Source organism: Streptomyces sp. NPDC002773 (assembly GCF_040295605.1).
GTDB lineage: Bacteria > Actinomycetota > Actinomycetes > Streptomycetales > Streptomycetaceae > Streptomyces.
In genome coordinates, this window is sequence record NZ_JBEOVO010000027.1 from 56185 (window position 1) to 99797 (window position 43613).

The following is a 43613-nucleotide window of genomic DNA, read 5'->3' on the forward strand; positions in this document are numbered from 1 at the left end:
CTTCGCCGGCCAGCGCACGTCGTACGCCCAGCCCGCCTGCTCGAACCAGCGGATCAGGCGCGCGCTGGAGTCGACCTGGCCGCGCAGCACCCCGTGCCGCGCCGACGTCGGGTCCGCGTGGTGCAGGTTGTGCCAGGACTCGCCGCACGAAAGCACCGCCAGCCACCACACGTTGCCCGAACGGTCACGCGACTTGAAGGGGCGCTTGCCCACCGCGTGGCAGATCGAGTTGATCGACCAGGTCACGTGGTGCAGCAGCGCCACGCGCACGAGCGAGCCCCAGAAGAACGCGGTGAACGCGCCCCACCACGACATCGTCACCAGACCGCCCACCAGCGGCGGGATCGCCAGGGACACGATCGTGAACGAGAGGAAATGGCGCGAGATCGCCACGAGCGCCGGGTCCTTGATCAGATCCGGGGCGTACTTCTGCTGCGGCGTCCTCTCCTCGTCGAACATCCAGCCGATGTGCGCCCACCACAGGCCCTTCATCAGCGCCGGGAGCGTCTCCCCGAAGCGCCACGGCGAATGCGGGTCGCCCTCCGCGTCCGAGAACTTGTGGTGCTTGCGGTGGTCCGCCACCCAGCGCACGAGCGGCCCCTCCACGGCGAGCGACCCCATGATCGCCAGCGCGATCCGCAGCGGCCGCTTCGCCTTGAACGCACCGTGCGTGAAGTAGCGGTGGAAACCGATCGTGATCCCGTGGCAGCCGATGTAGTACATCGCCACCATCAGCCCGATATCCAGCCAGCTCACCCCCCAGCCCCAGGCCAGCGGCACCGCGGCGAGCAGCGCCACGAACGGCACCACGATGAAGAGGAGCAGCGCGACCTGTTCCACCGAACCCTTGCTGTCCCCGCCGAGCGTGGCGGAGGGCAGGGCCGTGACGCCGTCGGGCGACGCGGACGAACCGGGCGACTCGGGCGACTCGGAGGACGAGGTCACCTCTGGGCTAGTGGTCATGGGTGTCCCCTGGGGGTGAGGGTGAGGGTGGGGGAAAATAGGAGAAAGTACCGCGATACATGACCGAGGCTACGCCTCCGTAACCTACGGCGTCGTAAGTATGGCAGCGCCGGGGCGCGCGGCAAGAGGCCACAAGACGACCCTGCCCGCTGTCCAGAAGATGGACACCTATCCTGGGTGCGTCGGACAGCGCGGTCCGCAACCCTCCAGACGTGCTCAAACACTGCAAGGAGCCGCACCTGTGAGCAGTGCCGACCAGTCCCCCACCGCCAGCACCGAGCTGCGCGTCGACATCCGCCGACTGGGCGATCTCCTCGGCGAGACCCTCGTCCGGCAGGAGGGCCACGAGCTCCTCGACCTCGTCGAGCGGGTCCGCAGCCTCACCCGCGAGGACGGCGAGGCCGCCGCCGAGCTGCTCCGAGGCGTCGAACTCGAGACGGCCGCGAAGCTGGTGCGCGCCTTCTCCACCTACTTCCACCTCGCGAACGTCACCGAGCAGGTCCACCGCGGCCGCGAGATGCGCGAGAAGCGCGCCGCCGAGGGCAGCCTCCTCGCCCGCACCGCCGACATGCTCAAGGACGGCGACCCCGAGCACGTCCGCGAGACGGTCAAGAACCTCAGCGTCCGGCCCGTCTTCACCGCGCACCCCACCGAAGCCGCCCGCCGCTCCGTCCTCAACAAGCTCCGCCGGATCGCCGCCCTCCTGGAGACCCCGGTCATCGAGGCCGACCGGCGCCGCCACGACCTGCGGCTCGCCGAGAACATCGACCTCATCTGGCAGACCGACGAACTCCGGGTCGTCCGCCCCGAGCCCGCCGACGAGGCCCGCAACGCCATCTACTACCTCGACGAGCTGCACGGCAACGCCGTCGGCGACGTCCTGGAGGACCTGGCCGCCGAGCTGGAGCGGGTCGGCTTCGAGCTGCCCTCCGGCACCCGCCCGCTCACCTTCGGCACCTGGATCGGCGGCGACCGCGACGGCAACCCCAACGTCACCCCGCAGGTGACCAGGGACATCCTGATCCTCCAGCACGAGCACGGCATCACCGACGCCCTCGAACTCGTCGACTACCTCCGCGGGCTCCTCTCCAACTCCATCCGCTACACCGGGGCCACCCAGGAACTCCTGGACTCCCTCAAGGGCGACCTGGACGTCCTCCCGGAGATCAGCCCCCGCTACAAGCGGCTCAACGCCGAGGAGCCGTACCGGCTCAAGGCCACCTGCATCCGGCAGAAGCTCGTCAACACCCGCGAGCGCCTCGCCGCCGGCACCCCCCACCAGGAGGGCCGCGACTACCTCGGCACCGCCGAACTCGTCCGCGACCTCACCCTGATCCAGACCTCGCTGCGCGAGCACCGCGGCGGCCTCTTCGCCGACGGCCGGATGGACCGCACCATCCGCACCCTGTCGGCCTTCGGCCTCCAGCTCGCCACCATGGACGTCCGCGAGCACGCCGACGCCCACCACCACGCCCTCGGCCAGCTCTTCGACCGCCTCGGCGAGGAGTCCTGGCGGTACGCCGACATGCCGCGCGACTACCGGCAGAAGCTGCTCGCCAAGGAGCTGCGGTCGAGGCGGCCGCTCGCGCCGACGCCCGCCCCGCTCGACGCGGCCGGACAGAAGACCCTCGGCGTCTTCCACACCGTCAAGGAGGCCTTCGAGCGCTTCGGCCCGGAGGTCATCGAGTCGTACATCATCTCGATGTGCCAGGGCGCCGACGACGTCTTCGCCGCCGCCGTCCTCGCCCGCGAGGCCGGTCTGATCGACCTCCACGGCGGCTGGGCGAAGATCGGCATCGTGCCGCTCCTGGAGACCACCGACGAGCTCAAGGCCGCCGACGTCATCCTCGACGGCATGCTGGCCGACCCCTCCTACCGGCGCCTCGTCTCGCTCCGCGGCGACGTCCAGGAGGTCATGCTCGGCTACTCGGACTCGTCGAAGTTCGGCGGCATCACCACCTCCCAGTGGGAGATCCACCGCGCCCAGCGCCGCCTCCGCGACGTCGCCCACCGCTACGGCGTACGGCTCCGCCTCTTCCACGGCCGCGGCGGCACCGTCGGCCGCGGTGGCGGCCCCTCGCACGACGCGATCCTCGCCCAGCCCTGGGGCACCCTGGAGGGCGAGATCAAGGTCACCGAGCAGGGCGAGGTCATCTCCGACAAGTACCTGATCCCGTCGCTCGCGCGGGAGAACCTGGAGCTGACGGTCGCCGCCACGCTCCAGGCCTCCGCCCTGCACACGGCCCCGCGCCAGTCCGACGAGGCCCTCGCCCGCTGGGACGCGGCCATGGACACCGTCTCGGACGCCGCCCACACCGCGTACCGCAGGCTCGTCGAGGACCCGGACCTGCCGACGTACTTCCTCGCCTCGACCCCGGTCGACCAGCTCGCCGACCTGCACCTGGGCTCGCGGCCCTCCCGCCGGCCCGGCTCGGGCGTCTCCCTCGACGGCCTGCGCGCCATCCCGTGGGTGTTCGGCTGGACCCAGTCCCGGCAGATCGTCCCCGGCTGGTTCGGCGTCGGCTCCGGCCTCAAGGCGCTGCGCGAGGCCGGTCTCGACCCGGTGCTCGGCGAGATGTACGAGCAGTGGCACTTCTTCCGCAACTTCCTCTCCAACGTCGAGATGACGCTGGCGAAGACCGACCTGCGGATCGCCCGCCACTACGTCGACACCCTCGTCCCCGACGAGCTCAAGCACGTCTTCGCCACCATCGAGGCCGAGCACGCGCTGACCGTCGCCGAGGTCCTCAAGATCACCGGCGGCGAGAAGCTCCTGGACTCCAACCCGGTCCTCCAGCAGACCTTCTCCATCCGCGACGCCTACCTGGACCCGATCTCCTACCTCCAGGTCGCCCTGCTCGCCCGCCAGCGCGGCGCCGCCGAGCGCGGCGAGGACCCGGACCCGCTGCTCGCGCGGGCCCTGCTCCTCACCGTGAACGGCGTGGCGGCGGGCCTCCGCAACACCGGCTGACGCCGGCCGCGGACATACGAAGGTGCCCCCGTGGAGGAGATCCTCCACGGGGGCACCGTCATGACGGGGTACGTCAGCCCTGCTGGGCGGCCTTGCGGCGGCGGGTCACCAGGTACGCGCCGGCACCCGCGAGGGCCAGGGCGGCGGCGGCGAGAACGCCGACGGGCGCGCTGGAGCCGGTCTCGGCCAGGTCGCCACCGGTACCGCCGGTGCCGCCGGTGCCGGCGGTCTCACCCGCGGGGGCGGTCGCGGACGGCGACTCGGTGCCGGCGGGGGTCTCGGAGGCGCCCGGGGTCCCGGTCGGGGACTCGGACGCGCCCGGCGTGCCCGGCGTGCCCGGCGTGGTCTCGGACGGCGTCACGGACGGGGTGCCCGACGGCGTGCCCGAGGCGGTCTCGGACGGGGTGCCCGACGGCGTCCCGGACGGGGTGCCGCTGGGGGTGCCGGTCGGCGTGGACGTGGTGCTCGCCGCGCACGTGTGCGACAGGTTGAACCAGTCCTTCTTGAGCATGCCTTCGACCTCGGCCGAAGCCGAGATCAGCTTCGCGCCCGGCTCCGAGATCGCGTACGCGTGCTTGGCGCTCGGCGGACCGAAGACCGTGATGGTCTGGGTGCCACCGGGCTCGAACTCCACCGTCAGCTTGGTGAAGACGGCCGATTCGCCCTTGCCGCTGCCGGGCAGCACGAAGTGCCAGCCGTCCTTGTCGCTGGGGACGGGCGGGCAGTCGCCGTCGCCGCCGAACTCCTCGGCGGTCAGCGGAAGGTCCTTGGCCTGGTGCAGCGGAAGCGGCTTGGGGCTCTCCGAAGCGGAGGCCACCGGCGCCAGGACGAGGGAGCCTGCCATGGCCGCGACAAGCGTGGCGGCAGGAATGAGAGAACGTCGCATGTGCAGTCGTCCATCTATGGGATGAGGGATGCCGTGGGGGATGGCAGGAGGGCAGCCTATCCGTCGCCTTAAGTCACCCTTAACCCAGAGCTCATAACGATCGGGCCCTACCGAAGCGGAACCTCTCAGAGCGCGAAGAACGCCGCCACGAGCAGCGCCCCGCCGACCCCCGCCGCCGACCACGCGACCCTCGGCAGCCGCATGCCGCCACCGATCAGCGGCGCCGCGAGGAGCAGCGCCCCGCCCAGCGGCAGCCACGCGTGCAGACCGCCGCCCCAGCCCGTCCGTACGCCCTCGTCCGTGCCCGGCTTCACCACCACCGGGATCGTCGCGCCCTGCTCCACCGCCACCGAACGCGCGACCGTCAGCGTCCGGCGCGTCGACGACGGGTCCTCCGGGGCGTACCGGCCGCTGCACGTCTCCTCGCCGCAGCCGGTCACCGTCAGCGTCCCGTGCTCGCGGCCCTTGGAGAGCAGGACGTGCTGGGCCGATCCCCAGGACGCCCACGCGCCCGCGACGAGCAGCAGGAGGGCGACCAGGGCCATGGCGGCGTTACGGACGTGCGTCATGACCCGCGATCGTACAGTCGTACGTTCTCCGGGCCGGGGGCCCTACGAGTTGTACGCCGACTGGGCCCGCTCGAGGCCCTCCGCCACCAGGCACTCCACCGAGTCCGCCGCCCGGTCCACGAACCAGTCCAGATCCTTGCGCTCCGCCGACGAGAAGTCCTTCAGGACGAAGTCCGCGACCTGCATCCGCCCCGGCGGACGCCCGATCCCGCACCGCACCCGGTTGTACTCGGCGCTCATCGCCTTCGTCATCGACTTCAGACCGTTGTGCCCGTTGTCGCCGCCGCCGATCTTCAGCCGCAGCACCCCGTAGTCGATGTCCAGCTCGTCGTGGACTGCCACGACGTGCGCCGTCGGCACCTTGTAGAAGTCGCGCAGCGCCGTCACGGGACCGCCCGACAGGTTCATGTACGACATCGGCTTCGCGAGGATCACCCGGCGGCTCTCCGGCCCCGGAGGACCCATCCGGCCTTCCACCACCTGCGCCTGCGCCTTCCCCGCCCGCTTGAACGAGCCGCGCATCCGGTCCGCGAGCAGATCCACCACCATGAAGCCGATGTTGTGGCGGTTGGCCGCGTACTCGGGGCCCGGGTTGCCGAGACCGACGATCAGCCAGGGGGCGTTCGCGACGTCGTCCGTCATGTGACTCAGATCTCCTCGTATCCGTCCGTACAAGAGAAACGGGGTGACGGGCCGTACGGCCCGTCACCCCGTCACGCCAGGCAGAAGCCTGTCAGGCAGAGCCTACGGCTCAGGCCTCGGCGCCCTCGGCGGCCTCGGTCTCGGCGGCCGGCTCCTCGGCCTGCGCGGCCAGGATCTGGATGACGACGGCGTCGGGGTCGGTCACCAGGGTGGTGCCGGACGGCAGCTCGACGTCCTTGGCGAGGATGGAGTTACCGGCCTCGAGGCCCGCGATGGAGACGGTGACGGAGGTCGGGATGTGCGTGGCCTCGGTCTCGACGGAGAGCGTGTTCAGCACGTTCTCGACGAGGAAGCTGCCCGGGGCCAGCTCACCCTCGGTCTCGACGACGACCTCGACCGTGACCTTCTCGCCACGACGCACGAGGAGCAGGTCGACGTGGACCAGGAAGCCCTTGATGGCGTCACGCTGGACGGCCTTCGGGATCGCCAGCTCGTTCTTGCCGTCGACGTCCAGGGACAGCAGGACGTTCGGCGTGCGCAGGGCCAGGGCCAGGTCGTGGGCCGGGAGGGTGATGTGGGCCGGCTCGGAGCCGTGGCCGTAGACGACGGCGGGGACCTGGGCGGCACGGCGGATCGCGCGGGCGGCGCCCTTGCCGAACTCGGTACGGACGGAAGCGGCGAGCTTGACCTCGGACATGGTGCACTCCTCGTAGAAAGGTGACGAAAAAAGTGGTCACCCGGCCACGACTGGCGATGGCCTGCTACGAAGAGCGCGTCGATAACGGACCGCCGTGACCCTGTACATCCGTACGGGTACGGCCTCCCTCGCCGAGCAACTACGGCAGTCTACCGGCCCGCCCCCCTACCACCCAATTCGATCACCGAAACACGGCGGAGGGCCGCTCCCCCGAACGGGGAAACGGCCCTCGTGTCAGCTTGTCGCCGCGGCTCAGTGCTCCTCGAAGAGGCTCGTCACCGAACCGTCCTCGAACACCTCGCGCACCGCACGCGCGATCGTCGGCGCGATCGAGAGCACCGTGATCTTGTCCAGTTCGAGCGCACCCGGCACCGGCAGCGTGTCCGTGAACACGAACTCGCTCACCTTCGAGTTCTTCAGCCGGTCCGCCGCCGGACCCGACAGGATGCCGTGCGTGGCCGTCACGATGACGTCCTCCGCGCCGTGCGCGAACAGCGCGTCGGCGGCGGCGCAGATCGTGCCACCGGTGTCGACCATGTCGTCCACCAGGACGCAGACGCGGCCCTTCACGTCACCGACGACCTCGTGCACGGTGACCTGGTTGGCGACGTCCTTGTCACGACGCTTGTGCACGATCGCAAGGGGTGCGTCCAGCCGGTCGCACCAGCGGTCGGCGACCCGCACGCGGCCCGCGTCCGGGGAGACGATCGTCAGCTTCGCGCGGTCGACCTTGGCGCCCACGTAGTCCGCGAGCACCGGCAGCGCCGACAGGTGGTCCACCGGGCCGTCGAAGAAGCCCTGGATCTGGTCGGTGTGCAGGTCGACCGTCAGGATGCGGTCCGCACCGGCGGTCTCAAGGAGGTCCGCCACCAGGCGCGCCGAGATCGGCTCGCGGCCGCGGTGCTTCTTGTCCTGACGGGCGTAGCCGTACGACGGGATGATCACGGTGATGCTCCGGGCCGAGGCCCGCTTCAGAGCGTCGACCATGATGAGCTGCTCCATGATCCACTTGTTGATCGGAGCCGTGTGGCTCTGGATCAGGAAGCAGTCCGCGCCGCGGGCCGACTCCTGGAAGCGGACGTAGATCTCACCGTTGGCGAAGTCGAACGCCTTGGTCGGAACGAGGCCGACACCCAGCTGGTGCGCGACCTCCTCGGCCAGCTCGGGGTGGGCGCGGCCGGAGAAGAGCATCAGCTTCTTCTCGCCGGTCGTCTTGATCCCGGTCACAGCACTGTCTCCTCAGACGTGTTGTCTGGTCGCGATCCCACGAGCTGTCGTGCGCGTGTGCGAGCCAGCCGAATTTGTGTGCACGTATCACGGTACGCCGAGTTCGACGCACCTGTTTCCGGTCAGCTTTCGCCGGCGGAGTCCTCCACGGCGGCCTGAGCGGCCTGCGCGGCGGCGCTGCCGGGGCGCTTCCTGGCCACCCAACCCTCGATATTCCGCTGCTGGCCCCGGGCGACGGCGAGCGAGCCCGCCGGCACGTCCTTCGTGATCACGGAGCCGGCGGCGGTGTAGGCGCCGTCCCCGATCGTGATGGGAGCCACAAACATGTTGTCCGAGCCGGTCCGGCAGTGGGAGCCGATCGTGGTGTGGTGCTTCGCCTCGCCGTCGTAGTTCACGAAGACGCTCGCGGCGCCGATGTTCGTGTACTCGCCGATCGTGGCGTCGCCCACGTACGACAGGTGGGGGACCTTGGTGCCCTCGCCGACCGTCGCGTTCTTCATCTCGACGTACGTACCGGCCTTGGACTTCCGGCCGAGGTTCGTCCCGGGGCGGAGGTACGCGAACGGGCCGACGGAGGCGCTGTCGCCGATGACGGCCGAGTCCGCGACCGTGTTGTCCACGCGGGCGCCCTTGCCGACGGTGGTGTCCTTCAGGCGGGTGTTCGGGCCGACCTCGGCGTCCTCGCCGATGTGGGTGGCGCCGAGCAGCTGCGTACCCGGGAGGATCACCGCGTCCGGCTCGAAGGTGACCGTCACGTCGACGAACACGGAGCCCGGGTCGACGACCGTGACGCCGGCGAGCATCGCCCGCTCGATCAGCCGCTGGTTCAGCAGGGCGCGGGCCTCGGCGAGCTGCACCCGGTTGTTGATGCCGAGGATCTCGCGGTGGTCGCCGGCCACGGAGGCGCCGACGCGGTGCCCGGCCTCGCGCAGGATGCTCAGCACGTCGGTGAGGTACTCCTCGCCCTGGCTGTTGTCCGTCCGGACCTTGCCGAGGGCGTCCGCGAGCAGCTGCCCGTCGAAGGCGAACACACCGGAGTTGATCTCACGGATGGCCCGCTGCTCGTCCGACGCGTCCTTGTGCTCGACGATCTCGGTGACGGCTCCGGTGGCGTCCCGCACGATCCGGCCGTAACCGGTGGAGTCCGGCACCTCGGCGCTCAGCACGGTGACGGCGTTGCCGTCGGCGGCGTGGGTGTCGGCGAGGGCGCGCAGGGTCTCACCGGACAGCAGCGGGGTGTCGCCGCAGACCACGACCACGGTCCCCTCGGGCGCCCGCCCGAGCTCCTCCAGAGCCATCCGCACCGCGTGCCCGGTGCCGTTCTGCTCCTCCTGGACGGCGGTCCGGGTCCCGGCGTACTGCTCCTCCAGGTGCCCCTTCACCTGCTCCCGGGCGTGCCCGACGACCACGACGAGGTGCTCGGGCTCCAACTCCCGGGCGGCGGACACGACATGCCCGACGAGCGACCGTCCGGCGATCTCGTGCAGGACCTTGGGGGTCTTCGACTTCATACGGGTGCCCTCACCCGCTGCGAGGACGACGACGGCTGCCGGGAGGTTGGCGCTCACGGGAATGCCCTTCGGCTTTGGGTGGTGGACGCACGAAGGATACCGGGGGGCCAGGGGGCGGACATGAGCGCGGGTCCTGACCGTGACGGTCAGGACCCGATTCGCATGGCTCCCCCGCCAGGACTCGAACCCGGACATAAGGCACCAAAAGCCTCAGTGCTGCCAATTACACCACAGGGGATGGTTTATGGGGCTGAAACGGACATTTCATCAGTCCCATGCCCCGGCGGCCTCCACTATGCCGTACCAGGAGCCTTCCATGCGACGGTACAGCCGCCCGTAGGGTGGGAGGCATGACCGCAACGGGGGCAGATCGGGGCGCTGGGGGCGCCCGCAGTTGGTGGTGGGGGAGACGGCGGAGCGCCGTTCTCGATGTCGGACTGGGGCTCGTGTCCGCACTGGAGTGTGCGGTCGAGGGCGTCGGGTTCGCCGAGAAGGCCGCGCTGCCCGTGCCCGTGGGGGTGCTGTTCGGCCTGGTCGTCGGGGCCGTGCTCGTCGTGCGGCGGCGGTGGCCCATCGGGGTCGTGCTCGTGTCGATCGCCGTGGCGCCCGCCGAGATGGGCTTCCTCATGGGGATCGTCGGGCTCTACTCGCTCGCCGCATCCGAGGTGCCGCGCCGGATCACCGCCGTACTCGCCGGGATGTCGACGGTCGCCGTGTTCGTCGTGACCGTGGTGCGGATGCGGCAGGACGTCGCCCAGGTCTACGACGGCCCGCGGGAGATCGACCCGAGTGGCTGGTACGTGCCGGTCGTCTCGCTCCTCGTGACCCTCGGGCTCAACGCCCCGCCGCTGCTCTTCGGCCTCTACATAGGGGCGCGGCGCCGGCTCATGGAGAGCCTCCGGGAGCGGGCCGACAGCCTGGAGCAGGAGCTGTCGCTGCTCGCGGACCGGGCGGAGCAGCGGGCGCAGTGGGCGCGGCAGGAGGAGCGGACGCGGATCGCGCGGGAGATGCACGACGTGGTGGCGCACCGGGTGTCGCTGATGGTGGTGCACGCGGCGGCGTTGCAGGCGGTGGCGTTGAAGGACCCGCAGAAGGCCGTGAGGAACGCGGCGCTGGTGGGGGACATGGGGCGGCAGGCGTTGACGGAGCTGCGGGAGATGCTGGGGGTGCTCCGGGAGGGGACGGCTCCGGTGGCTCCCGGGCCGGTGCCGCTGGCGGCTGTGGGGCGGGCCGCGGCCGCCGCCGCCGAGGCCGCCGCCGAGGACGGGCCCTGTCTGGACGCCCTGGAGGCGCTGTGCGAGCAGTCGCGGCTCGCGGGGACGGTGGTGGAGTTCGTGGTGATCGGTGAGGTGCGCGCGTATCCGCCGGAGGTGGAGCGGACGGCGTACCGGGTGGTGCAGGAGGCGCTGACCAACGTCCACAAGCACGCCGCGGGCGCGAAGGTCGTGGTACGCCTGGCGCACCGGGAGGCCGAGGTCGCGATGCAGGTCGAGAACGGCCCGTGCCCCACGGACGCCGGTGCGGCGGACGTACGGCTGCCGAGCGGCGGGAACGGTCTGGTGGGGATGCGGGAGCGGGTGCTGCGGCTCGGCGGCGTGTTCGTCTCCGGCGCGACCGACTCCGGCGGGTTCAGGGTGTCGGCGGTCCTGCCCGCCGGGGGGTAGGTGGCTTCGTGTCGCCCGTCCTAGCCGGCCGTGAGGCGGGGTGGCTGGGCGCCCGTGACGAGGGTGGAGAGGGCCGCGTCGATGTCCTTGCCCAGGTACCAGTCGCCCGCGTGGTCGAGGCTGTAGACCCGGCCCTCCATGTCCATCGCCAGGATCGCCTGGTGGTCGCCCTCCTCGCCGAGCGGCGCGAGCTCCGTCTCCAGGGCGCGGCCGAGGTCCGCGAGGGTGCGGGAGAGGTGGAGTCCGGCGAGCGGGTCGAAGCGTACGGCGGCGGGCGCTATCTGCCGGCCGTGGCCCGGCGCGGTGATCCGCAGGCCGCCGAACTCGGCCCAGGCCTCGACGGCGGCCGGGAAGATGCTGTGCCGGTGGCCGGCGGGGGAGACGTGGGCCCGCAGGGTGTCGGCCCACTCCTCGGCGAGCTTGATGTCCCAGCGGCCCGGCTGCCACCCGGCCTCGCGGAGGGCGGCGTCGACGTTGACCGGGAAGCGGGTCGTGCTGAGGTGGTCGGGCATGGGCGTGCGGTCAGCCGTTCTCGCGAGGCGTGGTGGGGTCGACGGTGCGGACGCCGAAGTGGGCGAGCATCGCCGTACAGGAGCGGCAGGGCGCGGCGTAGCTGCCGTGCAGCGGGTCGCCGTCCTCGCGGATGCGCCGCGCGGTGAGCTTGGCGTTCTTGAGCGACCGGCGCGCCTCCCCGTGCGTCAGGGGCTTGCGCTGCGCCCGCTTGGAGCGGCCCGTCTCGGTGGCGGTGAGGTGCCGGGAGAGCAGGATCGCCTCGGGGCAGCGGCCGGTGTAGCGCTCCCGCTGGCTGCTGGTGAGGGTGTCCAGGAAGTCCTGGACGAGGGCGTGCAGGACGGGCGGGCGGTCGCCTCGGCCGGCGGTGCACGTGAGGGTCTCGCCGCGTACGGAGAGCGCGGCCCCGACGGTGGGAAGGATGCCGTCGCGGCGGTGGAGCAGTAACGGCGCGCGAGCGGCGTCGGCGTTGCTGCTCCAGTTGAGGCGTGGGTCACCCTGTGTGGGTGTCGGTGCTGCGTGCATGGCGCTGGTCTTCCCCTCCTGCAATCCCCCGAGTTGCGTGGACAGCCTGCCAAATAGGGAGCCATATGGGGAAGCTGGGGCGGCTAAACGTGGCCCCGGTGTGTCGTAATCATGGTGCACCTGTCATGGCGTCGTGACACTTGGTCACCGTCGGATCGGGCCGGTTCGGGCTCTTGTGGCAGCGCATAGGCTGTGCGGCATCAGTCAGCAGCAGCCAGCGGCTGCGGGTAGTAGCAGGCAGCGACGCCAGTGCAGGGGGCAACCGCCATGACGACAGGTCGGCTCGGGCAGGACACCGCGCCACCGAACGCGGCCTACACCGGGCAGGTCGTGCACTTCCCGGACCCGGTCCGTGCCTCCCGTCACCCGAGAGGGGTGCGGGTGGACGAGTACGGCCACCCGGATTTCTCGCCGTACGCGCGCGCGGCGGCGGAGATCGCCGACCCGCCGGAGGGTTTCGGCGTCGACGAGCTGCGGCTCACGGACTACGTCTCGGCGAACGCGGCGATGGCGGCGACCGGTCATGAGCTGTGGGACACGATCCCGGCGGTGGCGACCCCGCACGGCTGGACGTGGCACCACGTGGCGCGCAGCCGCCGGATGGAGCTGGTCCCGGTCGAGGTGAAGGCCCTGCTGCGGCACCACGGCGGGGTGGCGACGGCCGCCGTCGACCACGCGAAGCGCGGCACGCGGCCCCTCCAGGAGACCCGGCCGGTGCACTTCGGACTGCCGAAGGGCCTGGTGTCGGTGTCGGAGCAGCAGCTCCAGGGCGTCGAGGAGGACCTCGGCTACCGGCTGCCCGGCGCGTACCGCTCGTTCCTGAAGGCGGCGGGCGGCTGCGCCCCGGTGGGCGCGGCGCTCGACGCGGAGCTGGGGCTCCTGGTCGACCAGCCGTTCTTCACGGTGCGGGAGGAGGCGGGCGTCAACGACCTCGTCTACGTCAACAAGTGCCTCCGTGACCACCTGACCAAGGACTATCTGGGCGTCGCCTTCGTCCAGGGCGGCCTGATCGCGCTGAAGGTGCGGGGTGAGGGGGTCGGCTCGGTGTGGTTCTGCGCGTACGACGACGCCCGGGACTCCGGCGAGGTGGCGGCCGGCTGGACGGTCGGCGAGCGGGTGGAGCGTCTGCTGCTGCCCTGTGGTGCGGACTTCGACGCGTTTCTGCAGCGGCTCGCGGGCAACCCGCCGGAGCTGGAGACGGTGGCGAACCTGATGGTGGACGGCGGCTTCGCGCGTGCGGTGCCGGTCGTCCCGGTGGGGGAGTGAGTGGGCTGTGGTGACCTTCGCGCAGGCGCAGGAGCGCGCCGAGGAGTGGATCAACGGCGAGCTGCCGGCGTACCAGCACCGTGAGGTGCGGGTCCGGGAGTTCGATCTCGGCTTCGTGGTGTGGGCGGAGGACCGCGAGGGCGGGCCGACGTCGGACGGCGGCCGTCAGCGGCTCGTGATCGCCCGGGACAGCGGCGAGGCGACGCTGTGGCCGTCGCTGCCGGTGGGCGAGGTGATCCGCCGGTACGAGGAGGAGTACGGGGCCGCGGAGGAGGTTCCGGCGCAGGCGGCGGTTCCGGCGGCCCGGATCGACCTGAACCAGACGTCGTTCCTGCTGAGTCCGCCGGAGTGGTTGCAGGACGCGGCGGACCGGATCGGGCTGCCGAAGCAGCCGAACGTGTCGCAGGAGAGCGGGAGTTCGGCGGCGCCGGTGGACGACGCGTCGGAGCCGGTGGGCGCGGCGGGTCCTTCGGCTTCGGTGGCGTCGTCGTCGACGTCGTCTTCGGGCGGGTTCCCTTCGGCGGGGGCTCCTTCGCCTTCACCTTCCGCTTCCTCGGGGGGCGGTGCCGTCGCGTACGAGCCGACGGCGATGGACGGTGTCCCGGCGGAGACGCCGGCCGCTCCGCCGGCCGCTCCGCTGCCCCCGGCCGCGCCCGCGGGCAGCCCGTGGGTCGACGCCAACGCGAGCTCCGGTGGCGTGGACGGGGCGGTGCCGTTGCCCGCGACCGTGTTCGCGCCGGCGTTGTCCGGGACGGACGACGAGGACGCCCCGCCGCCGCAGGTGGGCGCCGACGCGCCGACCGCCCTGATGCACGGCGGCAGCGCGCTCCCGCCGACCGCCGTCGCGCCCCGGCTCGACCCGGCCGCGCCGCCGCCGCCCGGTGTTCAGGTTGCCCCGTCCGCGCCGAGCCCGTCGCCGTTGCCGCTGCCGCAGCCCGGTCCTGGTGGCTCGGGTGGTCCAGGTGGGCAGGCCGGTCCGGGAGTGCCGCCGCCGCCCGCGCCTTCCGCGCCCGCGCCTTCGGCGCCGGGTGCCGGGGACATCGCGGACGCCGCGACCAGCAAGGCCGCGCTGCCGCCGAAGGCCGGTCGCGGCCCGGCGACGCCTCCTCCGCCGCCGGGAGCCCCCGGGGTGCCGGGAGCCTCGTCGGGCGCCGGCGCGTACATCCCCACGCAGCTGGTCTCGCAGCTCGGGCCCGAAGGCATCCAGCCGCCCGGCCCTCCCGGGCCTCCTGGTCCTCCCGCGCCTCCCGGTCCGCCGCCCGCTCCGGCGCCGCCCGGTCCGCCGACGCCGCCGCAGCCCGTGCACCACGCCGCGACGATGCTGGCGCACCCGGGCCAGAGCGGTCCCGGCGCGCCTCCGCCGCCCCCGCCGCCGCCGGGCATGCCCGGTGCGCCCGGCACGCCTGCGGGCGGGGTCGCGCACGCCGCGACGATGCTGGCGCACCCGGGTCCCGCTGGTCCTTCGGCGCCGCAGCCTCCGGGCCCGCCGGCTCCGCCGCCGCCGCTGCACGGTGGGCACACGCCGCCGCCCGCGCCCGTACCTCCGGCGCCCGTACCCCCCGCGTACGGCTATCCGCAGCAGCCGGTGGGTCAGCCGACGGTCGGCCCCGGCTACCAGGCGGTGCTGCGGTATCGCGCGCCCGACGGTTCCGAGGCGCAGATCATCCGGCGTTCGGCGCCGGGCACCCCGCACCCGGAGTGGCAGATCCTGCACGAGCTGCGCGCGATGAACGTGCCGCCGCAGCAGGTGCTCGAACTCCACACGGAGCTGGAGTCCTGCGAGCTGCCGGGCGGTTACTGCGCCCGGATGATCCGGGAGACGTGGCCGCAGGCGCGGATCACCAGCATCGCCCCGTACGGTCGTGATCACACGGGCCGCCAGCAGGGCATGCGGCAACTCCTGACCCACCAGGGCGAGTTGCACCAGGTCGCGGACGGCCCGGCGCGTCCGGCGCCGGTACGGGCGCCGCTGCCGCAGGTGCAGCCCGCGCCGCCGGTCCCGCCGGAGGCGATCGCGCAGGAGCTGGCCGGGGCGTTCGGTCCGGGCGTCCTCCGCTTCGACCAGCACGCGGTGTCCCGTCAGGGCGTGCCGGAGCTGGTGGCGCGGACGCTGGTGTGGGCGGGGCTTCCGGCGGACTTCGGTCCGTTCTTCTGGGCGCAGCCGGCCGTGCCGGTGGTGCCGACGCTGGCCGAGCTGGCGGCGCAGCGGCAGGTCCAGGCCGCGCCGGACGCGAGCTCGTACCTGGTGCTCGGGTCGGACTTCGGGCGGGCGCTGTGCGTCCAGTACGGCACCGCGCACATCGTGGCGGTGCCGGTGGAGGCCGGTCCCGGTGGGCAGGTGGTGCCGCCGCAGTTCGTGAACACGGGGCTGCCGGAGTTCACCCGTTCGATGGCGCTGCTCGGCCGGATGTGGCGGCTGAGGTTCGGGCTCAACCCGGAGCAGGCGGGCCGCTGGACGGTCGATTTCCAGGCGCAGCTGGCGATGCTGGACCCGGCGGCGCTCTCGTCGCCGGAGAACTGGTGGTCGGTGCTTCTGGAACAGATGTGGGACGGCCTCCTGTAGGGGGTACTGAACGGGATGTGACGAAGGGCGCTCGACGTGTGTGCACGTTGGGCGCCTTTTGTCCGTTCTGATGGAGCATCCTGGACGTTCGGGTTCGGGTCGCAGGGAAGGGGCGTCAGGGATGAGTTTCGCCGTCGGACGGGGGCGCGGGTACCGCCCCGAGCAGGTCGACCGTTACCTGGCCGCGCTCTCCGAGGACCGCGACGGCGCGTGGGAGCGGGCCGCGCGGCTCACGGTCCTCGCGAAGGAGATGGAGGCCGAGGCGGCTCGGCTGCGGGCGGCCGTCGAGGCGCTCCCGCCGCAGCGGTACGAGTCCCTCACCGACCGGGCGCGGAAGATCCTCGAGCTCGCCGAGCAGGAGGACGAGACGCTCGTACGGGAGGCAGAGGCGGAGGCGCAGTCCCTCGCGGAGGCGGCGGAGACGGCGGCCCGGGAGGCGGCGGAGGCGGCGCGGACGTACGCGGAGGGCGTCCGGGAGGCGGCCGAGGCGGCGGCCCGCGCGACCCTGGAGGCGGCGCGGGCCCGGGCCGAGGAACTGACGTCGGACGCGACCCGCGAGGCGGAGGAACTGCGGGGCGCGGCGCGGGAGGTCTTCGAGGACACCGAGCGGCGCACGGCGGAACTCCTGGCGAAGCAGCGCGCGGACCAGAAGGCGGTACGGGACGAGGCCGAGCGCGAGGCGGCCGGCAAGGCGTCCGCACTGGACGCCCACCACGAGGAACTGCTCACGCACGCGGAGGCCCGGCTCGCGGACGCCCGAAGGACCCTGTCGGAGACGGAGGAAGAGGCCCGCCACGGCCAGGAGGACGCGGAGGCGCGCGCGGGCGAACTGCTGGCCGGGGCGCGCCTGAAGGCGGAACGGACCGAACGCGAGACGGAACGGGTCCTGCGGGAACACGAGGAGGCGCGGGACGAGATCCACGCGCACATGGAACACATCCGCCACTCGCTGGCAGCGCTGACGGGGAGGGTGGCGGGGCCGCCGGGGGAGGGGGAAGGACCGGGGCGGGAGCCGGGGGAGGGGCAGGACTCGGAGCCGGAGCCGGAGCCGGGGCAGGGGTCGGACCCGGACCCGGAGCATGGGTCGGATCCGGACCCGGACGGAAACTCCCGTGCCGACGTGGAGCGCTGAACCTACGCTCGCGGCCATGCGTATGACACTGACCGCCGTCAACCTGGACTGCCCCGACCCGCTCGCGCTGGCCCGCTTCTACGCGAAGGCCACCGGCCTGTCCCTGCACGAACGCTCGGGCGACGACTTCGCGGGCCTGGTCGGCGACCACGGTCTGGTGATCGGCTTCCAGCGCGTCGCGGACCACCGCCCGCCGACCTGGCCGGACGGCGAGGTCCCGCAGCAACTGCACCTGGACTTCGCCGTCGACGACCTCGACGAGGCGGTGGCCCGGCTCGTGGAGTGGGGTGCCACGGTCCCGGCGGACCAGCCCCGCCCGGACCTGTGGCGGGTGGTCCTGGACCCGGCGGGGCACCCGTTCTGTGTCTCGCCCCGCAAGCGGCCGGAGGCGTAACGGAAAGCCGGTGGAAACCGGTTGCCGTGCGTCCGATACCCTCCCCTCTCCCAGGGGAGGGAACATCCACTTGAACCACGCACGTCCACGCGGCCGCCGTCTCGCGGCCGCCGCCGTCACCATCGTCCTCGCCGCCACGGGCGGCACGCTGACCACGCTCCCGGCCACGGCAGCCGTTCCGGCCGCCACGCAGGAGGACCAGCAGCAGACCGCGGTGAGCTTCCCGCGGAACGCGGACGTCGTTGGGGCGGGCCCGAGCGGCTTCCTGTCGAAGACGCGCGGCACCGCACCTGAGTTCCGCTGGACCTGGTACGTGGACGGCTCGTCGATCGTGCTGCCCGGGGCCACCACCGCCGCCGCAGGCGGTTCGGACCTGGTCGTCACCGTCGACAATTCCGCCCCCGTCGCCGGCCGGGTGCTCCGGGTCTACGACCTCTCGACGCCCGCCACCGGCGCGGGAGCCCCGCAGGAGGTGGACCTCGACGCGCTCGGCGACGGTTACTTCTTCGAGAGCGTTGCCGGCACCACCTTGCTCCTCGGGCGGTACGAGGACGGCGCCCCCGCGCGGCAGTACGCCCTCACGCTCGACGGCACCCCACCGCAGCCCAGATGGCTGGACGGATCGCCCGGCTTCGACTGCTACAGCGGATACGACGGCTGGACCGACACCGGTTCCGCGCTCTACGAGTGCTACTTCGACGCGGCCGGGCTGGCCGCCAAGGTTCTCGTCGATCTCGCGACGGGTCACAAGCACACGTACGTGCAGACCCAGGACCAGTGGGCCCGGCCGGGCGCCGTCTCCGCCACGCACGTGGCCTGGCGGGAGGCGCGGATGTCGGGAGGCCGTTCCATCCGCGGGATCGTTGCCTACCAGCGCGGCAAGGCCGGCGAGCTGTGGTTCCCGTCGGACGACAACCTGGAAGACCCGATGTATCTGGTGGGCAGCTGGATGGCATCCGGCCAGAAGGCCCACATCGACTTGCCCGCCTCCGGTATAGGGGCGAATCGGACGGCGCGGCCGTTCACCGTCCAGTCGGCCGTCACTGGTGAGAAGGCCGTCCTTCTCACCGCGTTCTCCTCCGCCGTCGCCGGTCCCGGCGGCTCGCTCCTCGTGCGCGGCGGCACCCCCGAGCACGGCGAAGGCCTCTACCGGATCTCGCCCCGCGCCGACGGCAGCCGACCCGCCGTCGAGCTGGTCGCGTCCACGGGGCAGGCGACCGTCGTCACCCTCACGGGCTCCGTCACACCGACGACGATCTCCAGCGACCAGCTCGCGAGTGGGTTCGACTTCAGCTGGGACCTGTCGCGGGGGGACGTGTACGTAGGCCTCAGCCTGAAGCACGTCGGCAGCGGGCAGTCGATGTGGCAGGAGTGGCCCCACAGCGCCGCCGCCGTCGACGGTGTCCCCCGCCGGATCACCTGGCGCTGGGACGGCAAGGATCCGGAGCGCCCGGGCGGACTGCTGAGCCCCGCCCGTGCGGGCGAGTACGAGTGGGAGATCGCCGCCCTGCCGGAGGAAGGGATCGGCCCCTCGCTGATCACGAAGGGCCGGTTCACCGTGACCCGGCCCCCGGCGCCGCACGACTTCGACGGCGACGGCACCGCCGACCTCTTCACCCGGGTGGCCAACGGCGGTCTGTGGTTCCACCGTTCACAGCCCTTCGCGGTGGGCGGTTCGATCAAGGAAGTGGCCGGCTCGCCGATCGGCAGCTCTTGGCAGGTCTACGACCGGCTCGAAGCCGCCGGGAACATCGCCGGCACGACCGCGCCCGAGGTCCTCGCCCGGGAGGCCTCCGGTGTCCTCTGGCTCTACCAGGGCACCGGTGACCGGACCAAGCCGCTCTCGGTCCGGACGAGGATCGGCGTCGGCTGGCAGGCGTACAACCACCTGGCGGCCGGCAGCGACCTCACCGGCGACGGCCGGGCGGACCTGGTCGCCACCGACAAGGCGGGCGACCTGTACCTGTACAAGGGCACGGGCTCGGCCACCACACCCTTCGCCACCCGCAAGAAGATCGGCGTCGGCTGGGGCGTCTACAACCAGCTCACCGCCACCGGCAACCTCGCCGGAGGCCCCGCCGGTGACCTCGTCGCCCGGGACAAGGCCGGTGTCCTCTGGCTGTACCTCGGCAAGGGCGACGGCACCTTCGCCGCCCGCACCCGGATCGGCGTCGGCTGGGGCGGCTTCACCGACCTGGTGGGCCTCGGGGACGCCAACGGTGACGGGCGCGCCGACCTGTTCGCCTCCGCCACCGGCGCCACCACCTTCTACGCCGGTACGGGGGACTGGAGGGCGCCCTTCAAGCCCGGCGCGCGCACCGGTGTCGGGATCCATCTGACGCCTCACACCGCCTTCTAGGCCGGTCCCGTGAGGTCGCACTCGGCCCAGACCGTCTTCCCCGGCGCCTGAAGCCTCGGGCACCAGCCCCAGCGGTCGGCGAGCCCGTCGACGAGCAGCAACCCCCGGCCCCCGTCCGACAGTTCCGGACCGGGGCCGGGGAGGTTTCCGGGCCGGGGCGGTACGCGCTCGGCGCGGGTGTCGCTCACCTCGATCCGCACGACGGGCCGGGGCTCCGCCGTGATCCTCAGGAGCAGGTGGAAGTCCCGCCCCGGCACGTGCCCGTGCCGTACCGCGTTCGCGGTCAGCTCGGCGGCGACGAGGACGACGGTCTCGTGCACCCCGGTCCCGTACGGGACGCCCCACTCGTCCAACCGGACGGCCACGAGCCGCCGGGCGAGACGGGCGCCCCTGGGCGTCGACGTGAACCGCAGGGCGAAGGCCCGGCCATCCAAGTAAGGCGAGTTGCGCGAGAGTTGGGCGGGGCCGGTGGGGCTGAGGTTGTCGCTCATCATGCCTCCCAAGGTCCTCTTGGTGGCGTAGCGTGACCAGTGGTGACGCACCGACGTGATGGCCTTGTACGTGGTGTGTCGGTGCACGTACGAAAGGCGGGGTGCGGTGGCGGATGAGCAGGCGGAGCCCGAGGCCGACGAGGTGGAGGGCGCCCAGGCGGCGGACAAGTCCGGGCGGGGTGTGGTGGCCGCGTTCGGGCAGAGCCTGAAGACGTTGCGGGTGCGGGCGGGGCTGGAGCGGGAGGAGTTCGGCAAGCGGCTGGGCTACTCGGCCTCCAGCATCGCCTCCTTCGAACAGGGACGGAGGATCCCGCCGCCGCGCGCGATCGACCGCTCCGATGAAGTACTGGATGCGGGTGGGCTGCTGACGGTTTGGAAGGACCAGCTGGAGAAGGCGCAGTACCCGGCGTTCTTCCAGGGGATGGCGGAGCTGGAGAAGCGGGCGATAGAGCTGCTGGCGTACGACACCCTCGTGGTCAACGGCTTGCTCCAGACCGAGGAGTACATGCGGGCGCTGCTGGGCAATCGCCGTCCGCCGCTCGACCCGGAGACGATCGAGCAGCGGGTGACCGCCCGGCTGGCCCGGCAGGACATCTTCGACCGACGTCCCGAGCCGCTGCTGAGCTTCGTCATGTGCGAGTCGGTGGTGCGACGGAAGTTCGGTGGGAAGGAAGTGCTCCGCGGGCAGCTGGAGCAACTCCTCATCATCGGTCAGCGGAGGAACGTCGAGCTCCAGGTCATGCCGCTCGACAGCGAGGACAGCGCCGGCGTGGACGGGCCGTTCACCGTCATCACGCGCGAGGACGGGAAGAGGTTCGTCTACGCCGAGGCGCAGGGTGCTGGCGCTCTGGAGACCGACGCCAAACAGGCCGTTCTCGCCGCAGCGCGCTATGGGATCATCCGGTCACAGGCTCTCACCCCGCGAGAGTCGCTGGCGTTCATCGAGAAGTTGCTAGGAGAGCTATGAACAACACCGAGCCCCTCGCCTGGTTCAAGAGCAGCTACAGCGGTGCCGAGGGCGGCCAGTGCGTCGAGGTCGCGACCCGCGCGGGAGCCGTGCACGTCCGTGACTCCAAGGACGTGGCCCGGCCGGCCCTCCGGGTCTCGCGCGACGCGTGGGCCGGATTCGTCGGGCTCGCCTCGGCGGAGTAGTACAGCCGCCGCTTGTACGTGAGCCCTGCCCGTCCCCGTGGGAAGGGCAGGGCTCCCTCACGCTCCTAGCCCTGCGTCGGGTTGCCGTCCAGCTTGCGTCGTTCGCGGCGGCTGGGGTGGCGGATCACCACGCCTCCCGCGCCGCCGGAGCCGGTGAGGCGGAGCAGCGGAGTGCCCGGGAGCCGGGCGGGGGTGGTCTCGTCCTTCAGGCCGCCGACGCCGGGGTCCATGCCGCCGGTGTCAGCGACCCAGCTGTCGGGGATGACGATCGTGACCCCGGACGTCTCCCCGTACGCCTCCACCACCACCTCCGTGAGGCGGCACTCGACCCGGGTGAAGTCGAGCTTCACACCCCCCACGCCGCCGTGCGCGATCACCCGCCCGGGGACCTCCCAGGCGCCGGGGCCCCGGGAGGCGCCGTACATGCCGCCCTTGAGCACCAGCGGCGGCCGGTTGGCGAGGGAGTCGACCGGGGGCAGGTCGGCGGTCAGGGCGGCCAGTTCGCCCTGCGTCTTGGAGGTCAGCGCCTGCTCCAGGCGCGTGTCCAGCTCATCGAAATCGATGCGCCCCTCGGCTGCCGCGTCGCGCAGCTGGTCCACCACCGCTTCCCGGTCGTCGTGGGAGGCGCGAATGTCCCCCGACGGGGCGGGGCGCGGCGAAGGTTCCGGAAGGTGGGCTGTCATGGCCCCCAGGGTAGGCAGCCGCCCGCCCGAACGGACCGGGATCGCACTTCTTCTCTCGGAGTGCGGAACGCCCTCAGTCGTTCAGGTGCGGGGACACGCACAGGTCCCACTCCGTCTTGGTGTCCTGGTCCGCGAACTTAATGACCTGACGGTCGCCAAGGCTCACCCACAAGGGGTAGCTGTTGCAGCTGGCCCCCTCCGCGTACGGGCCGGCCTGCGAGGGCAGCCGGTACTTGACGGTGTATTTGGTGGCGGCTGACCAGCAAGGAACCTTGACCCATTCGCCGGCATCCGGTGAATCGGCACCCGCGTCGACGTGGTGGACGCAGTCCCCCACTCCGGCGGAGGAGACATCCCTGTTGATTCCCCCGCTGCCGCTGGCCTCGTTGGCGAAGGAGGTGTTGTTCGCGTACAGGAGGACCAGCACGGTGGCCAGCCCACCCAATATGCCGGCAACCCACAAGTCCTCCTTGCGCTCGCGTGACAGCTTCTTGGTGGGGGGTTTCAATGCCGGGGGCTGCAGCTCCGGTCTGGTCCATACGGGGGGCAGCAGCGCCCCCTTGGTCTCCGACGTCGTCTCCTCCCTCTTTGCCGGGGAGTCGAGCAGCCGCAGCGCCTCGCGGATGGACGGGCGGTCGGCCGGGTCTTTCTGCAGGAGGGCCGTGATGAGTGGTTCGAGGCGGCCGGCCCGGCGCATCGGTGGGGTGTTCTCGAATGCCACTGCGTGGATCGTTCCGGCTGGGTTGTCGCGGTGGAACGGGACGGTGCCTTCCACGGCCTCGTACAGGGTGATGCCCAGCGAGAACAGGTCGCCTGCGGGGCCGCCCTTCTCGCCCTGGGCCCGTTCCGGGGAGAGGTAGGACGGGGAGCCGATGACCAGGCCGGTCTGGGTCAGCTTGGAGTCGGTCTGGTTGACGGCGATGCCGAAGTCGGTGAGCAGGATCTGGCTCTGCGAGGTCACCATGACGTTGGCCGGTTTGATGTCGCGGTGCACGATGCCCTGCTTGTGGGCCGCGTCGAGGGCGCACAGGAGTGCCTTGGCGACCTTCTCGGTGGTGTCCACCGAGAGGCGCCCCTTCCCGGCCAGCCTGTCCTGGAGGGTGCCGCCCTCCACGAGCTGCATCACGATCCAGGGGGCGCCGTCCACGGTGACCACGTCGTGGACGCTGACGATGTTGGGGTGATCGCGCAGCTTGGCGGCATTGCGGGCCTCGCGTCCGGCGCGGAGGAGGAGGTCCTTGCGATCGTCCTCGGAGAGGTGCTCGCTGAGGAATAACTCCTTTACCGCGACGTCGGTTTGGAGGGTTTCGTCGCGCGCTGCCCAGACCCGTCCGAAGCCGCCGGAGCCCAGGGCACGGTCGAGCCGGTACCGGTCACCTATCAGCAACCCTCGAGTTCCCCGCACCACGACGCCCCCTCGGCTCCACTGCCAGTCGGTAGTGGTGAAGATAGTGCCAGGGCCGCTGATTTCATGAGGGATGGACGACGTCCTTCACGAACACCATGCCGTCGCTGTCGGTCAGGTGCGCCGGATCGAAGGGGGCGTAGCCGAACCACGGGGACACGCGGCGGGTGAGGCGGGCGCCGTCGAGGGTGGTCGTCAGGCGTCGGGTGTCGACGACGCAGCTCTCGGCCGGTTGGGCGTACAGGAGGCCTTCGAGGGTGTCCGGGGGCGGCGCGTCGACGCCCTGGTGCCCGATCGTGCCGAGAGCCGTGGCCAGGAACCCGTACTCCTCGCCCAGTTCGGCGCTCACCAGCGACCCCGCGCCCCACCACTCCACCCGCCCCTCCCACATCCGCATCGAGCTCTGCTCCCGCTGGAGATGGGAGTTGTGGGCGTGGACGAGTGCCGGGCCCCGGGCGGCGACGGCGAGGAGGTTCTGGGCCATCATCAGGTCCCGTTGCGTGCAGAGGCGCGTCATGCGCGACGGCGACGGGTCGGCCATCGCGTGGTGGTAGCGCAGGAGGCCGACGGCGGTGCGGGCGTACAGCCGTGCCCGGTCCCGGTCGTCCCGCGAGGTCGTCGCGAGGAGGTGCGGTGTCTGGGCGTCGAGCAGTGCCGTCAGTTCGTCGGTCAGCAGCCGCAGCTCGCCCGCCTCGGCCGACCGTCCCACCGACCTGCTCGGGTCCATCATCGCCGCCGGTTCGGTCCATCGGTCGTCGGTGCCGAGCAGGTCGTCGAGGGTCTCCCGGGTGTAGGGGAGCAGGTCCGCTTCGACCCCGGCCGCGACGAGGTAGTCGTGGAGGGCGGTGAGGGCCTGGCGGGGGCTTTCGGCGGCGGCGATCTCCAGCGGGCCGTCGAAGCCGGCGAAGCGGAGGCGGTCGGAGGCGGGGCGGCCTTCGTTGAAGTGGCTCATCCAGCGCACGAGTTCGCGGTTGGCGGCGGAGGCGCCCCAGTCGTGGCTGAAGCCCTGCTCCATGACCTCGTCGAGCGTGCCCGTGCCCGAGGTGACGTGGTCGTCCACGATCAGGCCCCGCACGCAGTCGCTCTCGATCGCGATCGCGCGGTAGCCCTCCTCCTCGACGAGCTGCCGGAAGAGGTCGTTGCGCAGATCGAGGAGGGCTTCCTCGCCATGGGTGGGCTCGCCCAGGGCGAGGAGTCGGGGCCGGGTCGGGAGCAGCCCCATGACGGCGGCGGCGTCGACGGGGTGGGTGGTGTCCTTGATGTCAGTCGCCATGCCTTCAACGGTATCGTTGAACCTTCGGTGGAGGCTTTTACGCAATAGCGGGGGGATTGTGGGGCGCAACCTTCAAAGCGAGGGGCGGCTGCGGCCCGTTGATCTCGCGCGCGTGCACGGTCTGTCCACGCAGGCGGTCAGGAACTACGAGGAGGCCGGCATCCTCCCCGTCGCCGACCGCAGCCCCTCCGGCTATCGCGCCTACACCCCGCTGCACGCGGGCGCGTTGCGCGCGTTTCTGGCGCTCGTGCCCGGCCACGGGCACCAGACGGCGGCGTCGATCATGCGGGCCGTGAACGAGGGCGCGGTCGACGAGGCGTTCCGGCTCATCGACGAGAGCCACGCCCAGCTGCTCGACGACCGGCGGACCCTGCGGGCCGTCGAGAGCGCCCTTCGCGACCTGGGGCCCGCCGCGGTGCCTGATCCCGAGCCCGGTGGCACCTTCATCGGGCCGCTCGCGGAGCAGCTCGGCATCCGGCCCGCGACCCTACGGAAGTGGGAACGCGCCGGTCTCGTACGCCCCCGCCGTGACCCTCGGACCGGGTACCGCGTCTACGACGACGCCGACGTACGGGATGCCCGCCTCGCCCACCAGCTCAGGCGGGGCGGCTATCTGCTGGAGCGGATCGCCCCCTTGATCGCGCAGGTACGGGCGGCCGGCGGGCTCGAACCGCTGGAGGCCGCCCTCGGCGACTGGCACGGACGGCTGTCCGGGCGGGGGAGGGCGATGCTTGCGGGGGCGGCGGAGCTGGAGGCGTACCTCCGCGAGCGCGGCTGAGACTCCCGTACACGGGACTCCTGTCGTTGAGGCTCCCGGACCCCGTCATTCAGCACCGTGTCGCTCCCCCTCCTTCCCCTCCTCCCCCTCCCCCTCCAGGACCGGGAAGCGGCGCGGTGCCAGGGTGAGGAGGGCCAGGAGGGCGAGAGCGGCGGCGGCCGCCGCGCCCAGGTACACGTAGTCGACCGCCGCGTCGACCGCACGCCGCAGGTGGTCGGCCGCCTCGGCGGTGAGGGAGCCCGGGGTGTCCAGGGAGCGGGCCAGGGCGTCCAGGTCGCCGGTGCCGCCGAGGCGGGCGGCGAGGACGCCGTTGGCGACGGCGCCGAACAGGGCCGCGCCGACGCTCTGGCCGACCTGGCGGCAGAAGAGGACGGAGGCGGTGGTCGTGCCGCGTTCCTCGTACGGGACGGTCGACTGCACACCGACGATCAGGGGCAGTTGGAAGAGGCCGAGCGCCCCGCCGAGCAGCAGCATCAGGAGCGCGGGCTGCCAGGCCTCGCCGGGGAACGGCAGGAACGGGAACGCGAGCAGCAGGACCAGCGCGAGCGAGATGCCGAGGACGGCGGTGAGCCGGAAGCCGATGCGGCCGTAGACCCGGTTGGAGAGCGCGGCCGCGATGGGCCAGCTGAGCGTCCATGAGGAGAGGACGAACCCGGCGGCGATCGGCCCGAGGCCCAGGACGGACTGGGCGTACGTGGGCAGGAAGACGGTCGGGGCGACCATGAGCAGGCCGAGGGCGCCGAGGGAGAGGTTGACGGCCGCGATCGTACGGCGGCGCCAGACCCAGCCGGGGATGATCGGTTCGGCCGCGCGCCGCTCGATGACGACGGTCAGGGCGGCGAGGGCGGCGGCCCCGCCGAGGAGGCCGAGGGACGGGGCGGAGAGCCAGGGCCAGGCGACGCCGCCCTGGACGAGCGCGGTGATGAGCAGCGCGCCGGTGGCGAAGATGGCGAGGGCCCCGGCCCAGTCGACGCGCACGCGCGCGCGGGGTGGGGCCTTCCTCGTCTCCGGTGCGTCCGCCCGGGTGCGGGCGGGTTCCACCAGGTGCCGGCTGATCAGCCAGAGGGCGAGCAGGCCGACCGGGAGGTTGATCAGGAAGATCCAGCGCCAGTCGGCGTACCCCGCGAGGAGGCCGCCGGCGGCCGGGCCCGCGATCGAGGAGGCGGCCCAGACGGAGGACAGCCGCGCCTGGATCCTGGGGCGTTCCTTCAGCGGGTAGAGGTCGGCGGCGATGGTCTGGACGGTGCCCTGGAGGGCGCCGCCGCCGAGGCCCTGGACGACGCGGAAGGCGATCAGGGAGGCCATGTCCCAGGCGGCGGCGCAGAGCAGGGAGCCGACGAGGAAGAGGACCGTCCCGGCGACGAGGACCGGCTTGCGGCCGAAGGTGTCGCTGAGCTTCCCGTACACCGGCAGGGTGACCGTCACGGCGAGCAGATAGCCGGCGAACAGCCAGGAGAAGACGGACAGTCCGCCGAGGTCGCCGACGATCTGCGGGACCGCGGTGGACACGATCGTGCCGTCGAGGGCGGCGAGGCCCATGGCGAGCATGAGCGCGAGGACGACGGGCCGGCGACGGTCGGAGGAGGGCGCCGGGGCCGGATCGGCTCCCGCGCGCGTGGTCGACGGGTCCGTCACCGAGTAGTTCCTTTCTTCGTACACCTAAATGGGCGCGGTCAGGGTCTCACCCGTACCAGGGGTGGAGGAACCCCTAGGGGCATCTCCCCCATACGGCCCAGGGGTCGTTCGTCCCGACGGAGGACGAGAAGGGGCCCGTCGGCTTCTTAACTTGAACTTACAAATCCCACTGCTCGACCCACCCACTGCTCCTAGGAGAGAACGTGACCACGGCTGTGACCATCCCCAGGCACGGGGGTACTGGAGGGCGTACGGCCGTCGCCGCGCGGGCGCGTCAGGTCGTCAAGGCGTACGGCTCCGGGGAGACCCGGGTCGTCGCGCTTGACTCCGTCGACGTCGACATCGCCCGGGGACAGTTCACCGCGATCATGGGACCCTCGGGTTCCGGCAAGTCGACCCTGATGCACTGCCTCGCCGGGCTCGACACCGTCACCAGCGGCGAGATCTACCTCGACGACACCGAGATCACCGGGCTCAAGGACAAGAAGCTCACCCAGCTGCGCCGGGACCGGATCGGTTTCATCTTCCAGGCGTTCAACCTGCTGCCGACCCTGAACGCCCTGGAGAACATCACGCTCCCCATGGACATAGCCGGCCGCAAGCCGGACGCCGAGTGGCTGCGCCGGGTCGTCGACACCGTCGGGCTCTCCGACCGGCTGAAGCACCGGCCGACCGAGCTCTCCGGCGGGCAGCAGCAGCGCGTCGCCGTGGCCCGCGCGCTCGCCGCCCGGCCCGAGATCATCTTCGGGGACGAGCCGACCGGAAACCTCGACTCGCGGGCCGGCGCCGAGGTCCTCGGCTTCCTCCGCACCTCCGTCGACGAGCTGGGCCAGACGATCGTCATGGTCACCCACGACCCCGTCGCCGCCTCCTACGCCGACCGTGTGCTCTACCTCGCCGACGGGCGGATCGTGGACGAGATGCTCCGGCCCACCGCCGACGCCGTCCTCGACCGCATGAAGGACTTCGACGCGCGCGGGCGGACGTCGTGACCGTCCTCAAGACCTCGCTGCGCAACTTCCTCGCGCACAAGGGCCGCATGGCGCTCTCCGCCGTCGCCGTCCTCCTCTCCGTCGCCTTCGTCTCCGGGACCCTCGTCTTCACGGACACGATGAACACGACGTTCGACAAGCTCTTCGCGTCGACCGCGTCCGACGTCACCGTCAGCCCCAAGGGCGGCTCGGTCAGGGACGAGACCCCGCAGTCCGGCCGCCCCGAGGCCTTCCCCGCCTCGCTCCTCGAGCAGGTACGCAAGGCCGACGGCGTCCAGGCCGCCCAGGGCGCCGTCGCCACGACCGGCGTCACCGTCGTCGACGCGAAGAACAAGAACGTCGGGCCCACCAGCGGCGCCCCGACCATCGCCGTCAACTGGAGCCCCAACGAGCTGCGTTCGGTGGAGATCGCCTCCGGCCACGAGCCGCGCGGCCCCACCGATGTCGTCGTCGACGGTGCCACCGCCGAGAAGCACGGCCTGAAGCTCGGCGACGAGCTGCGGACCATCTCCGTCATCGGTGACTTCACCGCGAAGATCTCCGGCATCGTCGACTTCAAGGTCACCAACCCGGGCGCCACCGTCGTCTACTTCGACACCCCCACCGCGCAGCGCGAACTGCTCGGCAAGGAAGGCCTGTTCACGCAGATCGCCGCCGACGCCGAGACCGGTGTCAGCGACGACGTCCTCAAGAGGAACATCGCCGCCGCCATCGGCGACGGCTACAAGCTCCAGACCGCCGCCGAGGCCGCCGACGAGGGCCGCGAGGACGTCGCCGGCTTCCTCGACGTCATGAAGTACGCGATGCTCGGCTTCGCCGGGATCGCCGTCCTCGTCGGCATCTTCCTCATCGTCAACACCTTCTCCATGCTGGTCGCCCAGCGCACCCGCGAGATCGGCCTCATGCGGGCCATCGGCTCCAGCCGCAAGCAGATCAACCGGTCCGTCCTCATCGAAGCGCTGCTCCTCGGCCTCGTCGGCTCGATCGCCGGAATCGCGGCGGGCGTCGGGCTCGCCGTCGGCCTCATGGAACTCATGTCCTCCATGGGCATGGAACTCTCCACCGGCGACCTCACCGTGAAGTGGACGACCCCCGCCGCCGGCCTCGCCCTCGGCATCGTCGTCACCGTCCTCGCCGCCTACATCCCGGCCCGCCGCGCCGGGAAGGTCTCCCCGATGGCCGCCCTCCGCGACGCGGGCACCCCCGCCGACGGCAAGGCCGGCCGGGTGCGGGGCGGGATCGGGCTCGCCCTCACCGCCACCGGAGCGGCCGCCCTGGTCGCCGCGGCCCGCGCCGAGGAGGCCGGTCCCGGATCGATGTGGCTCGGCCTCGGAGTCGTCCTCACCCTCCTCGGCTTCGTCGTCATCGGCCCGCTCCTCGCGGGCGGAGTCGTCCGCGCCCTCGGTGTCGTCGTCCTGCGGGTCTTCGGCCCGGTCGGCCGGATGGCCGAGCGGAACGCGCTCCGCAACCCGCGCCGCACCGGCGCGACCGGCGCCGCCCTGATGATCGGCCTCGCGCTCGTCGCCTGCCTGTCGGTCGTCGGCTCCTCGATGGTCGCCTCCGCCACCGACGAACTCGACCGGTCCGTCGGCGCCGACTTCATCGTGCAGTCCGGCACCGGGCAGCCGATCGTGCCGCAGGCCCAGGCCGCGCTGGAGAAGGCGCCGGGCCTCGACCACGTCAGCGAGTACAAGTGGGTCGACGCCACCGTCACCGACCCGCGCGGGAAGACCGCGAAGGCCGACCTGGCCGCCACCGACCCGACGTACATGGAGGACCTGCGCCGGGAGACCACCGCGGGCACCCTCGCCGGCGCCTACGGGCCGGGTGCGATGTCGGTGGGCAGCGACTACGCCACCGAGCACGGCGTGAAGGTCGGCGACACCCTGACCGTCGCCTTCGGAAGCGGCAAGGGCGGGAAGCCGGCGAAGCTCAAGGTCGCGGCGATCACCGCGGACACCGGCAACGTCGACAACGGGGTGATGTACACGAACGTCACCACCCTCGCCGAGTACGTCCCCGCCGACCGCCTGCCGAACAGCCTGCTCCTCCTCGCCAGCGCGAAGGACGGGCAGGAGACCGCGGCCTACCAGTCGCTCAAGGACGCGCTCGCGCCGTACCCGCAGTACAAGGTGAGCAACCAGGCCGACTACAAGGAGGACCTGAAGAACCAGGTCGGACAGCTGCTCAACATCGTGTACGGGCTCCTCGCCCTGGCGATCGTCGTCGCCGTCCTCGGTGTCGTGAACACGCTGGCCCTCTCGGTCGTCGAGCGGACCCGCGAGATCGGGCTCATGCGGGCGATCGGGCTCTCGCGGCGGCAGCTGCGGCGCATGATCCGCCTGGAGTCGGTGGTCATCGCGCTCTTCGGCGCCCTGCTCGGCCTCGGTCTGGGCATGGGCTGGGGCACGGCGGCCCAGAAGCTGCTGGCCCTTGAGGGCCTCGGCGTCCTGGAGATCCCGTGGCCGACGATCCTGACGGTGTTCGTGGGGTCGGCGTTCGTGGGGCTGTTCGCAGCCCTTGTGCCGGCGTTCCGAGCGGGCCGGATGAACGTCCTGAACGCGATCGCGAGCGAGTAGCGGCGGTACGTGTCTCCCGTACGGCCCCGGAGGCCCCTGCCAGGCCCTCCGGGGCCACGCGCTGCCCTGGCCGGCGCGCGTTGTGGGCATTCGTTCCGCTGGGGCGGCGCGGCGGGCCGGGTGTGGTTCGGGGGCGGGTGTCTGTGGGGCGTCGTAGGCTGGGGATCACCGGGCCCTGCGCGTCCGGGAGCAACCCGGCCCGTTCGACGTGTCGGGCTGTTCGCGTTGCCCGCCACGCCCCGTCGTCCGAACCCGGGATGGAAGTCCATGAGCCTGCACGGCCTGCTTGATGTCGTCGTCAAGGATGCGGCCCTCGCCGAGGCGGTGAAGGCCGCCGCCGACGGGAACCGTCCGCACGTGGACCTGGTCGGGCCGGCCGCCGCGCGGCCCTTCGCCGTCGCCGCGCTCGCCCGGGACTCGGGGCGCCCGGTGCTCGCGGTGACCGCGACCGGCCGGGAGGCCGAGGACCTCGCCGCCGCGCTGCGGTCGCTGCTCGACCCCGACACGGTCGCCGAGTACCCCTCCTGGGAGACTCTGCCGCACGAGCGGCTGTCCCCTCGATCCGACACCGTCGGCCGCCGCCTCGCCGTACTGCGCCGCCTCGCCCACCCCCGGGACGACGACCCGGCCGCAGGCCCCGTCAGCGTCGTCGTCGCGCCCATCCGCTCCGTACTCCAGCCGCAGGTCAAGGGCCTCGGGGACCTGGAGCCGGTGAGTCTGCGGAGTGGGCAGACGGCGGACTTGAACGGGATCGTCGAGGGGCTCGCCGCCGCCGCTTACTCCCGCGTCGAGCTCGTCGAGAAGCGCGGCGAGTTCGCCGTGCGCGGCGGCATCCTGGACGTCTTCCCGCCGACCGAGGAGCACCCCCTCCGGATCGAGTTCTGGGGCGACGACATCGAGGAGATCCGTTACTTCAAGGTCGCCGACCAGCGGTCCCTGGAAGTCGCGGAGCACGGCCTCTGGGCGCCGCCCTGCCGTGAGCTGCTCCTGACGGCGGACGTACGGGAGCGGGCGCGGGCGCTCGCCGAGGAGCACCCCGAGCTGGGCGAGCTGCTCAACAAGATCGCCGAGGGGATCGCCGTCGAGGGCATGGAGTCCCTCGCCCCCGTCCTCGTCGACGACATGGAGCTGCTGCTCGACGTCCTGCCGAAGGGCGCCATGGCCGTCGTCTGCGACCCGGAGCGGGTGCGGACCCGGGCCTCGGACCTCGTCGCCACGAGCCAGGAGTTCCTCCAGGCCTCGTGGGCGGCGACCGCAGGCGGCGGCGAGGCCCCGATCGACGTCGGCGCGGCCTCCCTGTGGGGGATCGCGGACGTACGGGACCGGGCGCGCGAGCTGGGCATGGCGTGGTGGTCGGTGTCGCCGTTCGCGGCGGACGCCGGTGACGCCGACGGCGACACCCTCGTGCTCGGCATGCACGCCCCGGAGTCGTACCGCGGCGACACCGCCCGGGCGCTCGCCGACACCAAGGGCTGGCTGGCCGACGGCTGGCGCACGGTGTACGTCACGGAGGCCCACGGCCCGGCGGCCCGTACGGTCGAGGTGCTCGGCGGCGAGGGCATCGCGGCCCGGCTCGCCGGCGACCTGACGGAGATCTCCCCGGCCGTCGTCCACGTCGCCTGCGGCTCCATCGACTTCGGCTTCGTCGACACGGCGCTCAAGCTCGCCGTCCTCACCGAGACCGACCTGTCCGGCCAGAAGGCGGCCGGCAAGGACGGCCAGCGGATGCCGGCCAAGCGCCGCAAGACGATCGACCCGCTGACCCTGGAGGTCGGCGACTACATCGTGCACGAGCAGCACGGCGTCGGCCGGTACGTGGAGATGGTCCAGCGGACCGTGCAGGGCGCGACCCGCGAGTACCTCCTCGTCGAGTACGCCCCCGCCAAGCGCGGCCAGCCCGGCGACCGGCTGTACATCCCGACCGACCAGCTGGAGCAGGTCACCAAGTACGTGGGCGGCGAGGCGCCGACCCTGCACCGGCTCGGCGGCGCGGACTGGACGAAGACGAAGGCGCGCGCGAAGAAGGCCGTCAAGGAGATCGCGGCCGACCTGATCAAGCTGTACAGCGCGCGGATGGCGGCCCCCGGCCACGCCTTCGGCCCGGACACGCCCTGGCAGCGGGAGCTGGAGGACGCCTTCCCGTACGCCGAGACCCCCGACCAGCTGTCCACCATCGCCGAGGTGAAGGAGGACATGGAGAAGACGGTCCCCATGGACCGGCTGATCTGCGGCGACGTGGGCTACGGCAAGACGGAGATCGCGGTACGGGCGGCCTTCAAGGCGGTGCAGGACGGCAAGCAGGTCGCGGTCCTCGTCCCGACGACGCTGCTCGTGCAGCAGCACTTCGGCACGTTCAGCGAGCGCTACTCGCAGTTCCCGGTGAAGGTGCGGGCGCTGTCCCGCTTCCAGACGGAGACCGAGTCGAAGGCGACCCTGGAGGGTCTGCGGGACGGGGCGGTCGACATCGTCATCGGCACCCACCGCCTCTTCTCCTCCGAGACGAAGTTCAAGGACCTGGGCCTGGTCGTCGTCGACGAGGAGCAGCGTTTCGGCGTCGAGCACAAGGAGCAGCTGAAGAAGCTCCGCGCCAACGTCGACGTCCTCACCATGTCGGCCACGCCCATCCCCCGTACCCTCGAAATGGCGGTCACCGGCATCCGAGAGATGTCGACGATCACCACCCCGCCGGAGGAGCGGCACCCGGTCCTCACCTTCGTCGGCCCGTACGAGGAGAAGCAGATCGGCGCCGCGATCCGGCGTGAACTCCTGCGCGAGGGCCAGGTCTTCTACATCCACAACCGGGTCGACTCCATCGACCGCGCGGCCGCCCGCCTCCGGGAGATCGTCCCCGAGGCGCGGATCGCGACCGCGCACGGCCAGATGGGCGAGAGCGCCCTGGAACAGGTCGTGGTCGATTTCTGGGAGAAGAAGTTCGACGTCCTCGTCTCCACGACGATCGTGGAGTCCGGCATCGACATCTCCAACGCCAACACCCTGATCGTGGAGCGCGGCGACAACTTCGGTCTCTCGCAGCTCCACCAGCTGCGCGGCCGGGTGGGACGAGGGCGGGAGCGGGGGTACGCGTACTTCCTCTACCCGCCGGAGAAGCCGCTGACGGAGACCGCCCACGAGCGGCTCGCGACGATCGCGCAGCACACCGAGATGGGCGCCGGCATGTACGTGGCGATGAAGGACCTGGAGATCCGCGGCGCGGGCAACCTGCTCGGCGGCGAGCAGTCCGGTCACATCGCGGGCGTCGGCTTCGACCTGTACGTACGGATGGTCGGCGAGGCGGTCGCGGACTACCGGGCGCAGATGGAGGGCGGCGCGGAGGAGGAGGCGCCGTTGGAGGTGAAGATCGAGCTGCCGGTCGACGCCCACATGCCGCACGACTACGCGCCGGGGGAGCGGCTGCGGCTCCAGGCGTACCGTTCGATCGCCTCCGCGAACTCGGAGGAGGACATCAGGGCCGTACGGGAGGAACTCACCGACCGTTACGGCAAGCTCCCCGAGCCCGTCGAGAACCTGCTCCTGGTGGCGGGCCTGCGGATGTTGGCCCGCGCGTGCGGGGTCGGCGAGATCGTCCTCCAGGGCCCCAACATCCGCTTCGCGCCGGTGGAGTTGCGCGAGTCGCAGGAGCTGCGCCTGAAGCGCCTCTACCCGCGCACGGTGATCAAGCCGGCCGTCCACCAGATCCTGGTTCCGCGCCCGACGACGGGCAAGATCGGCGGCAAGCCGGTGGTGGGCCGCGAACTCCTCGCGTGGACGGGGGAGTTCCTGACGACGATCCTCGGGTCGTAGCCAGGAGGAGCCGTACGGTCGGGGGCGCGCGTACCGTTTCCGCGCGCCCCCGAGGGCTCACAGCTCGTCGAGGTCCAGGGCCTGGGCCATCGCCGTGTAGCCGGCGTCGTTCGGGTGGAGCCCGTCGCCCGAGTCGTACGCGGGGAGGATGCGGTCCGGGTCGGCCGGGTCCGCCACCGCGCGGTCGAGGTCGACGACCGCGTCGTACGCGCCCGAGGTGCGGACCCAGTCGTTGAAGGCGTCCCGCTTGGCCTCGTTGGCCGGGGTGTCGTAGAAGGAGCCCTTGACCGGGGTCAGGGTCGCGCCGATGACCTTGAGGCCCTTGGCGTGGGCCTCGCGGATCAGGGTGCGGTGGCCCGCGATCAGGCGGTCGACGGAGACGTCGGGGGTGGGGGCGGCGGGGAAGTCCACCGTGCTGCCGCCGATGTCGTTGATGCCTTCGAGGAGGACGACGGTCCGCACGCCGGGTTCGGTGAGGACGTCCTGCCGGAAGCGGGTCAGGGCCTTCTCGCCCGCCCAGGTGGTGTCGTTGACGACCTGGTTGCCCGCGATGCCGTGGTTGAGGACGGCGCGGGGGCGGCCGGCGGCGGCGAGGCGTTCGGCGAGCTCGTCGGGGTAGCGGTGGTCGGCGTCCTGGGTGGAGCCCACGCCGTCGGTGATGGAGTCGCCGAAGGCGACGACGCCGTCGCGGCGTGCGGTGTCGGGGCCGCCGGTGACCTCGACGCCCGAGAGGTAGTACCAGGAGGTGCTGGTCTCGGTGAAGGCGGCGCCGACCGGGTCGGCGCGGTGGTCGCCGGTGGCGCGGTAGCTGGTGGCCGAGGCGAAGTGGTGGAAGGTGGCGGGGCCCGTCCCGCCCGCCAGGTAGAGGGTGACGGTCAGCGATCCGAAGGCCTCGACGGGCAGGTTCGCGGCGTCGCTGAGGAGGGTGCCGCCGACCGGGATCGTGACGGACGGCCGGCCGTCGAAGCGCAGGTGGCGCACGGAGCCCGGACGTATCGCGCTGCCTTCGGCGGTGCGGGCGACGGTGGCGCCCGTGATCCGCAGCGGAGTGGAGCCGTAACGATTCGTCAGCTCGATCCGGGCCCGGTTGCCGCCGGTGGTGACGCGGACGACCTGGCGGACCGTGTGGTTGTCGAAGCCCTGCTGCGACCAGTTGGGGCCGAGGGGCGCGGTCGGCGACTGCGGGGACGCGGCCCAGGCGGCCCGCCAGGCCGGGCCGTGGTGGCCGGTGGCGGAGAGGGCGGAGTCGGTGCGGCCGGTGGCGGAGAGGACGGTGCCGGTAAGGGCGGTGTCGGCGCGGGCGGTGTCGGCGAGGGCGGTCGGCGCCAGGGCGAGTGCGGCGGTGGTGACGAGGGCGAGGGTGGCGCGGCGAAGAGTGTGCGACGTGTGCATGCTCTGGTCAATTACCGGCCGGCGCCGCCTATTCCCCACCCTCCGGCGGGAGTTGACCGGTGAAGAGCAGGCCCGTGAGGGTGCGGAAGTACTCCTCCGGGTCCCGGTCGCCCAGCGCGTCCCGCACGTTGTGGGTGAGGAGCAGGGTCGCGAAGCCGTGGGCGAGGGACCAGGCGGCGATGCCCGCCGCGCGGGGGTCGGCCACGTCCCGGAGTTCCGCGACGCCCGCGCGGAGGCCGGCGGAGGCGCGTTCCTTGGCGGCGAGGAGGTCCGGGTCGTCGGCGCGCAGGAGCTCCGGCTGGAACATGACCTGGAAGTGGGCGGGGTGCTCCGTCGCGAAGCGCACGTACCGCACCCCGCGTTCGCGCAGGTCGGGCGCGGCGGCGAGGGCCCCGGCGAGGAGGTCGTACCCCTGGGCGGCGAGGGCCGTGAGGAGTCCGGTGCGGTCCTTGAAGTGGTGGGCGGGTGCGGCGTGCGAGACGCCCGCGCGGCGCGCGAGGTCGCGCAGGCTCAGCGCCCCGGGGCCGTCGGCGGCGATGACGTCGAGGGCGGCGGCGAGGACGGCCTGCCGCAGGTCGCCGTGGTGGTAGGTGCTCCGGCTCGTCATGGCAGCAGCGTATCCCTCATCTAGTCATTGACAAGTTCGAGGGAGCGGGCGCAGTATCTTGTCAGTGACAAGATGAGGTGGAGGGAGCACGTCGTGGAATCCGGACGCGTACGTCAGATGTGGCACCTGCTCGAACCCCTGCACGCCCTGCTCTACTACGCCCCCGAGGCCTTCGACGAGGCCGCCGCCCTCGGCTACGACACCGGAGAGCGCTGGCCCTCCTACTTCGCCTGGCGCGCCGCGCCCCTCGGCGCCGCGAGCGCGGACCGCGTGACCTCCGCCTTTTACAGCTTCAGCCCCGCCATGGCCGCCCGGTACGTCCCCGCCGCCTGGGACACCGCGCGCCCGGCCGAGGTCCTCGCCGCCCGGCTCCGGGCCGTCGACCGCACCTACCGGACCGTCCTGGGCGACGACGTCGTCACGGGCCCCGAACTCGCCGAGGCCGCCGCGCTCGCCCGGCGCGCCGCCGAAGCCGCCGGGGCGCACGGGCGTCCCCTCGCCGCCGCCAACGCCGACCTGCCCTGGTCCGAGGCCCCGCACCTGGTCCTCTGGCAGGCCGCGACGGTCCTGCGCGAACACCGCGGCGACGGACACCTCGCGGCGCTCCTCGTCGCCGGGCTCGATCCGGTCGAGTCGCTCGTCTCCTTCGCGGCGATCGGAGCCGCCCCCGAGGCCGTCTTCGAGAGCCGCGGCTGGAGCCCGGCCGAGTGGTCGGCCGCGCGGGAACGGCTCGCCGCCCGGGGGCTCGTACACCCCGACGGGTCGGCCACGGACGTCGGCCGGGCCCTGCGCGCGGAGGTCGAGCGGCGTACCGACGAACTGGCCGCCGCCCCCTGGACGGCCCTCGGCCCCGCCGACACCGCCCGTCTCGCCGACCTGCTCGGCACCCCCTGGCTCGCCGTGATCGGCTCCGGCCTGCTGCCCGCCGAGAACACCCTCGGCATCGGAAAGGTGTGAGGCCCTGGAATCCGTCCCGGGATGAGGCCCTGAAGCCCGTCCCGCCTAGGATTCCAGGGTGTTGACGTACCGAAGGACCCTGACCGCCACGGCCCTCGCCGTCGCCGCGCTCGTCACCACCGCCTGCTCACCGGGGGCCGACACCCCGGGAGGCGACGGCGGTGGCGCCGGGAAGCCCGCCGCGCGGGGTACGGCCCTCGCCGCCGTGGACACGCTCACCGTCAAGGGCCGGGCCCCGAAGACCGGTTACGAGCGGGAGAAGTTCGGCCGCGCCTGGGCGGACGTCGACGGCAACGGCTGCGGCACCCGCGACGACATACTCAAGCGCGACCTGGCCGGCGTCCGCTTCACGGACGGCCGCTGCAAGGTCGCCTCCGGCACCCTCGCCGACGACCCGTACACCGGCACCGCCGTCGCCTACGTCCGGGGCCGCAGCAAGGTCGACATCGACCATGTCGTCGCCCTCTCCGACGCCTGGCAGAAGGGCGCGCAGAAGTGGGACACCGGGACCCGGCGCAGCTTCGCCAACGACCCGCTCAACCTGCTCGCCGTCGACGCGGTCACCAACCGCCGCAAGTCCGACGGCGACGCGGCGACCTGGTTGCCGCCGAACACGTCGTACCGCTGCGCGTACGTGGCCCGGCAGATCGCGGTGAAGAAGAAGTACGGGGTGTGGGTGACGGCGGCGGAGCGGGACGCGATGAAGCGGGTCCTCCGCACCTGCCCGCAGCAGAAGCTTCCGTAGCGGCGGCTGCTTCCCGCGGTGGAAGCTTCCGTCGGAGAAACCTTCCTGCGGAAAATCGCTTGGACCGCGGGGAAACGATCTTTACCCTGCCGCTATGGACCTCAACATATCGACCCTCGCCGAGCGCCCCGAGCTGGAAGGGCCGATGTGGGACATGCTCGACCTCTGGCCCGAGTTCATGATGTACGACCCGGTCGGCTGGGCGAACATCGGCCGGATCGTGCGCGAGCTGCCCGAGTACGTCCTCATCGCCACCGACGCCGACGGCAAGGTCGTCGCCCGCGGCTTCAGCGTCCCCTTCCGGCTCGACGTGGACGGGCGCCGCGAGCTGCCCGCCCGGGGCTGGGACGAGGTGCTGCTCTGGGCGTTCTCCGACCTGAAGCACGGCCGGGAGGCCGACACCGTCAGCGCCATCGAGATCACCGTCGACACCAGCGCCCTCGGCCAGGGCGTCTCGCACCGGATGCTGGCCGCCATGCGGGCCAACGTCGCCGCGCGCGGCTTCTCCGAACTCGTCGCCCCGGTCCGCCCCAACGGCAAGCACCTGGAGGCCGCCGCCTCCATCCACGAGTACGCCTTCCGTACCCGCGAGGCCGACGGTCTGCCGCACGACGCGTGGCTCCGCGTCCATGTGCGCGCGGGCGGTGTGATCGAGGCGGTGGCCCCGGCCTCGATGACGGTCTCCGGGTCCGTCGAGCAGTGGCGCAAGTGGACCGGTCTCCCCTTCGACACCGACGGCCCCGTCGAGGTCGAGGGCGCGCTGGTGCCCGTCCACTGCGAGGCCTCGCGCGGCTACGCGGTCTACGTCGAGCCCAACGTGTGGGTCCGGCACCGCGTCACCGCCTGAGCGAGGGCCCCTGGGGGTGCCCGGGGCCCGGCGGGTGATCTTCACGGTGGGGGATGTACCGTACGGCGTCCCCTGCCGTACACCCGTGCGCCCCGGCGCGCGCATCCGTGAGAGGTCCCACGATCGTGAACGAGGCCGTCCGATGAAGACCCGACGCGCTTGGCGTACCACGGAGCGTCAGGCGGCCAAGAAGGACACGGGGTCCGCGGTCCGGGTCTCCGGGCTGCTCGCCGCCGCCGCGGGAGCGCTGCGCGGCCGGGTCGGCTGGGCCCTGGGGGCCGTCCTGGTCCTGGTCCTCGGCCTGCTCGGCGCCTGGCTGTTCGCCGGTTCCGAGGACCGCGGCACCCCGCCCGACCCCCGGGCCCGCGCCTACGAGGACTACGACGCCTGCCTCCTCACCGACGAGCGGGGCATCGTGTCGGGCGCCCCGGCGGCCCCGGTCTGGGAGGGGATGCAGGCGGCGTCCCTGGACAAGCGCATCCGGGTGACGTACGTGCCGGTGATGGGGGAGCAGTCGGTGGCGAACGCCGTCCCGTTCCTCAACGGCCTGGTGCAGCGGAACTGCGAGATCGTCGTCGTCTCGGGCGCCCCGCAGGTGGCGGCGGCCGAAGCGGCGGTGGAGAAGAACCCGGAGGTCCGGTTCGTGACGGTCGCCCAGGACGGCGGCGCCGCGCACGGCAACCTGGTCCGGGTGGCGCCCGGAGCGTCCTTGAAGGACGACATCGCGGCGACGCTGAAGCAACTGGCCTCAGGCAGCTGACGGAAGAGTTCCCTCCACTTCTTAAAGGGACAGTAAAAAACCCTACCCTGGTGGGAACTGGTGCTCCGTCATCGGGCAGGCTCGCGAAGCTTTGTAAGCATCGCGTTAGTAAAGGCTGGCCCATGCGTATACGCCGGGTCCGTAGCCCTCGCCTGTTCCCACCGGGTCGCACCGGGAGACGCAGGCTGAGGGCTACGGCTCTTTCCGTACTCATCTCACTCTTCCTCATGATCAGCACCGAATCGGCGCTCGCCGCGGGCGTCACGCTCGAACCGGTGCGCATGCCGCAGCTGACCCTCTCGGGGCTGTGGAAGTGGATTCAGGAGAACCCGCTCGACACCCCTGACCAGCAGGGCGGCACGGCCCGTGGCAAGAGCCACCACGCCTCGTCCGACGCCACGAGCCTCGAAGGCGAGGCGGGGCGCAAGCCCGGCAAGGGCAAGGGCGAGCTCGACGTGTTCGAGCGGGAGACCGACCGTCCCGGCACGTCGAAGACCGGCGCCGCCCGCGGTGACGCCAAGAGCTTCGACGCCCGCACCAGCGAGCGGGACGCGAAGAAGTCGACGGCGACGTCGGACTTCTACGTCAACGCCGACGGCTCCACCACCGTGCGCCACTTCCCCGGCCGTACGAACTTCAAGGGCACCGACGGCTCGTGGAAGCCGATCGACACCCGGCTGACCGAGGACACCGACGGCCGGCTCCAGCAGCGTGCGAACTCCCTCGACGTGGAGTTCGCGCCGGACGCCGCCGACCAGCAGCTCGCCTCGGTCGACTTCGGCGCCGGACGCTCCCTCGCGTACGCGCTCAAGGGCGCCGCGCGGACCGAGCCCACCGTCGCCGCGAACGGCACGGTGACGTACCCGGGCGTGCTGCCCGAGACCGACGTGCAGCTCGTGCCGCTCGCGGAGGGCTTCAAGGAGAACGTCGTCCTGCGCTCGCCGCGGGCCGCGAACTCCTGGACCTTCCCGCTCGCGGTGCAGGGGCTCACCCCCCGCCTGGCCGCCGACGGCGACGTGGAGTTCACCGACGCGAACGGCAAGGTCACCGCGACCATCCCGCACGCGTTCATGGAGGACTCCAAGATCGACCCGCGCTCGGGCGACCCCGCCCAGTCGCGGGCCGTGACCTACGAGCTCGTCACGGTGGACGGCAAGCCGGCGCTGCGGATGACCGCGGACCGCGCCTGGCTGGACGACCCGGCCCGGGTCTACCCGGTGACCGTCGACCCGACGGTGACCGCGTCGAACTCCACGTACACGCAGAACACCATCGGTGGCGACCACTCCACCGAGACGCAGATCAAGGTCGGCTCGTACGACTCGGGCACCAACAAGACGAACTCGTTCCTCCAGTTCTCCTCGCTCGGTACGACCCTGGCGGGCAAGCGGGTCACCGCCGCCACCCTGAACGTCTACGCGCTCTGGTCCTCGACCTGCGCCGCCCAGTCCTTCTCGGTGCACCCCGTCACCCAGTCCTGGACCCCGTCGGGCGTGACCAGCTACCCCGGCCCGAGCTTCGGCGCGGCCATGGGCTCGGCGACCCCCGCCCCCGGAGCCTCCTGCTCCAACACCGGGAACTCGGCGAGCGTCGGCGTGAAGATGCCGGTCAGCCTGAACACGACCTGGTTCAACCAGGTCGCCGGCGGCGCGGCCAACTACGGTCTGGCGCTGACCGCGCCGACCAACGACATGCTGCACTGGAAGAAGTTCCACTCCGACAACTCGGCGACGGCCGGCTTCCGCCCGGCCCTCGACCTGACCTACACGGCGAACACCGCCCCGCAGGTCAACGCCTCGTACCCGCCGGAGAACTTCCAGGCCAACAGCCTCCAGCCGGAGCTGCTCGTCTACGCGAGCGACGCCGACAAGGGGCCGAGCCCGCTGTCGTACACCTTCGAGGTCTACGACGCCGACACCTCCGCGCTCGTCGTCACCTCCGGTGCTCTGGCCAAGAGCAACTGGAAGATCCCGGCGGGCAAGCTCAAGTGGTCGAAGAACTACGCCTGGTACGTCGGCGTCAGTGACGGCACGACGGAGATCACCCACTCCAGCCGCTTCACCACCGCCGTCCCGCAGCCGCCGGTCACCTCGGGTCTCTCGATGAACACCGACGGCCACGAGTTCGACCCGTCGGACGGCAACTACACCACCGAGGACACCGACGCCGACGTCCCGGTCATCGGCCCGTCCCTGGAGATCGACCGCTCCTACAACAGCCTCGACCCCCGGATCGACGGCGCCTTCGGCGCGGGCTGGTCGACGATCGCCGACATGAAGGCCACCGAGGTCAAGGACGGCGCCGGCACGGTCACCAGCGTGGTGATCACCTACCCCGGCGGTGAGCAGGTCGCCTTCGGCCGCAACACCGACGGCACGTTCGTACCTCCGCTGGGCCGCTACGCCCGGCTGGCACCCGCGGCCTCCCCGCTCGTCGGCTACGCGCTGACGGACAAGGACTTCACGGAGTACGGCCTCACGCAGGCCACCGCGAAGACCGGCACGTACGCGATCAAGACGATCAAGGACTTCGCCGGCCGCACCGAGTCGTTCACGTACGACGCGAACAAGCGTCTGACGAAGATCACCAACGACACGTCGAAGCGGTCGCTCGGCCTCACCTGGTTCACCCCGGCGGGCGCGACCGTGCCGCACGTGGAGAAGGTCTTCACCGACCCCTCGACCGCGGGCGACGCCACCACGGTCCAGACCTGGCAGTACGGCTACACCGGTGACCAGCTCACCAAGGTGTGCCCGCCGGCCGACTGGACCAAGTGCACGACGTACGCGTACGCCGCCGGCAACCACTACCGCACCACGGTCCTGGACGCCGACCCGTTCGCGTACTGGCGGCTCGGTGAGACGTCCGGCACGGTCGCGGCCGACGCGATCGACGCCAACCAGGGCAAGTACAACGGCATCTACAAGAACGTGACCCTGGGCAGCGCCTCCGTGCTCGCCGGGTCCACGCAGAAGACGGCCACGTTCAACGGCACCACCTCCTACGTGGAGATGCCGAGCGCTCCCGGCGCCACCCCGTCGTACACGTCGGTGTCGCTGTGGTTCAAGACGACCACGGCGGGCGGTGTCCTCTTCTACTACGGCGACAAGCCGCTCAGCGACCCCAACCCGGTCGCCAACACCACGAAGAACACCCCGGCCGTCTACGTCGGCATGGACGGCAAGCTGCGCGGCTGCCTGGCCATGTCGCCCGGCTGCATGTCCACGATCACGTCCACCGCGACCGTCACCGACGGCCAGTGGCACAACGCGGTCCTGACGGGTGTGGCCAACAGCCAGACCCTGTACCTCGACGGCGTCTCGCAGGGCTCCCTCGCGGGCACCATCAACGACTGGGTGCAGCCCTACATCACCCTCGGCGCCGGTGTGAACATCGACGGCTGGCCGTCGATGAACCCGAACGACAAGCTCGGGCACTTCACCGGCCAGATGGCCGAGGTGGCCGTCTACTCCGAGCCGCTCGTCCCGGACGTGATCTCCGCGCAGTACCAGGCCGCGAAGCGGTCCGCCGGACTGCTGAAGACGATCACCACCCCGGGCGGCAAGACCCAGGCCTCGGTCGTCTACGGCACCACCGACGACGTGGTCCTCCAGGCCACCGACGGCAACGGCGGTAC

At 71.9% G+C, this 43613-nt stretch carries 34 protein-coding genes and 1 tRNA gene (1 of these 35 running past the window's edge); 18 read left to right on the forward strand and 17 right to left on the reverse strand.

Annotation, left to right across the window (positions count from 1 at the left end):
* A protein-coding gene (locus ABT034_RS26885; protein WP_351219551.1) for an acyl-CoA desaturase crosses the window boundary here: on the reverse strand, positions 1-963 show its 5' portion. The gene continues 48 nt to the left of window position 1, outside the view; the window shows 963 of its 1011 coding nt (coding positions 1-963); the start codon lies at positions 961-963; the stop codon falls past the left edge of the window.
* Between the two features lie 241 nt (positions 964-1204).
* On the opposite strand from ABT034_RS26885, the gene ppc reads away from it, so the two are divergent.
* Positions 1205-3934, forward strand: coding sequence for a phosphoenolpyruvate carboxylase (gene ppc / locus ABT034_RS26890; RefSeq protein ID WP_351219553.1), 2730 nt, complete (start codon positions 1205-1207; stop codon positions 3932-3934).
* Between the two features lie 73 nt (positions 3935-4007).
* On the opposite strand, the gene ABT034_RS26895 is transcribed toward ppc, so the two are convergent.
* The 7 genes from ABT034_RS26895 to ABT034_RS26925 form a co-directional block, all read right to left on the reverse strand.
* Positions 4008-4820, reverse strand: coding sequence for an LAVTG motif-containing sortase-dependent surface protein (locus ABT034_RS26895; protein WP_351219555.1), 813 nt, complete (start codon positions 4818-4820; stop codon positions 4008-4010).
* A 125-nt stretch (positions 4821-4945) separates the two neighbouring features.
* Positions 4946-5389 carry a hypothetical protein gene (locus ABT034_RS26900; RefSeq protein WP_351219557.1) on the reverse strand — a complete coding sequence of 148 codons (444 nt, stop codon included), beginning with the start codon at positions 5387-5389 and terminating at the stop codon, positions 4946-4948.
* A 42-nt stretch (positions 5390-5431) separates the two neighbouring features.
* Positions 5432-6031 carry an aminoacyl-tRNA hydrolase gene (gene pth, locus ABT034_RS26905; RefSeq protein WP_351219559.1) on the reverse strand — a complete coding sequence of 200 codons (600 nt, stop codon included), beginning with the start codon at positions 6029-6031 and terminating at the stop codon, positions 5432-5434.
* A gap of 109 nt (positions 6032-6140) precedes the next feature.
* Positions 6141-6728, reverse strand: coding sequence for a 50S ribosomal protein L25/general stress protein Ctc (locus ABT034_RS26910; RefSeq protein WP_351219561.1), 588 nt, complete (start codon positions 6726-6728; stop codon positions 6141-6143).
* Between the two features lie 252 nt (positions 6729-6980).
* Positions 6981-7955 carry a ribose-phosphate diphosphokinase gene (locus ABT034_RS26915; RefSeq protein WP_056649212.1) on the reverse strand — a complete coding sequence of 325 codons (975 nt, stop codon included), beginning with the start codon at positions 7953-7955 and terminating at the stop codon, positions 6981-6983.
* Between the two features lie 122 nt (positions 7956-8077).
* A complete protein-coding gene (glmU, locus tag ABT034_RS26920; protein WP_351219564.1) occupies positions 8078-9523 on the reverse strand; it encodes a bifunctional UDP-N-acetylglucosamine diphosphorylase/glucosamine-1-phosphate N-acetyltransferase GlmU in 1446 nt (481 codons plus the stop codon).
* Between the two features lie 106 nt (positions 9524-9629).
* Positions 9630-9704 (reverse strand) — tRNA-Gln (locus ABT034_RS26925).
* Between the two features lie 112 nt (positions 9705-9816).
* On the opposite strand from ABT034_RS26925, the gene ABT034_RS26930 reads away from it, so the two are divergent.
* On the forward strand, positions 9817-11130 hold the full coding sequence (locus tag ABT034_RS26930; protein WP_351219566.1) for a sensor histidine kinase: 1314 nt from the start codon (positions 9817-9819) through the stop codon (positions 11128-11130).
* A gap of 20 nt (positions 11131-11150) precedes the next feature.
* Here ABT034_RS26930 and ABT034_RS26935 read toward each other — a convergent pair whose 3' ends face one another.
* Positions 11151-11642: an SUKH-3 domain-containing protein gene (locus ABT034_RS26935; RefSeq protein ID WP_351219568.1), complete on the reverse strand. Its 492-nt coding sequence runs from the start codon at positions 11640-11642 to the stop codon at positions 11151-11153.
* 10 nt (positions 11643-11652) lie between these two features.
* Positions 11653-12165, reverse strand: coding sequence for a YwqJ-related putative deaminase (locus ABT034_RS26940; protein WP_351219570.1), 513 nt, complete (start codon positions 12163-12165; stop codon positions 11653-11655).
* Positions 12166-12432: 267 nt separating this feature from the next.
* On the opposite strand from ABT034_RS26940, the gene ABT034_RS26945 reads away from it, so the two are divergent.
* The 5 genes from ABT034_RS26945 (at position 12433) to ABT034_RS26965 (ending at position 19879) form a co-directional block, all read left to right on the forward strand.
* Positions 12433-13431: an SMI1/KNR4 family protein gene (locus ABT034_RS26945; protein WP_351219572.1), complete on the forward strand. Its 999-nt coding sequence runs from the start codon at positions 12433-12435 to the stop codon at positions 13429-13431.
* 7 nt (positions 13432-13438) lie between these two features.
* Positions 13439-15994, forward strand: a complete 2556-nt coding sequence (locus ABT034_RS26950; protein WP_351219574.1) for an SUKH-4 family immunity protein — start codon at positions 13439-13441, stop codon at positions 15992-15994.
* A gap of 121 nt (positions 15995-16115) precedes the next feature.
* Entirely contained in the window at positions 16116-17126 is a 1011-nt protein-coding gene (locus ABT034_RS26955; protein WP_351219576.1) for a coiled-coil domain-containing protein, read from the forward strand.
* Between the two features lie 16 nt (positions 17127-17142).
* Positions 17143-17520, forward strand: coding sequence for a VOC family protein (locus ABT034_RS26960; RefSeq protein ID WP_351219578.1), 378 nt, complete (start codon positions 17143-17145; stop codon positions 17518-17520).
* Between the two features lie 70 nt (positions 17521-17590).
* Positions 17591-19879, forward strand: coding sequence for an FG-GAP repeat domain-containing protein (locus ABT034_RS26965; RefSeq protein WP_351219580.1), 2289 nt, complete (start codon positions 17591-17593; stop codon positions 19877-19879).
* On the opposite strand, the gene ABT034_RS26970 is transcribed toward ABT034_RS26965, so the two are convergent.
* Positions 19876-20373 (reverse strand): ATP-binding protein, encoded by a 498-nt coding sequence (locus ABT034_RS26970; RefSeq protein ID WP_351219582.1) that lies wholly within the window; start codon positions 20371-20373, stop codon positions 19876-19878. The genes ABT034_RS26965 and ABT034_RS26970 overlap by 4 nt on opposite strands.
* A gap of 103 nt (positions 20374-20476) precedes the next feature.
* On the opposite strand from ABT034_RS26970, the gene ABT034_RS26975 reads away from it, so the two are divergent.
* Positions 20477-21337 (forward strand): helix-turn-helix domain-containing protein, encoded by an 861-nt coding sequence (locus ABT034_RS26975; protein ID WP_351219584.1) that lies wholly within the window; start codon positions 20477-20479, stop codon positions 21335-21337.
* Positions 21334-21522: a DUF397 domain-containing protein gene (locus tag ABT034_RS26980; protein ID WP_351219586.1), complete on the forward strand. Its 189-nt coding sequence runs from the start codon at positions 21334-21336 to the stop codon at positions 21520-21522. Before ABT034_RS26975 ends, ABT034_RS26980 begins: the two co-directional genes overlap by 4 nt.
* Positions 21523-21587: 65 nt before the next feature.
* Here ABT034_RS26980 and ABT034_RS26985 read toward each other — a convergent pair whose 3' ends face one another.
* From ABT034_RS26985 to ABT034_RS26995, 3 genes are all read right to left on the reverse strand, one after another.
* Entirely contained in the window at positions 21588-22205 is a 618-nt protein-coding gene (locus ABT034_RS26985; RefSeq protein ID WP_351219588.1) for a DUF1707 SHOCT-like domain-containing protein, read from the reverse strand.
* Between the two features lie 73 nt (positions 22206-22278).
* The gene (locus ABT034_RS26990; protein WP_351219590.1) at positions 22279-23592 is read right to left on the reverse strand and encodes a serine/threonine-protein kinase; all 1314 of its coding nucleotides are present in this window, start codon (positions 23590-23592) and stop codon (positions 22279-22281) included.
* 82 nt (positions 23593-23674) lie between these two features.
* The gene (locus tag ABT034_RS26995; RefSeq protein WP_351219592.1) at positions 23675-24883 is read right to left on the reverse strand and encodes an erythromycin esterase family protein; all 1209 of its coding nucleotides are present in this window, start codon (positions 24881-24883) and stop codon (positions 23675-23677) included.
* Between the two features lie 58 nt (positions 24884-24941).
* Between ABT034_RS26995 and ABT034_RS27000 the strand changes: the two genes are divergently transcribed.
* Positions 24942-25661: a TioE family transcriptional regulator gene (locus tag ABT034_RS27000; RefSeq protein ID WP_351219594.1), complete on the forward strand. Its 720-nt coding sequence runs from the start codon at positions 24942-24944 to the stop codon at positions 25659-25661.
* 45 nt (positions 25662-25706) lie between these two features.
* On the opposite strand, the gene ABT034_RS27005 is transcribed toward ABT034_RS27000, so the two are convergent.
* The gene (locus ABT034_RS27005) at positions 25707-27296 is read right to left on the reverse strand and encodes an MFS transporter (RefSeq protein WP_351219596.1); all 1590 of its coding nucleotides are present in this window, start codon (positions 27294-27296) and stop codon (positions 25707-25709) included.
* Positions 27297-27499: 203 nt separating this feature from the next.
* Between ABT034_RS27005 and ABT034_RS27010 the strand changes: the two genes are divergently transcribed.
* The 3 genes from ABT034_RS27010 to mfd all read left to right on the forward strand — a co-directional run bounded on the left by ABT034_RS27010 (position 27500) and on the right by mfd (position 34668).
* Positions 27500-28288 carry an ABC transporter ATP-binding protein gene (locus tag ABT034_RS27010; protein WP_351219598.1) on the forward strand — a complete coding sequence of 263 codons (789 nt, stop codon included), beginning with the start codon at positions 27500-27502 and terminating at the stop codon, positions 28286-28288.
* Positions 28285-30867 (forward strand): ABC transporter permease, encoded by a 2583-nt coding sequence (locus ABT034_RS27015; RefSeq protein ID WP_351219600.1) that lies wholly within the window; start codon positions 28285-28287, stop codon positions 30865-30867. Before ABT034_RS27010 ends, ABT034_RS27015 begins: the two co-directional genes overlap by 4 nt.
* A gap of 267 nt (positions 30868-31134) precedes the next feature.
* Positions 31135-34668, forward strand: coding sequence for a transcription-repair coupling factor (gene mfd / locus ABT034_RS27020; RefSeq protein ID WP_351219602.1), 3534 nt, complete (start codon positions 31135-31137; stop codon positions 34666-34668).
* Between the two features lie 57 nt (positions 34669-34725).
* On the opposite strand, the gene ABT034_RS27025 is transcribed toward mfd, so the two are convergent.
* Entirely contained in the window at positions 34726-36060 is a 1335-nt protein-coding gene (locus ABT034_RS27025) for an SGNH/GDSL hydrolase family protein (RefSeq protein ID WP_351219604.1), read from the reverse strand.
* A gap of 28 nt (positions 36061-36088) precedes the next feature.
* Positions 36089-36667, reverse strand: coding sequence for a TetR/AcrR family transcriptional regulator (locus tag ABT034_RS27030; protein WP_351219606.1), 579 nt, complete (start codon positions 36665-36667; stop codon positions 36089-36091).
* Positions 36668-36739: 72 nt separating this feature from the next.
* Between ABT034_RS27030 and ABT034_RS27035 the strand changes: the two genes are divergently transcribed.
* The 5 genes from ABT034_RS27035 to ABT034_RS27055 all read left to right on the forward strand — a co-directional run.
* Positions 36740-37624 (forward strand): SCO6745 family protein, encoded by an 885-nt coding sequence (locus ABT034_RS27035; protein WP_351219608.1) that lies wholly within the window; start codon positions 36740-36742, stop codon positions 37622-37624.
* 58 nt (positions 37625-37682) lie between these two features.
* On the forward strand, positions 37683-38369 hold the full coding sequence (locus tag ABT034_RS27040) for an HNH endonuclease family protein (RefSeq protein WP_351219610.1): 687 nt from the start codon (positions 37683-37685) through the stop codon (positions 38367-38369).
* 94 nt (positions 38370-38463) lie between these two features.
* Positions 38464-39216 carry an N-acetyltransferase gene (locus ABT034_RS27045; RefSeq protein WP_351219612.1) on the forward strand — a complete coding sequence of 251 codons (753 nt, stop codon included), beginning with the start codon at positions 38464-38466 and terminating at the stop codon, positions 39214-39216.
* A 142-nt stretch (positions 39217-39358) separates the two neighbouring features.
* Complete coding sequence (locus tag ABT034_RS27050) at positions 39359-39976, forward strand: type 1 periplasmic-binding domain-containing protein (RefSeq protein WP_351219615.1); 618 nt, start codon at positions 39359-39361, stop codon at positions 39974-39976.
* 227 nt (positions 39977-40203) lie between these two features.
* Positions 40204-43613 (forward strand): DNRLRE domain-containing protein (locus ABT034_RS27055; protein ID WP_351219617.1); only part of this gene is annotated, 3410 nt, incomplete at its 3' end.

Bases quoted from the DNA above. Each gene is read 5' to 3' on its own strand.
- ABT034_RS26895 (WP_351219555.1), bottom strand. From the start codon at position 4,820: ATGCGACGTTCTCTCATTCCTGCCGCCACGCTTGTCGCGGCCATGGCA.
- ABT034_RS26900 (WP_351219557.1), bottom strand. From the start codon at position 5,389: ATGACGCACGTCCGTAACGCCGCCATGGCCCTGGTCGCCCTCCTGCTG.
- pth (WP_351219559.1), bottom strand. From the start codon at position 6,031: ATGACGGACGACGTCGCGAACGCCCCCTGGCTGATCGTCGGTCTCGGC.
- ABT034_RS26910 (WP_351219561.1), bottom strand. From the start codon at position 6,728: ATGTCCGAGGTCAAGCTCGCCGCTTCCGTCCGTACCGAGTTCGGCAAG.
- ABT034_RS26930 (WP_351219566.1), top strand. From the start codon at position 9,817: ATGACCGCAACGGGGGCAGATCGGGGCGCTGGGGGCGCCCGCAGTTGG.
- ABT034_RS26935 (WP_351219568.1), bottom strand. From the start codon at position 11,642: ATGCCCGACCACCTCAGCACGACCCGCTTCCCGGTCAACGTCGACGCC.
- ABT034_RS26940 (WP_351219570.1), bottom strand. From the start codon at position 12,165: ATGCACGCAGCACCGACACCCACACAGGGTGACCCACGCCTCAACTGG.
- ABT034_RS26945 (WP_351219572.1), top strand. From the start codon at position 12,433: ATGACGACAGGTCGGCTCGGGCAGGACACCGCGCCACCGAACGCGGCC.
- ABT034_RS26955 (WP_351219576.1), top strand. From the start codon at position 16,116: ATGAGTTTCGCCGTCGGACGGGGGCGCGGGTACCGCCCCGAGCAGGTC.
- ABT034_RS26960 (WP_351219578.1), top strand. From the start codon at position 17,143: ATGCGTATGACACTGACCGCCGTCAACCTGGACTGCCCCGACCCGCTC.
- ABT034_RS26970 (WP_351219582.1), bottom strand. From the start codon at position 20,373: ATGATGAGCGACAACCTCAGCCCCACCGGCCCCGCCCAACTCTCGCGC.
- ABT034_RS26980 (WP_351219586.1), top strand. From the start codon at position 21,334: ATGAACAACACCGAGCCCCTCGCCTGGTTCAAGAGCAGCTACAGCGGT.
- ABT034_RS26985 (WP_351219588.1), bottom strand. From the start codon at position 22,205: ATGACAGCCCACCTTCCGGAACCTTCGCCGCGCCCCGCCCCGTCGGGG.
- ABT034_RS26995 (WP_351219592.1), bottom strand. From the start codon at position 24,883: ATGGCGACTGACATCAAGGACACCACCCACCCCGTCGACGCCGCCGCC.
- mfd (WP_351219602.1), top strand. From the start codon at position 31,135: ATGAGCCTGCACGGCCTGCTTGATGTCGTCGTCAAGGATGCGGCCCTC.
- ABT034_RS27025 (WP_351219604.1), bottom strand. From the start codon at position 36,060: ATGCACACGTCGCACACTCTTCGCCGCGCCACCCTCGCCCTCGTCACC.
- ABT034_RS27030 (WP_351219606.1), bottom strand. From the start codon at position 36,667: ATGACGAGCCGGAGCACCTACCACCACGGCGACCTGCGGCAGGCCGTC.
- ABT034_RS27035 (WP_351219608.1), top strand. From the start codon at position 36,740: ATGAGGTGGAGGGAGCACGTCGTGGAATCCGGACGCGTACGTCAGATG.
- ABT034_RS27045 (WP_351219612.1), top strand. From the start codon at position 38,464: ATGGACCTCAACATATCGACCCTCGCCGAGCGCCCCGAGCTGGAAGGG.
- ABT034_RS27050 (WP_351219615.1), top strand. From the start codon at position 39,359: ATGAAGACCCGACGCGCTTGGCGTACCACGGAGCGTCAGGCGGCCAAG.